A 54,786-nucleotide genomic window follows, 5' to 3' on the forward strand; every position below is an offset into this window, starting at 1 on the left:
GGCCGGGGCCCCCCCCCCCGCACCCCCCAACGCACCTACCCCAGCGCCGACTTGACGACATCCGCCAACCGCTCGGCAACCGACCGAGCCTGCTCGATGTCAGCCGCCTCGACCATCACCCGAACCAACGGCTCGGTCCCGGAAGGCCGAAGCAACACCCGCCCGGTGCCCCCGAGTTGACGCTCAGCCTCACCCACCGCATTGGCCAGCTCGGCCGAAGTGGCCACCCGGGACTTGTCCACGTCCGGAACGTTGATCAGCACCTGCGGCAGCCGCCGCATCACACCGGCCAGCTCCTTGAGGCTGCGCCCGGTCTGCGCGACACGAGCCGCCAGCATCAGCCCGGTCAGCGTGCCGTCCCCGGTCGTCGCGTGGTCGAGGATGATCACGTGCCCGGACTGCTCGCCGCCGAGCGCGTAACCGTTCTCCTTCATCGACTCCAGGACGTACCGGTCGCCGACAGCGGTCTGCACCAGCGCGACGCCCTCGGCCTCCATCGCCAGCTTGAAGCCCAGGTTGGACATCACCGTCGCCACCACGGTCTCCCCGCGCAGCGCCCCCCGCTCCCGCATCGCGAGCGCGAGCACCGCGAGGATCTGGTCGCCGTCCACCTCGTCACCGGTGTGGTCCACGGCCAGGCAGCGGTCCGCGTCACCGTCGTGCGCAATGCCCAGGTCGGCCCCGTGCTCGACGACCGCGGCGCGCAGCAGCTCCAAGTGGGTCGAGCCGCAACCGTCGTTGATGTTCAGGCCGTCCGGCTCCGCGCCGATCGTGACGACCTCGGCCCCGGCCCGCGCGAACGCCTCCGGCGAAACCCGCGCGGCCGCGCCGTGCGCCTCGTCGAGGACGATCTTCAGCCCGTCGAGCCGGTTGGGCAGCACCCCGATGAGGTGCGCCACGTACCGGTCGAAGCCCTCGTCGTACGACTTCACGCGGCCGACGCCCGCACCCGTGGGCCGCTCCCAGGGGGCGCCGGTGCGGTGCTCCTCGTACAGCGACTCGATGCGGTCCTCGAGGTCGTCGGCCAGCTTGTGGCCGCCGCGCGCGAAGAACTTGATGCCGTTGTCCGGCATGGCGTTGTGGCTCGCGGAGAGCATCACGCCGAGGTCCGCGCCGAGCACCCCGGTGAGGTACGCGACGGCCGGCGTCGGAAGGACGCCCACGCGCAGCACGTCCACACCGGCACTGGCCAGGCCCGCCACCACGGCGGCCTCCAGGAACTCCCCGGACGCTCGCGGATCACGCCCGACCACGGCCGTCGGCCGATGCCCCTCGAACGTGCCCGCCTCGGCGAGTACGTGAGCCGCCGCGACGGAGAGTCCGAGCGCCAGCTCAGCCGTCAGATCCGCGTTGGCGACACCGCGCACGCCGTCCGTGCCGAAGAGTCGTCCCACTGGTGTCCTCCGTACGTTCATGAAGCCTTCGGAGCGAGTCTGATGCTCCGAACTTCCGCTGTTGAGCGCCTCTTGTCGTTATACGCCCAACGCGCTGAGTGACACGAACGCCCCGGCAGCACAGAGCGTGCCGCCGGGGCGTTCGAGGTGCAGTGTGCAGGCAGCGATTAGCGCTTGCTGTACTGCGGGGCCTTACGGGCCTTCTTGAGACCGGCCTTCTTGCGCTCGACCGCACGGTCGTCACGCTTCAGGTAACCGGCCTTCTTCAGGGCGCCGCGGTTGTTCTCCACGTCGGCCTCGTTCAGGGCGCGGGCGACACCGAGACGGAGCGCACCGGCCTGACCGGAGACGCCGCCACCCGAGATGCGGGCGATGACGTCGTAACGGCCGTCCAGCTCGAGCACCTTGAAGGGCTCGTTGACTTCCTGCTGGTGGACCTTGTTCGGGAAGTAGTCCTCGAGCGTGCGCCCGTTGACCTTCCACTTGCCGGTGCCCGGGACGATCCGGACGCGGGCGATGGCGTTCTTGCGACGGCCCAGGCCGGCGGCCGGCTGCGGGTCGCCGAAGCGCGCGGCGTTGGACTCCGAGGTGTACTCGCCCTCGACGGGCGCGTCCGACTCGGTGGTGTACTGCTCTACGTCGACGATCTCGGTCTCTTCGACCGGCGTCTCAACGGTGGTCTCGGCCACGATTCTCCTCAGATCTTTCTTTACGTCTTAGGGGCTGTGGCCGGAGTTACTGCGCGACCTGGGTGATCTCGAACGGCACCGGCTGCTGGGCAGCGTGCGGGTGCTGGTCGCCCGAGTAGATCTTCAGCTTCGAGAGCATCTGACGACCCAGGGAGTTCTTGGGGATCATGCCCTTGACGGCCTTCTCGACTGCCTTCTCCGGGTTCTTGTCGAGAAGCTCGTCGTAGCGCACCGAGCGGAGACCGCCCGGGTAGCCGGAGTGGCGGTAGGCCATCTTCTGGGTCTTCTTGTTGCCGGACAGGTGGACCTTGTCAGCGTTGATGATGATGACGAAGTCGCCCATGTCCATGTGCGGGGCGTAGGTCGGCTTGTGCTTGCCTCGCAGGAGGTTCGCCGCCGTGGTCGCCAGACGGCCCAGGACGATGTCCTGCGCGTCGATGATGTGCCACTGGCGAGTGACATCGCCGGGCTTGGGGCTGTACGTACGCACTTCGTAGCCTTCGCTTCTTCAGTGGATGGGGTCCAGACACACGGCACCCAGGAAGCGATCATGCAGCTGGGGCCCACAATGCCGGGGACGCTGACCCGTATGCGAGCCACTGGTAACTGCTCCAGGGAACCTACGTAAGGCCCATTCGCGTGAGAACGAGGAAGCCAATACGTATCAAGAGCCGAGAGTACCCGCGCCGCCCCGTACGGGTCAAAACGCACCCCTGGCGACCGGCGCCGACAGGAGGGCGGGCCGGGCGCTCCCGGCCGGGTCGCACATCCCACATCACCCCTGCGTAACGCCCGCCCCACCCCGCACCCCGCAGCCCTTAGGATGCGGCCCATGAGCTTTGGGCAAGGGGGGCCTCAGTGGGGGCCCGGCGCACCGCAGGAACCCCAGTCGTCTCAGGCCCCCGACTGGGCGGCCCTCGCAGACGCATCTGAGGCGAGCAACAAGCGCAAGAAGTGGCTGATGATCGGCGGCGGCGCACTGGCGACGGCCGTGATCGCCGGCATCGTCGCGACCGCCGTGGTCTCCGCCAACAGCAAGAACGAGGCGAAGAACCCGGAGGAGCTGCCCGCCTCCGAGTCCATCCCGAACAGCACGGACTCGGCGGGCCCGACCTTCGCCGAGACCAAGGCGCCGCCGCTGCCGGACCCGAAGGAGTTCATCTCCGACGCGAAGAAGGACAAGGCGCCGCTGTCCGTCCGGTCGCTGTTCCCCGGCACCAAGTTCACCAAGGGCACCGAGGTCTACAAGAAGGGCGCGACGTCCGCGACCAAGAAGTGCGCGGCCGCCACCCAGGGCACCCTCGGCGGCGTCCTGAACGCCAACGACTGCGAGCGCCTGATGCGCGTCACGTACACGAAGGACGGCGTCGCGGTCACCATCGGCGTCGCGGTCTTCGAGAACGAGGCGCAGGCCCGCAAGGCCAAGGACCAGGCGGACAAGAAGGGCAACGTCACCTCCCTGCCCGGCAAGGGCGTCCCGTCCTTCTGCCGTACGTCGACGTGCTTCACGACCATCAACTCGTACGGCCGCTACGCCTACTTCACGACGGCCGGCTTCACCGACGGCAAGGCCGTCACGGAGAAGGACGAGAACGTCTTCACCGTCGCCAAGGACCTGCAGGGCCTCGCCTTCCAGCAGATCCACAAGCGCGGCGAGATGCAGGCCTCAGCAGCAGCCGGCCTCGGCTAGCCCGCCCGAAGTCCCGGGCAGCGAACGCTTGTTGCGGGCCTCGCGGTTGCGCGCGGCGAGCAGCTCGTCGGCGGGGTAGCCGACTTCCTCCAGGGTCAGGCCGTGCGGTCGTACGACGTGCACGGCCGAGTCCCGTACCCGCGCGGCGAGGACCTTGCCCGGCCAGTCGCTGTCCCGGTGCCCGTCGCCGACGAACAGCAGCGCGCCGATCAGCGAGCGCACCATGTTGTGGCAGAACGCGTCGGCCCGCACAGTCGCGGTGATGATCCCGTCGTCCCCGCGCACCAGGCTGAGCTCCTGCAACGTACGGATGGTCGTGGCGCCCTCGCGCTTCTTGCAGTACGCCGCGAAGTCGTGCTCGCCGAGCAGCTGCCGGGCGGCCGCGTTCATCGCGTCGACGTCCAACTCCCAGTCGTGCCACAGGACATGGCCGCGCAGCAGCGGGTCGACGCCACCGGGGTGGTCGGTGACGCGATAGGCGTACCGCCGCCAGATCGCCGAGAACCGCGCGTTGAACCCGGCCGGCGCCTCCTCGGCCGACCAGATCCGCACATCGTGCGGCAGCCGTCCGGCGAGCCGCCGCAGCAGCTTCTCCCGGTGCTCGGCCCACAGCTCCGCGGGCAGGTCGACGTGCGCCACCTGGCCGCGGGCGTGCACCCCGGAGTCGGTGCGCCCGGCGACGGTCAGCTCGAAGGTCTCCTTCGACCGCGTCACCGTACGCAGCGCGTCCTCGATCTCGGCCTGTACGGTCCGCTGCCCCTCGCGCTGCTTGGCCCAGCCGGAGAAGTCCTTGCCGTCGTACGACAGGTCGAGCCGTACGCGTACGAACCCGTCGGCCACTTCGTCACTCACCCAAAGATCCCTTCCCACAACGGAAAGCGGGCCCACCCCCACTGGGGCGGGCCCGCTTCACACCTGGAGCCTGCTGGCTCAGGCCTCCGTGGACTCCGCAGCCTCGGCGTCCTTGGCGGCGCGCTTGGTCGCGGCCTCGGCCTCACCGGTGGCCTCCTGGGCCACGGTCAGGGCCTCCACCAGCTCGATGACGGCCATGGGCGCGTTGTCGCCACGGCGGTTACCGATCTTGGTGATACGGGTGTAGCCACCCGGGCGGTTCTCGTACCGCGGGCCGATCTCGGTGAAGAGCGTGTGCACGATGCTCTTGTCCGTGATGGTCTGCAGCACCTGGCGACGGTTGTGGATGTCGCCCTTCTTCGCCTTGGTGATCAGGCGCTCCGCGACCGGACGCAGACGACGCGCCTTGGCCTCGGTGGTGGTGATGCGGCCGTGCTCGAAGAGGGCCTTGGCGAGGTTCGCCAGAAGCAGCTTCTCGTGCGCGGCGCTGCCGCCGAAACGGGCTCCCTTGGTGGGACGCGGCATGGTGTTTCTCCTAGGTGTCTGCCCCGGCCGTATCAGGTACCGGAGTCAGTGTCCGAGCAGGCGGTTACCTGTCGGAGATCCGGGGCGAGCCCCGGAAAGGGGCGCGGGGCGGTGTCGATTTGCGACTCCGTCGCGCGAGCGCGACAAGCCACAGCGCACCCGCACCCGAGAACGGACCGGAAGGCCCGAGCTCTTAGTACTGCTCGGTCTCCACGAAGCCCGCATCCGCGTCGTCGTCCGCACCGAAGGCGTCCGCGGCAGCGGTCGGGTCGAAGCCGGGAGGCGAGTCCTTGAGCGCGAGGCCCATACCGGCCAGCTTCGCCTTGACCTCGTCGATCGACTTCGCACCGAAGTTGCGGATGTCGAGCAGGTCGGCCTCGGAACGAGCCACGAGCTCACCCACGGAGTGGATGCCCTCGCGCTTGAGGCAGTTGTACGACCGAACGGTGAGCTCGAGCTCCTCGATCGGCAGCGCCAGGTCGGCGGCAAGGGCGGCGTCCGTCGGGGACGGGCCCATGTCGATGCCCTCGGCGTCGATGTTGAGCTCGCGGGCCAGACCGAACAGCTCGACCAGGGTCTTACCGGCCGACGCCATGGCGTCACGCGGACGCATGGCCTGCTTGGTCTCGACGTCGACGATCAGCTTGTCGAAGTCGGTGCGCTGCTCGACACGCGTGGCCTCGACCTTGTACGTGACCTTCAGCACCGGCGAGTAGATGGAGTCGACCGGGATACGGCCGATCTCCTGGCCCACCTGCTTGTTCTGCACGGCGGAGACGTAGCCGCGACCGCGCTCGACGGTCAGCTCCATCTCCAGCTTGCCCTTGCCGTTGAGCGTGGCGAGGACGAGGTCGGGGTTGTGCACCTCGACACCGGCCGGGGGCGCGATGTCGGCGGCGGTGACCAGACCCGGGCCCTGCTTGCGCAGGTACATCACGACCGGCTCGTCGTGCTCCGAGGAGACGACCAGCTGCTTGATGTTGAGGATCAGGTCGGTGACGTCCTCCTTGACGCCCGGCACGGTGGTGAACTCGTGCAGGACACCGTCGATGCGGATGGATGTGACCGCCGCACCCGGGATCGAGGAGAGGAGCGTACGGCGCAGGGAGTTGCCGAGGGTGTAACCGAAGCCCGGCTCCAGCGGCTCGATGACGAACCGGGAGCGGAACTCGTCGACGACCTCTTCGGTCAACGAGGGACGCTGAGCGATCAGCATGAAGTGATTCCTTCAGTCGTGGGCACCCACTATTTGATGCCCGACTAGTACTGCAAGGGTACGGGCGGCACGGCCCCTTGCGAGAGCCGTACCGCCCGAAAACCTGAGACCAAGCGGTCTGCGACGACCCGAAGGTCAGACGCGACGACGCTTGGGGGGACGGCAGCCGTTGTGCGGCGTCGGCGTGACGTCCTGGATCGAGCCGACCTCGAGGCCGGTGGCCTGCAGGGAGCGGATGGCGGTCTCGCGACCGGAACCCGGGCCCTTCACGAAGACGTCGACCTTGCGCATGCCGTGCTCCTGCGCGCGACGGGCAGCCGACTCGGCGGCCATCTGCGCGGCGAAGGGGGTCGACTTACGCGAGCCCTTGAAGCCGACGTGGCCGGCGGAGGCCCACGAGATCACGTTGCCGGTCGGGTCCGTGATGGACACGATCGTGTTGTTGAACGTGCTCTTGATGTGCGCGTGGCCGTGAGCGACGTTCTTCTTTTCCTTGCGGCGCACCTTCTTGGCAGCGCCCTGACGACCCTTGGGGGGCATCTATAACTCCTACGGGAGGTGGTCGGTCCTACAGCGAAGACCGCGTGGTCAAGCGTCCGCTGAGGACTACTTCTTGCCCGGCTTCTTCTTACCGGCGATGGCGCGACGCGGGCCCTTGCGGGTGCGAGCGTTGGTGCTGGTGCGCTGACCGTGCACGGGCAGGCCACGACGGTGACGCAGACCCTGGTAGCAGCCGATCTCGACCTTGCGGCGGATGTCGGCCTGAACCTCACGACGGAGGTCACCCTCGGTCTTGATGTTGCTGTCCACGTACTCGCGGATCTTGACCAGGTCCTCTTCGGACAGGTCACGAACGCGGGTGTTGGGGTTCACGCCAGTGGCGGCCAGCGTCTGCTGGGAGAGCGTCCGGCCAATGCCGAACACGTAGGTGAGGGCGACCTCCACGCGCTTTTCGCGCGGGATGTCAACACCGGAAACGCGTGCCATTTAATGGCTCCAGTTGAATTGTCGGAGGTCTTCCACAGGGCCGCTCCCGCCCGCCGTCCACTCCTTGCGGAGCTTCGGTACGAACCGGGTCCCCGGCCTCCGACCGGGGGTGTCGCCCTCCATCACTGAAGAGAGGCGGGTCCTGCGTATGTACGTATCGCTATGCGTCGCGCGAAGATCTGCGGATGCAGACCTGCGTCAGCCCTGGCGCTGCTTGTGGCGCGGGTTGTCGCAGATGATCATGACTCGGCCGTGACGGCGAATCACCCTGCACTTGTCGCAGATCTTCTTGACGCTCGGCTTGACCTTCATTGGGTGAGGTTCTCCGGGTCAGGTGCCACCACCCCGCCAGGAGCGGGATGCAGGCAAGATCTACTTGTACCGGTAGACGATCCGGCCACGCGTCAGGTCGTACGGAGACAGCTCCACCACGACCCGGTCGTCAGGGAGGATGCGGATGTAGTGCATGCGCATCTTGCCGCTGATGTGTGCCAGGACCTGGTGGCCGTTCTGGAGCTCGACCTTGAACATGGCGTTCGGCAGAGACTCGACGACAGTGCCCTCGATCTCGATGGCACCTTGCTTCTTGGCCACGCTTTGCCCTTCGAATCGACTACCTTGATCGACTTCCTCGCTGGCCGCCTGCCTGACATGCGGTTGACATGCAGACATACGGATACACGAGAGCCGACGAGTCAGTCTACGTCAGAGCACCCGGAAACACGAATCCGGAAAGAATGCCCCGAACGAGAGATCCTTAAGCAGCCGACTAGGCCAGCGGATCCGGTGCGGTCGTGATCCCGTACTCCGCGAGCTTCGCCTTGCCCCCGTCGCGCGCCGTGAGGACCAGCGGGCCCTGTTCGGTCAGCGCGATCGAGTGCTCCCAGTGCGAGGACCAGGTGCCGTCGGTGGTGACCACCGTCCAGTCGTCCTCCAGCACGTTCGTCCGCGGTGTGCCGAGGCTCACCATCGGCTCGATGGCCAGGCACATACCGGGGACCAGCTTCGGGCCGCGGCCGCGCCGGCGCTCGACGTAGTTCAGGACGTGCGGGTCCATGTGCATCTGCGAGCCGATGCCGTGGCCGCCGTAGTCCTCGACGATGCCGTACTTGCCGGTGGCGGGGCGGGGCTGGCGGCGGATGTACGACTCGACGGCCTTGGAGATGTCGACCAGTCGGTTGCCCTGCTTCATCGCCGCGAGGCCGGCCCACATCGACTCCTCGGTGACCCGCGACAGCTCGATCAGCTCGGGCGCGTGCCCGGAGCCGACGAACGCGGTGTACGCGGCGTCGCCGTGCCAGCCGTCGATGATCGCGCCGCAGTCGATGGAGATGATGTCGCCGTTCTCCAGCACGACGTCCTCACTCGGGATGCCGTGGACGACGACCTCGTTCTTGGAGGTGCAGATCGTGGCCGGGAAGCCGCCGTAGCCAAGGAAGTTGGACTTCGCGCCGTGCTCCGCGAGCACCTTGCGCGCCACGTCGTCCAAGTCCTTCGTGGTCGCGCCCGGGACGGCCGCCTCGCGGGTGGCCTCGTGGATGGCGGCGACGACAAGCCCCGCCTCACGCATCTTCGCGATCTGCTCGGGAGTCTTGATCTCCACCATGACCTGCTGTGCCTTCCGCCGCTGTTCTCGGTAGTACCGCTGGATCTCAACAGTACGGCCGCGGGGACCATTCGGTCACCGCGGCCGTACTTACTGCATGCTGCTGTGTGGTTGTGCCGCCAGGTCCTAAGCGGACTTCTGCAGCGCCGCCATCGCCCGGTCCGTCACATCGGCGACCTCGCCGAGCGCGGAGATCGTGACCACCAGGCCCTGGGCGCGGTAGTAGTCGATGATCGGCTCGGTCTCGCTGTGGTAGACCTCGAGGCGCTTGCGGACGGTGTCTTCCTTGTCGTCACCGCGCTGGTACAGCTCGCCGCCGCAGACGTCGCAGACGCCCTCGGCCTTCGGCTGCTTGTACTCGACGTGGAAGACGTGCGCCGAGTCGTTGCGGCAGATGCGGCGGCCGGCGATGCGCTTGACCACCTCGTCCTCGGGGACCTCCAGGTCCAGGACCGCGTCCAGCTTCACGCCGTCGACCTTGAGCGCCTCGTCGAGCGCCTCGGCCTGCGACACGTTGCGCGGGAAGCCGTCGAGCAGGAAGCCGTTCTCGGCGTCGGGCTGGGCCATACGGTCCTTGGCCATGCCGATGGTGACCTCGTCCGGAACCAGGTTGCCGGCGTCCATGTAGGACTTGGCCAGCTTCCCCAGCTCCGTCTGCTGGCTGATGTTGGCGCGGAACAGGTCGCCCGTGGAGATGTGCGGGATCGACAGGTTCTTGGCGAGGAACGCGGCCTGCGTTCCCTTGCCCGCACCGGGCGGTCCGACGAGGACGATACGCATCAGCGGAGGAACCCTTCGTAATTACGCTGCTGGAGCTGACTCTCGATCTGCTTCACGGTTTCCAGACCCACACCCACGATGATCAGGATGCTCGTCCCGCCGAACGGGAAGTTCTGGTTTGCTCCGAAGCCCGCCAACGCCATCGTCGGCACAAGAGCGATCAAGCCCAGGTACAGCGACCCCGGCCAGGTGATCCGGTTGAGCACGTAGCTCAGGTACTCAGCAGTGGGTCGGCCAGCCCGGATGCCCGGGATGAAGCCACCATACTTCTTCATGTTGTCGGCGACTTCCTCGGGGTTGAACGAGATAGCCACGTAGAAGAAGGCGAAGAAGACGATAAGGAGGAAATAAAGCGTGATGTGCACCGGAGCGTCCGTTGGCTCCAGGTTGTTCCGGATCCACTGGGCCCAACCGGCCTGAGAATTGCCGGAGAACTGCACGATCAACGCCGGAATGTAGAGCAGCGACGAAGCGAAGATGACAGGAATCACACCGGCCTGGTTCACCTTCAACGGGATGTACGTCGAGGTGCCACCGTAGGAACGGCGACCGATCATGCGCTTCGCGTACTGCACCGGGATACGGCGCTGGGCCTGCTCGACGAAGACGACCAGGGCGACCATGGCCAGGCCGACCAGGATCACGGTGCCGAACTCGATCCAGCCGCCCGCGAGGTCACCCTGCTGCTTGATGGCCCACAGGGCGCCGGGGAAGCCGGCCGCGATCGAGATGAACATCAGGATCGACATGCCGTTGCCGATGCCGCGGTCGGTGACGAGCTCGCCGAGCCACATCACGACGGCCGTACCGGCGGTCATCACGATGACCATGGTGATGGTCACGAAGATCGACTGGTCAGGAACGATCTCACTGGCGACCGGGCATCCCTGGAAAAGAGCGCCGCTGCGGGCGGTGGCCACGAGGCCGGTGCCCTGCAGAACGGCGAGGGCGACCGTCAGATAACGCGTGTACTGCGTGATCTTGGCCTGCCCCGACTGCCCTTCCTTCTTCAGCGCTTCCAGACGCGGAATCACGACGGTCAGCAGCTGCAGGATGATGCTTGCCGTGATGTACGGCATGATGCCCAACGCGAAAATGGTGATCTGCAGAAGCGCACCACCACTGAACATGTTGACCAGCGACAGCAGACCCTGCTGGCTCTGACTCGCCTGGTCCATACAGACCTGGACGTTCGAGTAGCTGACGCCCGGAATCGGGATGTGCGCACCGATCCGGTAGATCACGATCATGCCGAGTGTGAAGAGCAGCTTCTTGCGCAGGTCGGGCGTTTTGAACGCACGGGCGAACGCGGTGAGCACGGTGCCTCCTGCGACCCCCGCGCTACTGCGTCAGAGGTGACGGTCTTGAGGATCGACAAATACGTATCAGGCAAGAACCGGGCGGTGAGCCATAAGCAGACCGCACGGAAAGTAGCAAGTGCACGCCACCTTACCGGCGGACGCGCCCCCCTTGGAACGACCAACCGGGGATGCCCCTTTTGTGAGGCACCCCCGGTGGGATCGTTCAAGTCATCGAGACCTCGTCGGAGTTAACTCAGACGAGCTCGGTGACGGTACCGCCCGCGGCGGTGATCTTCTCCTTGGCGGAGCCGGAGACGGCGTCGACCGTCACCTGCAGCGCCACGGAGACCTCGCCCTGGCCGAGGACCTTGACAAGGCTGTTCTTGCGAACGGCGCCCTTGGCGACGAGACCCTCGACGGTGACCTCGCCACCCTCCGGGTACAGCGCGCTCAGCTTGTCGAGGTTCACGACCTGGTACTCGGTCTTGAACGGGTTCTTGAAGCCCTTCAGCTTCGGAAGACGCATGTGGAGGGGCATCTGGCCACCCTCGAAGCGCTCCGGAACCTGGTAACGGGCCTTCGTACCCTTGGTACCGCGACCTGCCGTCTTACCCTTCGACGCCTCACCACGACCGACACGGGTCTTGGCGGTCTTGGCGCCGGGGGCCGGACGGAGGTTGTGGACCTTCAGCGGGTTCTGCTCCGCCATGTCAGACCTCCTCAACCTTCACGAGGTGGCGGACGGTGTGCACCATGCCGACCACTCCGGAGGTCGCCTCACGGACGACGCTGTCGTTGATCTTCTTGAGACCAAGCGTGCGCAGCGTGTCCCTGTGGTTCTGCTTGCTGCCGATAACAGACTTCGTCTGCGTGATCTTGAGCTGTGCCATTACGCACCAGCCCCGGCACGCGCACGCAGCAGAGCCGCGGGGGCGACGTCCTCGAGCGGCAGACCACGGCGAGCCGCGATCTCCTCGGGACGCTGCAGACCCTTCAGGGCCTCCACGGTCGCGTGCACGATGTTGATCGCGTTGTCGGAGCCGAGCGACTTCGACAGGATGTCGTGAACGCCGGCGCACTCGAGCACGGCGCGCACCGGACCACCGGCGATAACACCGGTACCCGGGGACGCGGGCTTGAGCAGCACGACGCCGGCAGCCTTTTCACCCTGGATCGGGTGCGGGATGGTGCCCTGGATACGGGGGACCTTGAAGAAGTGCTTCTTGGCCTCCTCAACACCCTTGGCGATGGCGGCCGGCACCTCCTTGGCCTTGCCGTAACCGACACCCACGGTGCCGTCACCGTCGCCCACCACGACCAGCGCGGTGAAGCTGAAGCGACGACCACCCTTCACAACCTTGGCGACGCGGTTGATCGCGACAACGCGCTCAACGTACGCGGTCTTCTCGGCGGCAGCAGCGCCACCGTCGCGACCCTTCCGGTCCCGCCGCTCGCCGCCACCGGCACCGCCACCGCGGCGCTGGGGTCCAGCCATTGGAATTACCTCTCTCTTTTTCCGCTAGCTACGGAACCAGAACTCAGAACTTGAGTCCGGCTTCGCGGGCGGCGTCCGCCAGGGCGGCGATGCGCCCGGCGTACTGGTTACCACCACGGTCGAACACGACAGCCTCGACACCGGCGGCCTTGGCACGCTCGGCGACCAGGGCGCCGACCGACTTGGCCTGCGCGGACTTGTCGCCCTCGCCGCCGCGGATCGAAGCGTCCAGGGTCGAGGCCGACGCGAGGGTGTGACCCTTCACGTCGTCGATGACCTGGGCGACGATGTTGCGGTTCGAGCGGGTGACGACCAGGCGCGGACGCTCCGCCGTACCGGAGATGTTCTTCCGGATACGGATGTGGCGGCGCTTGATGGCAGCACGCTTGTAAGCGTCGCCCTTCAGGATCTTCTGCCCGTATGCCATGGCTTACTTACCCGCCTTTCCGACCTTGCGGCGGATGACTTCGCCCTCGTACTTGACACCCTTGGCCTTGTACGGGTCGGGCTTGCGCAGCTTGCGGATGTTGGCCGCAACCTCGCCGACCTTCTGCTTGTCGATGCCCTCGACCGAGAACTTGGTCGGCGACTCGACCTTGAAGGAGATGCCCTCGGGCGCCTCGATCAGGATCGGGTGGCTGTAGCCGAGCGAGAACTCCAGGTTGGAGCCCTTCGCCAGGACGCGGTAACCGACACCGCTGATCTCGAGCTTCTTCACGTAACCCTGGGTCACGCCGGTGATCATGTTCGCCACCAGCGTGCGGGACAGGCCGTGCAGGGCCTTGTTCTGACGCTCGTCGTTGGGGCGGGTGACGTTCAGGACGCCGTCCTCACCCTTGGCGATCTCGATCGGCGACACAACGGTGTGGGTCAGCGAGCCCTTGGGGCCCTTGACCTGGACCGTCTGGCCGTCGATGGTGACGTCCACGCCGGCGGGAACCGTGATGGGGAGCTTGCCAATACGCGACATAGCTGTTTCCTCCGTTCCCTTCCGTTACCAGACGTAGGCGAGAACTTCTCCGCCTACGCCCTTCTTGCCGGCCTGCTTGTCGGTCAGGAGACCGTGCGACGTGGAGATGATCGCCACGCCGAGGCCACCGAGGACCTTGGGCAGGTTGGTGGACTTCGCGTAAACCCGGAGACCGGGCTTGGAGATCCGCTTGATGCCCGCGATGGAGCGCTCACGGTTCGGGCCGAACTTCAGCTCGAGAACGAGGTTCTTGCCGACCTCGGCGTCCTCGACCTTCCAGCCCGTGATGAAGCCCTCCTGCTGGAGGATCTCCGCGATGTGCGACTTGATCTTGGAGTGCGGCATCGACACCTGGTCGTGGTATGCCGAGTTCGCGTTCCGCAGACGCGTAAGCATGTCTGCGATCGGATCAGTCATGGTCATGAATTGGCCTTCGGCCTCTCTCGCCGGGGTTTCCTGTATGCGCCATCCCTCTCCCCACTCAGAGGCAGGACGGGTGCGGCGCGGGGACCTACGGCGTAGTAAGTCGGTCAGGGCGGCAGACGCCCAACCCACACAGCCTAAGCCATGCGGGGAGGGCCATCTGCCGACCCTTTGCTTACCGAGAGATCCGGCTAATCCCCAAGTAGGGGATTACCAGGAGCTCTTGGTCACGCCCGGCAGCTCGCCACGGTGAGCCATCTCACGGAGGCACACGCGGCACAGGCCGAACTTGCGGTACACGGAGTGCGGGCGGCCGCAGCGCTGGCAGCGGGTGTAGCCACGCACACCGAACTTGGGCTTACGAGCAGCCTTGGCAATCAGAGCCTTCTTCGCCATCTCGCTCACGCCTCCTTGAACGGGAAGCCGAGGTGACGCAGAAGGGCACGGCCCTCGTCGTCGTTGGTCGCCGTGGTGACCACGGTGATGTCCATACCCCGGACGCGGTCGATCTTGTCCTGGTCGATCTCGTGGAACATGACCTGCTCCGTGAGACCGAAGGTGTAGTTGCCACGGCCGTCGAACTGCTTGGGGGACAGACCACGGAAGTCGCGGATGCGCGGCAGCGCGAGCGACAGGGTGCGGTCCAGGAACTCCCACATGCGGTCGCCACGGAGCGTGACGTGGGCACCGATCGGCTGGCCCTCACGCAGCTTGAACTGCGCGATGGACTTGCGGGCCTTGGTGACGGCCGGCTTCTGACCGGTGATCGTGGTGAGGTCGCGGATGGCGCCCTCGATCAGCTTGGAGTCGCGGGCGGCGTCGCCCACACCCATGTTGACCACGATCTTGACGAGGCCGGGAACCTGCATGACGTTCTCGTACTTGAACTCGTCACGCAGCTTGCCCGCGATCTCCTCGCGGTACTTCTGCTTCAGACGCGGGCTGGTGGTGGTCGTCATCAGATGTCCTCACCCGTCCGCTTGGCAACGCGGATCTTGTTGCCTTCGTCGTCGAAGCGGTAACCGACACGCGTGACGACCTTGTTGCCGTCCTTCTCCACGACCAGCTGGACGTTGGAGACGTGGATCGGGGCCTCGGTCGTGACGATGCCGCCGGCCTGCGAGCCGGAGGCCGTGGGGCCGGCCTTGGTGTGCTTCTTGACCCGGTTGACACCCTCGACCAGGACGCGCTCGTCGCGCGGGTAAGCGGCAATGACCTTGCCCTGCTTGCCCTTGTCCTTACCGGTGATGACCTGGACCAGGTCGCCCTTCTTGATCTTCATGCTTACAGCACCTCCGGCGCGAGCGAGATGATCTTCATGAACTTCTTCTCGCGCAGCTCACGGCCGACCGGGCCGAAGATACGGGTGCCACGAGGGTCGCCGTCGTTCTTCAGAACAACAGCGGCGTTCTCGTCGAAGCGGATGTACGAGCCGTCCGGACGGCGGCGCTCCTTGACGGTGCGAACGATGACCGCCTTGACGACGTCACCCTTCTTCACGTTGCCACCGGGGATCGCGTCCTTGACGGTGGCGACGATGACGTCACCGATGCCCGCGTAGCGGCGACCCGAGCCACCGAGAACACGGATGCAAAGGATTTCCTTCGCACCAGTGTTGTCGGCGACCTTGAGTCGCGACTCCTGCTGGATCACGTCTATCTCCTGTTTGTCTGCCGGTTCCCCCGGGGCAGTTCAGCGAACTGCCCCGGGAGCCTGGCGGAACGAACTCCGAGGGGGATGCCCCTCGGAGAATTACTTGGCCTTCTCGAGGATCTCGACGACGCGCCAGCGCTTCGTCGCAGACAGCGGACGCGTCTCCATCAGGAGGACGCGGTCGCCGACGCCCGCGGCGTTCTGCTCGTCGTGTGCCTTGAGCTTGTTCGTACGGCGGATGACCTTGCCGTACAGCGCGTGCTTGACGCGGTCCTCGACAGCGACGACGACGGTCTTGTCCATCTTGTCGCTGACGACCAGACCCTCACGGGTCTTGCGGAAGCCGCGGGCGGCAGTCTCTTCAGTCACGTTCTTCTCGCTCATCAGGCGTTCTCCACCGTCTCGATGCCGAGCTCACGCTCACGCATGAGGGTGTAGATACGGGCGATGTCCTTGCGGACGGCCTTGAGCCGGCCGTGGTTCTCGAGCTGTCCCGTCGCCGCCTGGAAACGGAGGTTGAACAGCTCTTCCTTGGCCTCGCGAAGCTTGGCGACAAGCTCCTCGTTGCCGAGCTCACGGAGCTCGGACGCCTTGGTTCCGGCCGACATCACACTTCACCTGCCTCGCGCTTGACGATCCTGCACTTCATCGGCAGCTTGTGCGCCGCACGAGTCAGCGCCTCGCGCGCGATCTTCTCGTTGGGGTACGACAGCTCGAACATCACGCGTCCGGGCTTGACGTTGGCGATCCACCACTCCGGCGAACCCTTACCGGAACCCATGCGGGTCTCGGCGGGCTTCTTGGTGAGGGGGCGGTCCGGGTAGATGTTGATCCAGACCTTGCCGCCACGCTTGATGTGACGCGTCATGGCGATACGAGCGGCCTCGATCTGACGGTTCGTCACGTACGCCGGGGTGAGCGCCTGGATGCCGTACTCGCCGAACGCAACCTGCGTGCCACCCTTGGACATACCGCTGCGCTTCGGGTGGTGCTGCTTGCGGTGCTTGACCCTACGGGGGATCAGCATTTCGGTCAGGCCTCCGTTCCGGTGCTCTCAGCAGCCGGAGCGGCAGCGGCGGGAGCGTCGGCCTTGGGGGCCTCGGCGGCCGGAGCCTGCTGCTGCTGCGGCTTGCGACCGCGACCGCCACGCTCGCCACCGCGGCCACCACGGGCCGGGCGGTCGGAGCCGCCACCGCGAGCCGGGCGGTTACCCGCACGGGCGGCAGCGTTCTCGGCGCGGACCTCGGCGATGTTCTTGACGTCGCCCTTGTAGATCCAGACCTTCACGCCGATGCGGCCGAAGGTCGTCTTGGCCTCGAAGAAGCCGTAGTCGACGTTCGCGCGGAGCGTGTGCAGGGGCACGCGGCCCTCGCGGTAGAACTCCGAGCGCGACATCTCGGCGCCGCCGAGACGTCCGCCGCACTGGATCTTGATGCCCTTGGCACCCGCCTTCATGGCCGACTGCATGCTCTTACGCATGGCGCGACGGAAGGAGACGCGGGAGGACAGCTGCTCGGCAACGGCCTGGGCAACCAGCTGAGCGTCCGTCTCGGGGTTCTTGACCTCGAGGATGTTCAGCTGGACCTGCTTGCCGGTGAGCTTCTCGAGGTCACCGCGGATGCGGTCGGCCTCGGCGCCACGGCGGCCGATGACGATGCCCGGACGGGCGGTGTGGATGTCCACGCGGACACGGTCACGGGTGCGCTCGATCTCAACCTTCGAGATGCCGGCGCGCTCCATGCCGGACGTCATCATCCGACGGATGGCGACGTCTTCCTTGACGTAGTCCTTGTACAGCTTGTCGGCGTACCAACGCGACTTGAAGTCGGTCGTGACACCGAGCCGGAACCCGTGCGGGTTTACCTTCTGGCCCATTACCGGGTTCCTTCCTTGCTGCTGACGACCACGGTGATGTGGCTGGTCCGCTTGCGGATCCGGTAGGCACGGCCCTGGGCGCGCGGACGGAACCGCTTCAGGGTCGGGCCCTCGTCGACGTACGCCTCGCTGATGAACAGCGAGGAGGCGTCCGTGTGGTCGTAGTTGTGCGCGGCGTTGGCAATGGCGCTGTCAAGCACCTTGCCGACCGGCACAGACGCGGCCTGCGGGGCGAAACGCAGGACGGCCTGGGCCTCCGTGGCATCCATGCCACGGATGAGGTCCACCACACGGCGGGCCTTCATGGGCGTGACGCGGATGTACCGCGCCTGGGCCCTGGCTTCCATGGTTGTCCCTTCGGTGTTCTTCATCAGTCTTTGCACCCGCCTCGTCAGCGACGCTTCGACTTGCGGTCGTCCTTGACGTGGCCGCGGAAGGTGCGGGTCGGCGCAAACTCGCCGAGCTTGTGGCCGACCATCGACTCGGTGACGAACACCGGGATGTGGGTCTTGCCGTTGTGCACCGCGATGGTGTGGCCCAGCATCGCCGGGATGATCATCGAGCGACGGGACCAGGTCTTGATGACGTTCTTGGTGCCGGCTTCGTTCTGTACGTCCACCTTCTTGATCAGGTGGTCGTCGACGAAGGGCCCCTTCTTCAGGCTACGAGGCATCTCAACCCGTCCTTAGCGCTTCTTGTTCGTCTTGCGGCGGCGGACGATGTACTTGTTCGACGCCTTCTTGGGCGAACGAGTACGGCCTTCCTTCTTGCCCCAGGGCGAGACCGGGTGGCGACCACCGGAGGTCTTGCCCTCACCACCACCGTGCGGGTGGTCAACCGGGTTCATCACGACACCACGAACGGTGGGTCGGACGCCCAGCCAGCGCTTGCGGCCGGCCTTACCCCAGTTGATGTTCGACTGCTCGGCGTTGCCGACCTCGCCGATGGTGGCGCGGCAGCGGACGTCGACCAGACGGATCTCTCCGGACGGCATGCGGAGGTGGGCCATCGAGCCCTCCTTCGCAAGCAGCTGCACGGAGGCACCCGCGGAGCGGGCGAACTTCGCGCCACCACCGGGACGGAGCTCGATCGCGTGGATCGTGGTACCGACCGGGATGTTGCGGAGCGCCAGGTTGTTGCCGGGCTTGATGTCGGCGCCGGGGCCGTTCTCGATCCGGTCGCCCTGGTTCAGGCCACGCGGAGCGATGATGTAGCGCTTCTCGCCGTCTGCGTAGTGCAGCAGCGCGATGCGCGCGGTGCGGTTGGGGTCGTACTCGATGTGCGCGACCTTCGCCGGCACGCCGTCCTTGTCGTGACGACGGAAGTCGATCACTCGGTAGGCGCGCTTGTGGCCACCGCCCTGGTGGCGGACGGTCACACGACCGGAATTGTTACGGCCGCCCTTGCTGTGCAGGGGGCGGACCAGCGACTTCTCCGGCGTGGACCGCGTGATCTCGACGAAGTCGGCTACGGAGGAGCCACGACGGCCCGGCGTAGTCGGCTTGTACTTGCGGATTCCCATTTCTCAGTCCTCGTCCGATATCGGACCAGGGCGCTCCGTTAGGAGGCCTGGCCGAAGATGTCGATACGGTCGCCCTCGGCGAGGGTCACGATGGCGCGCTTGGTGTTGGCGCGCTTGCCGAAACCGGTGCGGGTGCGCTTGCGCTTGCCCTGGCGGTTGATCGTGTTGACCCCGGTGACCTTGACCGAGAAGACCGCCTCGACGGCCTGCTTGATCTGGGTCTTGTTGGCGCCGGGCGCGACGATGAACGTGTACTTGTTCTCGTCGAGCAGGGCGTAGCTCTTCTCCGAAACAACCGGCTTGACGAGAACGTCGCGCGGGTCGGTGAAGGTCTTGCTGGTGACGGTGGCCTCAGACATCAGGCCTCGCTCCCTTCGGTCTCAGCGGCCTTGGGGCCAGCGACGAAGGAGTCGAAGGCGGCCTTGGTGAAGACCACGTCGTCCGAGACGAGCACGTCGTACGTGTTCAGCTGGCCCGGCTCCAGGATGTGCACCTGGGGCAGGTTGCGGGCGGACAGCAGGGCCTTCTCGTCCTCGCGGGTGACGACCAGGAGCACGTTCTTGCGCTCGCTGACCTTGCCCAGGAGGGTCTTGGCGGCCTTGGTGGAGACGTCGCCCGCGACCACGTCGGACACGACGTGGATGCGGTTGTGACGGGCCCGGTCGGTGAGGGCACCGCGCAGGGCGGCGGCCTTCATCTTCTTCGGGGTCCGCTGCGAGTAGTCACGCGGCACGGGGCCGTGGACAACGCCACCGCCGGCGAACTGCGGCGCACGGGTCGAACCCTGGCGCGCGCGGCCGGTGCCCTTCTGGCGGTACGGCTTGCGGCCACCGCCGCGGACCTCGCCGCGAGTCTTGGTCTTGTGCGTGCCCTGGCGGGCAGCGGCCAGCTGCGCGACAACAACCTGGTGGATCAGCGGAACGCTGACCTTGGCGTCGAAGATCTCCGCGGGGAGCTCGACGGACCCGGCCTTGTCGCCAACCGGCGAAAGGATGTCAATGGTGCTCATCGGTTACCTCAGGCCCCCTTGGCCGCGGTACGGACCAGGACGAGGCCGCCGTTCGGACCAGGAACCGCGCCCTTGATGAGCAGCAGGCCCTTCTCCGCGTCAACGGCGTGGACGGTCAGGTTCTGGGTGGTGACCCGCTCGTTGCCCATGCGACCGGCCATCCGCATGCCCTTGAAGACACGACCGGGGGTGGCGCAGCCACCGATGGAACCGGGCATACGGTGCACACGGTGGGCACCGTGGGAAGACTTGCCGCCCTTGAAGTTGTGACGCTTCATGACACCGGCGAAGCCCTTGCCCTTGGTCTTGCCCGTGACGTCAACCTTGACGCCGGACTCGAAGACCTCGGCAGTGATCTCCTGGCCGAGCGTGTACTCGCTGGCGTCGGAGGTACGGAGCTCCACCAGGTGGCGGCGCGGGGTCACGTCGGCCTTGGCGAAGTGGCCCTTGAGGGGCTTGTTCACCTTGCGAGGGTCGATCTCGCCGAAGGCGATCTGGACCGACTCGTAGCCGTCGGTGTCGTTCGTACGGACCTGGGTCACGACGTTCGGGCCGGCCTTGACGACGGTGACGGGGACAACGCGGTTGTTGTCGTCCCACACCTGAGTCATGCCGAGCTTCTCGCCCAGGATGCCCTTGATCTGCTTAGCCATCTCTCAGATCACCGGCCCTCAGAGCTTGATCTCGATGTCGACACCGGCCGGGAGGTCGAGTCGCATCAGGGAGTCAACGGTCTTCGGCGTCGGGTCGAGGATGTCGATCAGGCGCTTGTGCGTGCGCATCTCGAAGTGCTCGCGCGAGTCCTTGTACTTGTGCGGCGACTTGATGACGCAGTACACGTTCTTCTCGGTAGGCAGCGGCACCGGGCCCGCGACCGACGCACCAGTACGCGTCACCGTCTCGACGATCTTCTTCGCCGAGGAGTCGATGACCTCGTGGTCGTAGGCCTTGAGCCGGATGCGGATCTTCTGTCCCGCCATGGCTACTTAGTAGTCCTTTGTCTCGAAACGCTCTGGCTCCTGGGGGCCCTGTTTCACACTTCCTCCGACCCACGCGGTCGGGCGTGTCGCGGTCCCGCTGACAGAGATATCCGTACGGATTTCCCTGCTACAGGAACCGCGGCCCAAGGCCGCAAGAGCTGGGGGAAGAAACCCACCAGGTGCCTGGCTGGGGTCCCGCGCTGAGCTTCCCGGAAGATTCCCGTACGTCCGTCCCAGCGCTGCCTCGAGGGCAGTTGGGGCGACGAGTACTGTGGGACTCGCTTCCGGTCCTCCCGGCGGGAGGCGCACAGCATCGGCACTCAACCGAGCAACCTGGACAGTGTGCCATATGGGTCGCACCGGACGCCAATCGGGGCCCGGAAGCGTACCCCTCGAAGAGGTCTTGTCAAACCCGGCTCCCCACCGAACAGTTGAGAAAACGGCCGAAGCCCCCGTACGCAACTCGCGTACGGGGGCTTCGACTTGAGCTGTAGCTCGAAGGAGCTACCAGGTCAGAGCGTCAAATTACTTGACGATCTTGGTGACCTGGCCGGCGCCGACGGTCCGGCCACCCTCACGGATGGCGAACTTGAGGCCCTCCTCCATGGCGACGGGCTGGATGAGCTCCACCTTCATCTCGGTGTTGTCACCCGGCATGACCATCTCGGTGCCCTCGGGGAGGGTCACGACGCCGGTCACGTCCGTCGTACGGAAGTAGAACTGCGGGCGGTAGTTGTTGAAGAAGGGGGTGTGACGGCCACCCTCGTCCTTCGACAGGATGTACGCCTGGGCCTCGAACTCGGTGTGCGGGGTGACCGAGCCCGGCTTGATGATGACCTGGCCGCGCTCGACGTCCTCGCGCTTGATGCCGCGGAGGAGCAGACCGACGTTCTCACCGGCCTGGCCCTCGTCGAGGAGCTTCCGGAACATCTCGATGCCGGTGACCGTGGTGGTGGTCTTCTCGGTCTTGATGCCGATGATGTCGACGGTCTCGTTGACCTTGAGGACACCACGCTCGATACGACCGGTGACGACGGTGCCACGACCGGTGATCGTGAAGACGTCCTCGATCGGCATGAGGAACGGCTTGTCGACGTCGCGCTCCGGCTCCGGGATGGCGGTGTCGACGGCGTTCATGAGCTCGAGGACGGAGTTGCCCCACTCCTTGTCGCCCTCGAGGGCCTTCAGAGCCGAGACCTTGACGACCGGAACGTCGTCGCCCGGGAACTCGTACTCGGAGAGGAGCTCACGGACCTCGAGCTCGACGAGCTCCAGGATCTCCTCGTCGTCCACCATGTCGGCCTTGTTCAGGGCGACGACGATGTACGGAACGCCGACCTGGCGGGCCAGGAGCACGTGCTCCTTGGTCTGCGGCATCGGGCCGTCGGTGGCGGCGACCACGAGGATGGCGCCGTCCATCTGCGCGGCACCCGTGATCATGTTCTTGATGTAGTCCGCGTGACCCGGGCAGTCGACGTGGGCGTAGTGACGCGCCTCGGTCTGGTACTCGACGTGCGCGATGGAGATGGTGATACCGCGCTGGCGCTCCTCAGGAGCCTTGTCGATCTGGTCGAAGGCCGAGGCCTCGTTCAGGTCCGGGTACGCGTCGTGCAGCACCTTGGTAATGGCGGCCGTGAGGGTCGTCTTACCGTGGTCAATGTGACCGATGGTGCCGATGTTGACGTGCGGCTTAGTCCGCTCGAACTTCGCCTTCGCCACTGGGTCCTCCTGTGGAGTGGTTCTGGTACGCCTTACTCATCGGCGCCAGGTGATCTTTGCTGGGATGCCGGGGCCCGGGGCACTCCGTCACGGAATCGGACGGAATGCCCCAGCAGGCTCCGGTGACAAGCCTAAAGCGTGAACTCGGGTGAGTTACTCGCCCTTGGCCTTCGCGATGATCTCCTCGGCGACGTTCCGGGGAACCTCGGCGTAGGAGTCGAACTGCATCGAGTAGCTTGCGCGACCCGAGGTCTTGCTGCGGAGGTCGCCGACGTAGCCGAACATCTCCGAGAGCGGCACGAGGCCCTTCACGACGCGGGCGCCGGCGCGCTCCTCCATGGCCTGGATGTTGCCACGGCGGGAGTTGATGTCGCCGATGACCTCGCCCATGTAGTCCTCGGGCGTGGTGACCTCGACGGCCATCATCGGCTCGAGCAGCACGGGGCTGGCCTTGCGCGCGGCCTCCTTGAACGCCTGCGAACCGGCGATCTTGAAGGCGAGCTCGGAGGAGTCGACCTCGTGGTAGGCGCCGTCGATGAGCGTGACGCGAACGCCCGTCATCTCGTAGCCCGCCAGGATGCCGAACTGCATGGCCTCCTGCGCACCCGCGTCCACCGAGGGGATGTACTCCTTGGGGATGCGGCCACCGGTGACCTTGTTGACGAACTCGTACGACGAGTCGCCGCCCTCGATGGGCTCGATCGCGATCTGGACCTTCGCGAACTGACCGGTACCACCGGTCTGCTTCTTGTGCGTGAAGTCCACGCGCTCGACGGCCTTGCGGATCGTCTCGCGGTACGCGACCTGCGGCTTGCCGACGTTGGCCTCGACCTTGAACTCCCGCTTCATGCGGTCGACAAGGACGTCGAGGTGGAGCTCGCCCATACCACCGATGATGGTCTGGCCGGTCTCCTCGTCCGAGTGCACCTGGAAGGAGGGGTCCTCCTCCGCGAGACGCTGGATGGCGACACCCAGCTTCTCCTGGTCACCCTTGGACTTGGGCTCGATGGCGACCTGAATGACCGGCGCCGGGAAGTCCATGGACTCCAGGATGACCGGGTTCTTGTCGTCGGACAGCGTCTCACCGGTGGTGGTCTGCTTCAGGCCCATGACGGCGACGATGTCGCCGGCGCCCACCGAGTCGATCTCCTCACGCTTGTTCGCGTGCATGCGGTAGATCTTGCCGATGCGCTCCTTCTTGCCCTTGACGGAGTTCAGCACCGCGGTGCCGGCCTCCAGGCGACCCGAGTAGACCCGGATGAAGGTGAGCTTGCCGAGGTGCGGGTCGCTCGCGATCTTGAACGCGAGGGCCGACAGCGGCTCGGACTCGGCCGGCTTGCGCTCGATGACCTTCTCCGCGTCCTTGGGGTCGTGGCCCTCGATGGCCTCGACGTCCAGGGGGGAGGGCAGGTAGCGCACGACGGCGTCGAGCAGGGGCTGAACGCCCTTGTTCTTGAACGCGGTACCGCAGAACACCGGGGTGACGGTGGTGCCGGAGCCCTTGCCGGAGGCGATGGTGATGCGACGGATCGCCGCGTACAGCTGCTCCTCGGTGGGCTCGGTGCCCTCGAGGTACAGCTCCATCATCTCTTCGTCGTTCTCGGCGACGGTCTCGAGGAGCTTGCCGCGCCACTCGTCGGCGGCCTCGGTGTGCGTGGCCGGGATGTCGACGGTGTCGTAGGCCTCGCCCTTGGCGGCCTCGGCCGACCAGACGTACGCCTTCATGGTGACGAGGTCGACGACGCCCTGGAAGTCGGCCTCTGCACCGATGGGCAGCTGCATGACGATCGGGGTCGCACCCAGGCGGTCGACGATCATGTCGACGCAGCGGTGGAACTCGGCACCCGTACGGTCGAGCTTGTTGACGAAGCAGATACGCGGAACGCCGTAGCGGTCCGCCTGACGCCAAACGGTCTCGGACTGGGGCTCGACGCCGGCCACACCGTCGAACACGGTCACAGCACCGTCGAGAACACGCAGGGAGCGCTCCACCTCAACGGTGAAGTCGACGTGCCCAGGGGTGTCGATGATGTTGATCGTGTGGTCGACGTTCTCGAGCGGCCAGTGACAGGTGGTGGCAGCGGAGGTGATGGTGATACCACGCTCCTGCTCCTGCTCCATCCAGTCCATCGTGGCAGCGCCGTCGTGGACCTCACCGATCTTGTACGAGACGCCGGTGTAGAACAGGATCCGCTCGGTGGTGGTCGTCTTGCCCGCGTCGATGTGGGCCATGATGCCGATGTTGCGCACCTTGGCCAGGTCAAGCGAAGTGGTAGCCATAAGGCTTCAGTCTTCTCTCGGTCTCGATGTGGGTTGCGACTACCAGCGGTAGTGCGCGAAGGCCTTGTTGGACTCGGCCATCTTGTGCGTGTCCTCGCGCTTCTTCACGGCTGCGCCGAGGCCGTTGGAGGCGTCGAGCAGCTCGTTCATCAGACGCTCGGTCATCGTCTTCTCGCGGCGAGCGCGCGAGTAGCCGACGAGCCAGCGGAGCGCGAGGGTGTTGGCGCGGCCGGGCTTGACCTCGATCGGCACCTGGTAGGTCGCGCCACCGACACGGCGGGACTTGACCTCGAGGGTGGGCTTGATGTTCTCAAGCGCACGCTTCAGGGTGATGATCGGGTCGTTGCCGGTCTTGTCGCGCAGACCCTCCATGGCGCCGTACACGATGCGCTCGGCGGTGGAGCGCTTGCCGTTCAGCAGCACCTTGTTGATGAGCGACGTCACCAGAGGAGAACCGTAGACCGGGTCGATGATGACCGGGCGCTTCGGGGCGGGGCCCTTACGAGGCATTCTTACTTCTCCTTCTTGGCGCCGTAGCGGCTGCGGGCCTGCTTGCGGTTCTTGACCGCCTGGGTGTCGAGCGCACCACGGATGATCTTGTAGCGAACACCCGGCAGGTCCTTCACACGACCGCCACGCACGAGCACGATGGAGTGCTCCTGCAGGTTGTGCCCCTCACCCGGGATGTAGGCCGTGACCTCGATGCCCGAGGTCAGACGCACACGCGCGACCTTCCGCAGCGCCGAGTTCGGCTTCTTGGGGGTGGTGGTGAACACACGCGTGCAGACGCCACGACGCTGAGGCGAAGCCTCAAGGGCCGGGGTCTTCGTCTTTTCGACCTTGTCCTGCCGGCCCTTACGGACCAGCTGCTGGATCGTAGGCACTACTTCTCCGGTTTCTGTGTGCCGTATGAGTAAAGCTAACCTGGAACTTTGCCGACCCACGCGGTCGGGTGTGTCGAATCCCGCAGACTCCTGCCGTAAGGCGAGAGGGGCACGGATTGCGGTGGCCGTTCACGACGTCCCTTGCGGTTGAGGACACGCACGGGAGCCAGGGCACACCCCAGGCACAAGGTCTGAGCGTACCTACCTCATGGATCTGGGTCAAAACAAATGCGATGGGCCGGGACACGCCGGAAACCCTTCCGGTCCTGCGGAGTCGCGGTCCGGACACGTCGGCCGATTCTCGCCCGTTTCCCGCATGCCCCCGTCAAGTACGTTGAGTGATCGCCGAGTGACGGATTCGGCACCTAGGACACGGGGGCGGCAATGGCCGAGGCGCGTACCCATGCGTGGGACGACGACGGTTTCGACGACCGGGTGCCGTTCCTCGCGCGCCTGGAGAAGGACGACCGCGTCGCCCTGCTCGCGATCGGCCGCCCCCCTGAAGTACCGGGCCCGCGACGTCCTCATGCACCAGGACGAGCCCTCCACCCACGTACTGCTGCTCCTGCACGGCTGGACCAAGGTCACGGCCCTTGCCGCCAACGGGTACGAGGCGCTGCTCGCGCTGCGCGGTCCCGGCGACATCATCGGCGAGGGCGCCGCGCTCAGCGGCCGGCACCGCTCGGCCACCGTGACGGCGCTCGAACCCGTCGAGGCCGTCGCCATCGACCAGCACCGGTTCACCGCGTTCCTGTCCGGCAACGCCCCGGTCGCGCTGCAGCTCCTCGGGCTCGCCACGGACCGGCAGCGCTCGACCGACCGGCGCCGCCTGGAATGGGCGGCCCTGAGCGTGCGGGAGCGGCTGGCCGTGCTGCTCCTCGAACTGGTCCGTACGCACGGCAACCGCACCGCGGAGGGCATCGAGCTCGGCATCGGCCTGAGCCAGCAGGAGTTCGCCGGCTCGGTCGGGTCGTCCCGGGAGGCGGTGGCGCGGCTGCTCAAGGAGTTGCGGGCCCGCAAGGTCGTCGCGACCCGGCGGCGGCGCATCGTCGTCCTCCGTACTGATGTGCTGCGGCGCATCATCGGCGAGGGCTCCGCCTGACGGCACATCAGCGTTCCGCTGTCTGTGCACACGGTCACAGACCGTCCGTGTCATCGGCCCTCTGCCGCTCGTCCGCGTCCGGCCATCGTGCTGAGCAACGACGGAGCGAGCGAGAGGCACCCCATGACCGACCCCGTGTACCGCACGATCCTGCTCTTCGACATCGAGCAGTACGGCTCCCGCGACGACGTGGAACAGGCGTACTTGCGACGCATCCTGTACGACGTGGTCGACGGCACCCTGGCCGCGGCCGCCGTGGACGAGACCGCCCGGATGCGGGCGGACCGCGGTGACTCCGTGATGGAGCTGATCGACACCCGGGTCTCCGTGTCGACGCTGGTGAAGTCCCTCCTGACGGAGGCGCCCGCGCAGCTCCACAGCAAGAACCGGCTGCTCGCGACCGGCGCGCAGATGCGGCTCCGGATCGTGCTCTCGTCCGGCTACGTCGCCGTCGACGACCTCGGCGGCTGGGTCGGCTCGGACCTCAACCACGCCGTACGGCTGCTGAACTCCGACCCCCTGCGCGAGGCGCTCAAGCAGCGCGGCGAGGACAGCGTGCTGTGCGTGTCCGAGGCGGTCTACCAGGGCGTCGTCCGCCACGGCCCCCTCGGCGTACGAGCGGAGGACTTCCGCCCGGTGCCGGTGGAAACGAAGGAGGGGCCGACGGTGGCTTGGGTGCACGGGTTGCCCGACCCGGACCTGCAGAAGCCCGCCGAGCCTGCTGACCCCTCCGCCCTCACCGAGGCCTCCGAGCCCTCCGACTCCTCCGGGCCTGCCGTGCCGGGTGCTCAGGCCGCGCCGGGTGCCCCCGCCGGGCAGGGCGGGCCCTTGATCAACGGCGGTCAGTACGGCATCGCCGGGGGCGACAACCGCGGTGACCTGACCTTCAACTTCGGCGAGCGCGGCAACGGCGGGCGGGCGTGAACCCGGCGGAGGGGGCCGGCGGCAAGGCGGAGGGCGAGGGCGCGCAGGACGGCGAGCAGCGGAAGAAGGAGGGCGAGGCCGAGGGCCAGGAACCCCACCGGCAGCCGGCGTGGGCCGCGCGCCGGGACCTCCTCGCCCACGGCCCCGACATCGTCTCGACGCTGGTCGGCCGCGACCAGTTCGGCCAGAGCGGCGGCACCCACTACGGCAACACGATCATCAACCTCGGCAGCCCCGGAGAGGGGTCGCGCGGGCCGATCCCCGCTTCCGGGCCGATCCCCGCGTCGGAGGTCCGGACCCTGCTCCAGACCTTCCGCGGATGCCCGAGCTTCGACGAGGCGCGGGAGCGGCTGTCGACGGCCAGGGTCGTGTTCCTGTCCGGCGGGCGGGACACCGGTCGCCGGACGGCCGCCCTGATGCTGCTGCACCGGCTGGGCGTCGGGCGGATGCGCGCCATCGCCGAGGACACCCCCTTCGCGGCCCTGCCCGACCAGTTCGACGCCCCGGGCGGATATCTGTTGTCCAACCTGCCCGTCAGCCGGAAGAGCCCGCTCCTCCTGCCCCAACTACTCGTACTGCAGGAGAAGTTGGAGCGCGCCGACGCCCACCTGGTCGTCACCGTCGAGCCCTCGGCGCCCTTGGGCGAGATCCCGTTCGTACGGTGGGAGCCGCCCTCCACCGAGGAGATGCTGCAGGCCCATGTGACGCACGAGGTCGGCTCGGCCGCCTGGGCCGAGCTGTGCGGGCTGCCCGCGGCGAAGGAGTTCCTGGACCGGAGCCATCGGCCGGACGAGATAAGGGAGTTCGCCGAGCGGCTCGTCGCGTACCACCGCGGTGAGATCGGCGAAGGGACGCTCGCCGCCTACGGGCAGACCGCGGTGGCCGCGCAGGTCACGCGCTGGCTCACCGACCCGCAGGCCGAACTGCGCGAGAAGGCCTTCCTGATCTCCCTCGCCGTGTTCGACAAGTCGCCCTACGCGGTGACCGCCGAGCTCAGCGACGCTCTCTTCGTACGGCTGCAGAAGACCGACGACCCCGAAGTCCCGCGCCGGGTGCCCGTCTTCGGCAGTTCGCGGGAGGAGCGGCTCCAGCTGGCCCGCGCCCACGGGTACGTCACCGCGGAGGTCACCGAGTGGGGGCCGCTGGACGGCAAGTTCTGCGCGTCCTTCCTGGACGAGCGGACGCCGGGGCTCCTGCTCGACGAGGTGTGGAACCTGCACCCGTCCGCCCGCGTCGATGTCGCGGCATGGCTCCGCGAGCTGGCCGAGGACCGGCGCCCCCTGGTCCGCACCCGGGCCGCGTCGGCGGCCGCGCAGCTGGCCACCGCCGACCTCTCGGCCGCCATGGCCCACCTCATCGAACCGTGGGCGGACGACCGCGACCCCAACTCCTGGCTCACCGCCGCCAACGCGCTCACCATGACCCAGCTCCTCGCGACCCCCGAGGACCGGACCGTGCTGCGGATCCTGCACGAGTGGTGCACCGGTGGGGCGGAGCGCCGCCGCTGGACCGCGATCCGCGCCTTCGGTCTGCTGGGGCCGCTGTTCCACGAGGAGGCGCTCACGGCGCTGCTGGATGCGATTCGCGCGCAGCCGGGGGCCGCCGACGACGAGCCCGAGGAGGAGAGCGACCGACCGCAGGCCCAGGCCCGGAAGAAGACCCGGCAGAAGGCCCGGCAGAAGGTCAGCGAGGCGGACCAGCAGTTCGCCGACGCCCTGGAGCTCCTGCTCCTCTCCGTGGGGCAACCCGTGCTGGGAAAGCTTGCGGCGCTTCTCCCGAGCGCCCGACGCGTACGCGCCCACGCGGTGCCCGCCTTCCTCCAGGCCTGCGGTCAGTCGGACGAGGGCAGCGGCCGGCCCACCGTTCTGGACTGGTACGCGCACGCCGTCGAGAGCGGGGACACCGCCACGGCCGACGACCTGATCGCGTTCTGGCGTTCGGCGCTCGCGGACCGCCGGGCGACCACGGACGCGCTCGCCGTCCTGCGCCGCTGGGTCCTCGCGGCCGGCCGCGACCCGGAATCCGCCTCCGAGCCCGCCCTCGCCGCGCTGTTCGGGGAACTCGCACGCAGCCTCCCCGACCGTCGGCGCATCACGCATCTGCTGCGTACGACGCGTGCCGCGGAGCGGGAGCACGCACCGGTCGCCGCGCGGCTGCTCGCGCAGATCGACGCTCCCTGACCGTTCGCGCCGCACCACCACCCGCCCTCAAGGAGGCCCCGATGGATCTCTTCGGCCCACCGTCCGAACCTCCCGTACGAGCCCGGCCCGGGTCGGCCGGGGCCGCGCCCGAGTCACTGTCCGACGGCCTGCTCGATCTGCTCGACGAGGAGGACGAGCTGCGCCCGCACCACCCGGGCCGGGGCCAGGTCTCTCAACTCCCGCCCGCGGAAGGGCAGTCGGACCCCGACCCCGTACGCGCCGTGTGGCAGCTCCCCCGCTTCGGCCTGGGCGGCCGCCGTTACGTCGGGCGCGTCGACCACGCCCTGGTCTTCGTCACCCGCAACGGCTCGTACGAGACCTACCTGCCGCCGCACCGGCCCACGACGCTGCGCAGGTACGCCGCCCTGTACGAGGTGAACACGGACCCGCACTCCTTCCCCTTGCGGGTGCCGCTGCCGAGCGACGAGGACAGCTTCGAGTTCGAGGTCGGCGTGGACGTGACGTGGCGCGTCGTCGACCCCGAGGCGTTCGTACGGAGCCAGGAGCGCGACGTCCCCGGCCTGCTCACCCGGCGCCTCCTCCCCCTCATGCGGCGGACGAGCCGCGCGTACGCCATCGATGCGAGCGCCGCCGCCGAGGTGGCCGTCCAGCAGACCCTGGATGCCGCCGAGGCGGTGGGCGAGGCCGAAGGGCTCCGCGTCTCCTGCTCCGTACGGCTGCGGCGGGACGCGGCGGAGCGGCACCACCAGAGCCGGCTGCGGACCGCGCGGCACGAGGCGGAGGCGGCGACTCCGGAGCACCAGGCGTGGCAGCGCCGCGATCAGCAGGAGGTCGAGCGCAGGACCGCCCGCCTCGACTTCTACGAGCGCCAGCTGGCCAAGGGCGGCACCGCCGCGCTCGCCCTGCACCTGGCGATCCACCCCCAGGACACCAGTACGGTCCTGGACCGCCTCAAGGCGGATCAGTCGGAGCTGCTCCTGGCCCAACTCGACCTGATCAAGGCGGCGTTGGACAACGAACGGCTGGAGGAGCACCAGCTCGACGAGCCGCACGAACTGATCGCCGCACGCATGACCGCCATCCTGCGGGCGACCAGCAGGACCACGGACTCCGACGGCCCCGAGCACCCCGAACTGCCCTCCCCGGACCGCCTCTCCAAGGACCACCTCTCCAAGAACCGCCCCCACCCCCCGGAGTCCGCCACATGACCGCCGCGCCGCCCCGACCGAGCCGGCCCGCGGCACCCGAAGCCGCCCAGTCCCGCGCGGGCGCACGCCTCCTCGCCGACCTCCGCGTCGAGCTGGCCAGGGCCGACACCAAGGCCACCGTCCTCGTCGGCGTGCTCGGCATCACCGCCGCCGCGCTCGGCACCCTGCTGACCAGCCGAGGCTCGACCCTCACCAGGCTCTCCGCCCCGGCCGCCCTGCTGTGGTGGACCGGCGGAGCCGCCCTGATCGCGGCGCTCCTGGCCCTGCTGCTCGCCGTCGTCCCGCGGCACAGCCGGCACGCCTGGGCCCCCGGCCGCCCGCTCACCTACTTCGGCGACATCCACCGCGCCACCCGGTCCGGCTGCCTCAGCACCGCCCTGCACCAGACCGACGGCGAGCCGCACCAGGCGCTGCTCCTCGCCCTCGCCGAGACCAGCCGCATCGCCGCCCGCAAGAACTTCTGGATACGCGCCGGACTCACCGCGTTCGGCAGCGCCTCGGTCCTGCTCCCTGCGGCCCTGCTCATCGACTGACGGCTCATCGCCTGACCGCCTGTCGTCTGACCGCTTGTCGCCTGACCGCTCCCCGCCGCGCGAACGACCGGCCCCGCTCCCCCACGTACGCACCCCGGAGGAACCCCATGTCCGTGCCGCACGCCCCCGAAGAACCGGAGAAACCGAGCCCGCAGAAGGGAGAGGCCCAGCAGAGGAAGGCCTCCCCGAAGAAGGGCGCCCCGCCCGGGAAGCGAGCACCGTCGAGGGAGGCGGCGTCGAAAGAGGCGGTGTCGGCCCCGACCTTCAAGGGGCTGTCGAGCATCCCGCCGCCCCGCGTCCCGTCCGACGGGAAGACCCCGCCGCCCTCCCTCGACGAGAAGTCGGCGGAGGACCCGCTCGGGCCCGAACTGGCCCGTGCCGTACGCGAGGCCCAGTCCCTGCAGGACCTCCTCGACGCCTGGCCGACCGGCACCCCGACCGCCGACCGCCCCCGGAGAACCCGCCGCGACACCCCCACGCCCCACCCGCCGACCACCCCGCCCGAACCGGAACCCGCCCACGCCCGGAACGACCCGCACAACCCGCAACACCCACACGACCCACGCAACTCCCGCGACCCGCACACCCCGCAAGACGGCACCGACCACACCCACCACCCCGGCCGAGTCCACCTGGCCGCACCCCGCAGAGGCCTCGACGCGACCGCCCTCGGCCGCCTCGCCCTGCACGTACCGCAGCTCCTGGTCAGCCTCGCCCTCGTCGGCGTGGCCGCCCGGTTCGTGGACGGGTTCGGCGGCCCGCCCTGGTGGCTGCCGCTCGGCGTCTGGGCCCTCAGCGGCGCCCTCGTCCGCCACCGCGCCTGCGAAAACGCCCTGGCCAGGCGGCTGTTCGGGCTGCGTCTGCCCACCCCCGGCGAGACCCGGGCGCTGCAGCACGCCTGGCGCGAGGTCGCCGCCCGCGCGGGCGTGAACCCGCGCGCGTACCAGCTCTGGGTCGAGGAAAGCGGCGACGTCAACGCGTCCGTGGCGGTCGGCCGCACCGTCACCGTCACGAGCCGAGCCCTCGAACTGCCGGCCGCCCGACTCTCCGCGGTCCTCGCGCACGAACTCGGACACCACGTCCGCGGCCACACCCGGGCCGCCCTCCTGATCCGCTGGTACGCCCTGCCGGCCCGGCTGCTCCGGCACCCGATGCGACAGCTCGCCGAGCGCCTCAAGGGCCCCACTTGGAGTGCGCGGCTGCTGATCGGCGCCCTGGCGGCCATCGTCCTGACCCTGCTCGCGACCGCGACGTACGGCCTGGTGCTCCTCCCCTTCGTCACCCCGTACCTGACCGCCGCCGTCTCCCGTCGCGCCGAGCTGCGCGCCGACGAGCACGCGGCGAGCCTCGGCTTCGCCGAGCAACTCAGCGCCGTACTGCACGAAGAGACGCGCCCTCACCCACACCAGCAGCTACGGAAATCCGACAGTGCCTACGAGAAGAGAGCCGGCGGGAAGAAAGCCGAACGGAAGAAGGCAGTCCGCGCGCGACTGCTCGACCCGCACCCCGACCCCCACACCCGCCTGCACCACCTCCACCACCGCCAGGCCGGAACCCCCAGTCACGCCCCCTGAGGAACGCCGAAGGGCGGCCACCCCCAGGGGGTGACCGCCCTTCAACTCAAGCAACTAGCTCACTGGTTGTACGGACCGTAGTCGTAGTCCTCCAGCGGAACCGCCTGGCCGGAGCCCGTGCCGAACGGCGAGTAGTCGATGTCGTCGTAGCCGACGGCCGAGTACATCGCGGCCTTGGCCTCCTCGGTCGGCTCGACCCGGATGTTGCGGTAGCGGGACAGACCCGTACCGGCCGGGATGAGCTTACCGATGATGACGTTCTCCTTGAGGCCGATGAGGCTGTCGGACTTGGCGTTGATCGCCGCATCCGTCAGGACTCGGGTCGTCTCCTGGAAGGAGGCGGCCGACAGCCAGGATTCCGTCGCCAGCGAGGCCTTGGTGATACCCATCAGCTGCGGACGACCGGAGGCCGGGTGACCGCCCTCCTGGACCACACGACGGTTCTCGTGCTCGAACTTCGAGCGCTCGACCAGCTCGCCGGGCAGCAGCTCGGCGTCGCCGGACTCGATGATCGTCACGCGGCGCAGCATCTGCCGGATGATGATCTCGATGTGCTTGTCGTGGATCGACACACCCTGCGAGTTGTAGACCTTCTGGACCTCGCCGACCAGGTGGACCTGGACCGCGCGCTGACCGAGGATCCGCAGCACGTCGTGCGGGTTGGTGGCACCCACGGTGAGCTTCTGGCCCACCTCGACGTGGTCGCCCTCGGCCACCTGGAGCCGGGCGCGCTTCGAGATCGGGAACGCCGTCTCGTCGCTGCCGTCGTCCGGGGTGACGATGATCTTCTTGGTCTTCTCGGTCTCCTCGATGCGGACCCGGCCCGCGGCCTCGGAGATCGGGGCGACACCCTTCGGCGTACGAGCCTCGAAGAGCTCGACGACACGGGGCAGACCCTGGGTGATGTCGTCACCGGCCACACCACCGGTGTGGAAGGTACGCATCGTCAGCTGCGTGCCGGGCTCACCGATGGACTGGGCGGCGATGATGCCGACCGCCTCACCGATGTCGACCAGCTTGCCGGTGGCGAGCGAACGGCCGTAGCAGTACGCACACGTGCCGACCGCGGACTCACAGGTCAGGACCGAGCGGGTCTTGACCTCCTCCACACCGTGCGCGACCAGGGCGTCGATGAGCACGTCACCGAGGTCGACGTTGGCCGGCGCGATGACCTTGCCGTCGATGACGACGTCCTCGGCCAGCATGCGGGCGTACACCGAGGTCTCGACGTCGTCCGTCTTGCGGAGCACGCCGTCCTCGCCCTTGACGGCGATCCGCAGCTTCAGACCGCGGTCGGTGCCACAGTCCTCCTCGCGGATGATGACGTCCTGCGAGACGTCCACCAGACGACGGGTCAGGTAACCGGAGTCGGCGGTACGAAGGGCGGTGTCCGCCAGACCCTTACGGGCACCGTGCGTGGAGATGAAGTACTCCAGTACGGAGAGACCCTCACGGAACGACGCCTTGATCGGACGCGGGATGGTCTCGTTCTTGGCGTTGGACACCAGACCACGCATACCGGCGATCTGACGCATCTGCATCATGTTTCCGCGAGCACCCGAGTTCACCATCATGTAGATGGGGTTGGTCTTCGGGAAGTTCGCGTTCATCGCCTCGGCGACCTCGTTGGTCGCGCGGGTCCAGATGGTGATGAGCTCGTTGGTGCGCTCGTCCTTGGTGATCAGACCGCGCTCGTACTGCTTCTGGACCTTCTCGTCCTGCGCCTCGTAGCCCGCGACGATCTCCTTCTTCGCCGCCGGGACGACGACGTCGGAGATGGCCACGGTGACACCGGAACGGGTCGCCCAGTAGAAGCCGGCCGCCTTCAGGTTGTCGAGCGTCGCCGCCACGATGACCTTGGGGTAGCGCTCCGCCAGGTCGTTGACGATCTCGGAGAGCTGCTTCTTGCCCACCGAGTAGTCGACGAAGGGGTAGTCCTCGGGCAGCAGCTCGTTGAAGAGCGCGCGGCCCAGGGTCGTACGCAGCCGGAAGCTGTCGCCCGTCTGGTACTCGGGCTCGCCCTCCTCGACGGCCGGCGGGGTCCAGCCGCGCGGCGGAATGGTGCCCACCGGGAAGCGGATGTCGACCTTCGCCTGCAGCGACAGCTCACGGGCGTCGAACGCCATGATCGCCTCGGCCGTGGAGCCGAAGGACCGGCCCTCACCGATGACCTTGCGCTCTTCCTCGTCGGTCGTGAGGAAGAACAGACCGAGCACCATGTCCTGGGTCGGCATGGTGACCGGACGGCCGTCGGCCGGCTTGAGGATGTTGTTCGAGGACAGCATCAGGATGCGGGCCTCGGCCTGCGCCTCCGCGGAGAGCGGCAGGTGGACGGCCATCTGGTCACCGTCGAAGTCCGCGTTGAACGCGGTGCAGACGAGCGGGTGGATCTGAATGGCCTTGCCCTCGACCAGCTGCGGCTCGAAGGCCTGGATGCCGAGGCGGTGCAGGGTGGGAGCACGGTTCAGGAGAACCGGGTGCTCGGCGATGACCTCTTCGAGGACGTCGTACACGACCGTGCGGCCGCGCTCCACCATGCGCTTGGCGCTCTTGATGTTCTGCGCGTGGTTCAGGTCGACCAGGCGCTTCATCACGAACGGCTTGAAGAGCTCCAGGGCCATGGCCTTCGGCAGACCGCACTGGTGCAGCTTCAGCTGCGGGCCGACGACGATGACGGAACGCGCGGAGTAGTCCACACGCTTACCGAGCAGGTTCTGACGGAAACGACCCTGCTTACCCTTCAGCATGTCGCTGAGGGACTTCAGCGGGCGGTTACCCGGACCGGTCACCGGGCGACCACGACGACCGTTGTCGAAGAGGGCGTCAACAGCCTCCTGAAGCATGCGCTTCTCGTTGTTCACGATGATCTCGGGCGCACCGAGGTCGAGCAGGCGCTTCAGACGGTTGTTGCGGTTGATCACACGGCGGTACAGGTCGTTCAGGTCGGAGGTCGCGAAGCGGCCACCGTCCAGCTGCACCATCGGACGCAGGTCCGGCGGGATGACCGGCACGCAGTCGAGCACCATGCCCTTGGGGCTGTTGCTGGTCTGCAGGAACGCGGAGACGACCTTGAGGCGCTTGAGCGCACGGGTCTTCTTCTGGCCCTTGCCGGTACGGATGATCTCGCGGAGGCGCTCGGCCTCCTCGTCCAGGTCGAAGGACTCCAGGCGCTTCTGCAGGGCAGCGGCGCCCATCGAGCCGTCGAAGTACGTGCCGAAGCGGTCACGCAGCTCGCGGTAGAGCAGCTCGTCGCCCTCGAGGTCCTGGACCTTGAGGTTCTTGAAGCGGTTCCACACCTCGTCGAGACGGTCGATCTCGCGCTGGGCGCGGTCGCGCAGCTGCTTCATCTCGCGCTCGGCGCCCTCGCGCACCTTGCGGCGCACATCGGCCTTGGCACCCTCGGCCTCAAGCTCGGCCAGGTCGGTCTCAAGCTTCTTGGCGCGGGCCTCCAGGTCGGAGTCGCGACGGTTCTCGATCTGCTGACGCTCGACGGAGACATGCGCCTCCAGGGACGGCAGGTCGCGGGTACGACGCTCCTCGTCCACGAACGTGATCATGTACGCGGCGAAGTAGATGACCTTCTCAAGGTCCTTCGGCGCCAGGTCGAGCAGGTAACCGAGGCGCGACGGAACGCCCTTGAAGTACCAGATGTGGGTGACGGGAGCGGCCAGCTCGATGTGGCCCATCCGCTCACGACGCACCTTGGCGCGAGTGACCTCGACACCACAGCGCTCACAGATGATGCCCTTGAACCGGACGCGCTTGTACTTGCCGCAGTAGCACTCCCAGTCCCGGGTCGGACCGAAGATCTTCTCGCAGAAGAGTCCGTCCTTTTCGGGCTTCAGGGTGCGGTAGTTGATGGTCTCCGGCTTCTTGACCTCGCCGTGCGACCACTGTCGGATGTCGTCCGCGGTGGCAAGGCCGATCCGCAGCTCGTCGAAGAAGTTGACGTCGAGCACTTTGTCGTCAATCCCTCTTTCGGGGTTGTGCCCCTCGCGTTAGCGAGAAATAAGGCGCTTCATCATGGTCTGTACGGGTCCGGGGCAGGGCCGGGGCCTCAGGTCGAGGCCCCGACCAGACCCGTCAGACCTCTTCGACGCTGCTCGGCTCGCGCCGGGACAGGTCGATACCGAGCTCCTCCGCGGCGCGGAAGACGTCCTCATCCGTGTCGCGCATCTCGATGGACATACCGTCAGAGGACAGCACCTCCACGTTCAGGCAGAGCGACTGCATCTCCTTGATGAGCACCTTGAAGGACTCGGGGATGCCGGGCTCGGGGATGTTCTCGCCCTTGACGATGGCCTCGTAGACCTTCACGCGGCCGGTGACGTCGTCGGACTTGATCGTCAGCAGCTCCTGGAGGGCGTAAGCGGCGCCGTAAGCCTCGAGCGCCCACACCTCCATCTCACCGAAGCGCTGACCACCGAACTGAGCCTTACCACCCAGCGGCTGCTGGGTGATCATGCTGTACGGACCGGTCGAGCGCGCGTGCAGCTTGTCGTCGACCAGGTGGTGCAGCTTCAGGATGTACATGTAGCCGACGGAGATCGGGTCCGGGAACGGCTCGCCGGAGCGACCGTCGAACAGCCGGGCCTTGCCGGACGGGAGGACCATGCGGTCGCCGTCGCGGTTCGGGATGGTGTTCTCGATCAGACCCGCCAGCTCGTCCTCACGCGCACCGTCGAACACCGGGGTGGCGACGTTCGTACGCGGGGCGACCTGGTCGGCGCCGATGGCCTGCAGGCGCTGCGCCCACTCGTCCCCGAGGCCGGAGACGTCCCAGCCCTGACTGGCGAGCCAGCCGAGGTGGATCTCCAGGACCTGTCCCGGGTTCATTCGGGACGGGACACCGAGCGGGTTGAGGATGATGTCGACCGGGGTGCCGTCCTCCAGGAACGGCATGTCCTCGATCGGCAGGATCTTCGAGATGACGCCCTTGTTGCCGTGACGGCCGGCGAGCTTGTCACCGTCGGTGATCTTGCGCTTCTGCGCCACGTACACGCGAACCAGCTGGTTCACGCCCGGGGGCAGCTCGTCGCCCTCTTCGCGGTCGAAGACGCGGACGCCGATGACCTTGCCGGTCTCGCCGTGCGGCACCTTGAGCGAGGTGTCGCGGACCTCACGGGCCTTCTCACCGAAGATCGCGCGGAGCAGGCGCTCCTCCGGCGTCAGCTCGGTCTCACCCTTGGGCGTGACCTTGCCGACGAGGATGTCGCCGGCGACGACCTCGGCACCGATCCGGATGATGCCGCGCTCGTCGAGGTCGGCGAGGACCTCCTCGGAGACGTTCGGGATGTCCCGGGTGATCTCCTCCGGACCGAGCTTGGTGTCACGGGCGTCGACCTCGTGCTCCTCGATGTGGATCGAGGAGAGGACGTCGTCCTGCACGAGGCGCTGCGACAGGATGATCGCGTCCTCGTAGTTGTGACCCTCCCACGGCATGAACGCCACGAGCAGGTTCTTGCCGAGGGCCATCTCGCCCTCTTCGGTCGCCGGACCGTCGGCCAGGACCTGGCCCTCGATCACACGGGCGCCCTCGTCGACGACGACCTTCTGGTTGACCGACGTGCCCTGGTTCGACCGCGAGAACTTCGCGATGCGGTACGTGGTGTACGTGCCGTCGTCGTTCGTGACGGTGACGTAGTCCGCGGAGACCTCCTGGACCACACCCGGCTTCTCGGCCTTGATCACGTCACCGGCGTCGACCGCGCAGCGGTACTCCATGCCGGTGCCGACGAGGGGGGCCTCGGCGGTGATCAGCGGCACGGCCTGACGCATCATGTTCGCGCCCATGAGGGCACGGTTGGCGTCGTCGTGCTCGAGGAAGGGGATCATGGCGGTCGCGACGGACACCATCTGGCGCGGCGAGACGTCCATGTAGTCGACGTCCGTGCCCGGCACATAGTCGACCTCGCCGCCACGACGGCGGACCAGGACGCGGGCCTCGGCGAAGTTGAGCTCCTCCGTCAGCGGCGCGTTGGCCTGCGCGATGACGAAGCGGTCCTCCTCGTCGGCGGTCAGGTAGTCGACGTCGTCGGTGACCTGGCCCTCGATGACCTTGCGGTACGGCGTCTCGACGAAGCCGAACGCGTTGACGCGGCCGTACGAGGCGAGCGAACCGATCAGACCGATGTTCGGGCCTTCAGGGGTCTCGATCGGGCACATGCGGCCGTAGTGAGACGGGTGCACGTCTCGGACCTCGAAGCCGGCCCGCTCACGGGACAGACCACCCGGACCGAGCGCCGAAAGACGGCGCTTGTGGGTGAGACCCGAAAGCGGGTTGTTCTGGTCCATGAACTGCGACAGCTGGCTGGTGCCGAAGAACTCCTTGATGGAGGCGACGACCGGCCGGATGTTGATCAGCGTCTGCGGCGTGATCGCCTCGACGTCCTGAGTCGTCATACGCTCACGGACGACGCGCTCCATACGAGCCAGACCCGTGCGGACCTGGTTCTGGATGAGCTCGCCGACGTTGCGCAGACGACGGTTGCCGAAGTGGTCGATGTCGTCGGTCTCGACGACGATCGAGGCGCCGCTGTCGCCGACCGTCTCGGTCTCGCCGGCGTGCAGCTTCACCAGGTACTTGATCGTCGAGATGATGTCCTCGACGGTCAGGATGCCCGCGTCGAGCGGAGCGTCCGCACCCAGCTTCTTGTTGACCTTGTAGCGGCCGACCTTCGCGAGGTCGTAGCGCTTCGGGTTGAAGTAGAGGTTCTCGAGCAGCGTCTGCGCGGCCTCACGGGTCGGCGGCTCGCCCGGACGCAGCTTGCGGTAGATGTCGAGCAGCGCGTCGTCCTGGCCCTGGGTGTGGTCCTTCTCCAGGGTGGCGCGCATGGACTCGTACTCGCCGAACTCCTCGAGGATCTGCTCGGTGGTCCAGCCGAGAGCCTTCAGAAGGACGGTGACGGACTGCTTGCGCTTGCGGTCGACGCGGACGCCGACCATGTCGCGCTTGTCGATCTCCATCTCCAGCCAGGCACCCCGGGACGGGATGATCTTGGCCGAGAAGATGTCCTTGTCGGACGTCTTGTCGATGGAGGAGTCGAAGTACACACCCGGCGAACGAACGAGCTGCGACACGACGACACGCTCGGTGCCGTTGATGCAGAAGGTGCCCTTGTTCGTCATGAGCGGGAAGTCGCCCATGAAGACCGTCTGGGACTTGATCTCGCCGGTCTCGTTGTTGGTGAACTCAGCGGTGACGAAGAGCGGCGCCGCGTACGTGAAGTCGCGCTCCTTGCACTCGTCGATGGAGTTCTTCGGGGGCTCGAAACGGTGGTCGCGGAAGGTCAGCGACATCGACCCGGAGAAGTCCTCGATCGGGGAGATCTCCTCGAAGATCTCCTCCAGACCGGACTTGGTGGGGACGTCCTGACCGGACTCCAGAGCCGCCTCGACCCGACTCTGCCAGGCGGTGTTGCCGAGCAGCCAGTCGAAGCTCTCGGTCTGCAGCGCGAGCAGGTTCGGAACCTCGAGGGGCTCCTTGATCTTTGCAAAGGAGATGCGCAGCGGGGCGGTGCTGGCGCCGTTGTTCGTATTGGCAGTCGAGGCGTTGCGCGAGGCGGCCAAGAGGGGGTCCTTCCGAGGGCTCGGACTCACTACGCGCGTACCGGTCCCATACCGAGCTCCGAATGAGAAATCCCAGGTCAGGGAGGTTCAATCGACTCTGCTCAGGTGCGGGCATGCCCCTGGTGACGGGCAGGAGGCAGCTAACAGGCAGCGCAAAGGGTCAGTGTAGCCACTCGGCCCACTGATGTCCAGAGCGGGTTTTTATTGAGACCCACGAACACCTCAGAGTCCTACTGTTGTCGGCTCCAGCGACAGACCCCTCGTCGCTGGGCGCATATCCACACTGCCCTGTTCGCCATCGATCCATGCCTCGGATTCGGATCGATGTGACGACGCGTCCTGAGAATTGCGCGCTGCGTGCGGTTCGTCAAGGCCCCCCTGCCCAAACCGGGCTGCCGCGAACGTCACCACGGGGGCACCGGAGGCACAACGAAGATCACCATACTCGGCCATGTCCTCAGTGCAAGGCAGCCGTCACGGGAACGCCGAAGGGCGACCACCCACATGGGTGATCGCCCTTCAGTGTGTGCGCGTTACAGCGCACGAGCCTTGCGGCTCGAAAGAGTCAGCAGACTCGCGAGGTCACTTGACCTCGACGGAGGCGCCGGCGCCCTCGAGGGCCTCCTTGGCCTTGTCCGCGGCGTCCTTGGCGACCTTCTCGAGGACCGGCTTCGGGGTGCCGTCGACGAGGTCCTTGGCCTCCTTCAGACCCAGCGAGGTCAGCTCACGCACGACCTTGATGACCTGGATCTTCTTGTCGCCGGCACCGGTGAGGATGACGTCGAACTCGTCCTTCTCCTCCTCGGCGGCGGCAGCGGCGCCACCAGCGGCACCACCGGCGACGACGACCGGCGCGGCAGCGGCGGCGGTGACGTCGAACTTCTCCTCGAAGGCCTTCACGAACTCGGAGAGCTCGATGAGGGTCATCTCCTCGAACTGCGCGAGCAGGTCTTCCTGGCTGAGCTTCGCCATGATGGCGGTCCTTCCACTAATTCGGCTGGTGCCGGATGTACATGTGAGGCGGGCGTACGTTCGGGCCCGCTGCGGCCACCACGCCTAGGCGTGCCTAGACGAGAGCGACCATGACGCGAGCCGAATTACTCGGCACCGCCCTGCTCGGCCTGCTTGGCACGAAGCGCCTCCGCGGTGCGGACGAACTTCGAGGGCAGCGCCTGGAAGACAGAGGCAGCCTGGGACTGCTTGCCCTTCATGGCACCGGCCAGCTTGCTGAGCAGAACCTCGCGGGACTCGAGGTCCGCAAGCTTCTTGATCTCGTCGGCGGACAGCGCCTTGCCGTCAAGGACACCGCCCTTGATGACGAGGTTGGGGTTGTCCTTGGCGAAGTCACGAAGACCCTTCGCCGCCTCGACCGGGTCACCGGTGACGAAGGCGACAGCCGTCGAGCCCTGAAGGTGCTCGTCCAGCTGAATCCCGGCCTCATTGGCCGCGATCTTGGTCAGCGTGTTCTTCACCACTCGGTACTGAGCGTTCTCGCCGAGAGAACGGCGCAGCTGCTTGAGCTGAGCCACGGTCAGTCCGGTGTAAGAGGTGACAACAGCTGCGTGGGAGTCACGCAGCTTCTGCGTGATCTCTTCGACGGCTGCGACCTTGTCGGACGTCGCCATGTGCCTCGGCCTCCTTCCGGGGTGATGATCCTCGACTGACCTTTCGATCAGCCGCGTACGCCGGACCGCCTGAATCAGGCACGTAGAAGGGGGCGTCTGCACAAAACGAAACGCCCCGGCATAGGTGCACGGGGCGTGAGCTCGACCAGACGGAAATCCGTCCAGGAGCGCTTCCACAGTCACCTACGCGGGTCGTCCGCAGTCAGCGGATCCTTCGGCCACTGCACCCTCAGTGAGAGCACAGCAACGACCAGCGGTCTTTGGCTTCTGTAGGAGAGTACGCGAGCAGGACCTCGGCGAGCAAATCGGCTCCTGAGGCCCTGCCGCGACTGTCATTCCAAGGCCGCGTTACTGCTGCGGCTGCTGCTTCATCAGGTCCTTGACGTTGACGGTCTCGTCCGCCGGGGGCTCCTCGGTGGCCACGTCCACGCCGTAGTCGCTGTAGTAGACGGTCTGGGAGAACTCGCCGTTCTTCATCTTGGCCTCTTCGACCTTCTTCACCAGGAGGTCCTCGTCGTCGACCCAGATGTCGATCTTCTCGGTCGTCATGCCGGCGTCCTGGAGCTGCTTACGCAGGTCCGCGGCCTCTTTCTCGTCCATGCCGGCGTTCTTGGCCGTGAGGTCGGCGACGTCGACCGTGCCGGAGTAGTGCGTGGCGTCGACGCCGCGGACCTTCTCGTCGCCCACACGCTTCACGTCACCGGAGGCGAGCAGCATCTTCACCGTCTGGTTCGGCGTGGAGCTCTGCATCTGGTTCTTGAGGGCCTGGCCGGAGGCACCGCCCATCTCGGCCAGCGTGTCGTAGTCGTACTCGATCCAGCGCTTGCCACCCGAGGCTGCTGCGAACTTCTCCCCCATGTTCGCGTAGTAGCCGTTCTTCAGGTAGCGGTAGTCGATCGAGGTGTCGCCGGCCTGCTGCATCTGGTCGGCCATCGGGCCGTCGGTGAACGTGATGCGCAGGGCGCCCGTGACGCCGTCCGACCAGTCGAGGCCGCCCTTCATCTCCATGCTGCCCTGGGCGCCCATGGTGGTCGTGCCGTCCACCTTGGCGGAGTCGGCGTCCTGCGTCTTGCTGTCGACCGTGCGCAGGGCGGCGAGCGGGTTGAGCGAGCCTCCGCCCTCGCCTGCGCCCTTACTCTCGCCCTTGCCCGCGGAGCCCCCACCACAAGCTGCGACACCGGTCAGAGCGGCGGCTGCCGCGATCGAGACACAAGCGCGCCGCACGGTCCTGCTGTTCATCTGTCCCACCCCTAGAGAGATCTTGCGTACGGCTTGCACGTTAGCGCGCACCACTGACAAACGCGGACGGGCCCCGCACCTCGGAAGGTGCGGGGCCCGTCTGCGATACGCGTGCGCGACGCGGCTACCGGGGAGCCTTGAGGGCTCAGACGGCGGCCGGGTCCTCCTCGACGAGGAGGTTGCGGGTGCGGTTCGGGTCGAGCGGAATGCCGGGGCCCATCGTGGTGGTGAGCGCGGCCTTCTTGATGTACCGGCCCTTGGCGGCGGAAGGCTTCAGACGAAGCACCTCCTCGAGGGCGGCGGCGTAGTTCTCCACCAGCTTGGTGTCGTCGAAGGACGCCTTGCCGATGATGAAGTGCAGGTTCGCGTGCTTGTCGACACGGAACTCGATCTTGCCGCCCTTGATGTCGTTGACAGCCTTGGCGACGTCGGGGGTGACCGTGCCGGTCTTCGGGTTCGGCATCAGACCACGCGGACCGAGCACGCGGCCGAGGCGGCCGACCTTGCCCATGAGGTCCGGGGTGGCGACGACGGCGTCGAAGTCCAGGCGGCCCTTCGAGACCTCGTCGATCAGTTCGTCCGAGCCGACGATGTCGGCGCCGGCGGCTTCCGCGGCCGCAGCACGGTCACCGGTCGCGAAGACCAGGACCCGGGCGGTCTTACCGGTGCCGTGCGGGAGGTTCACGGTGCCACGGACCATCTGGTCGGCCTTGCGCGGGTCAACACCCAGGCGGAAGGCGACCTCGACGGTGCCGTCGAACTTGGTCGCGGAGGTCTCCTTGGCGAGACGGACGGCCTCGAGCGGGGCGTAGAGCTTGTCCCGGTCGATCTTGGCGTCCGCAGCGCGGAGAGTCTTGCTGCGCTTCACTTCTACTCCTGAGGTTCAGGTATGGAGTTCGTGGTCCGGGCCGCGCATGGCCCTGCCACTTCAGGTCAAACGGGGTTTGAGGTCAGCCCTCGACCGTGACGCCCATGGAACGGGCGGTGCCGGCGATGATCTTCGACGCGGCGTCCAGGTCGTTCGCGTTGAGGTCGGGCATCTTGGTGGTGGCGATCTCGCGGACCTGCGCCTCAGTGATCTTGGCGACCTTGGTCTTGTGCGGCTCGCCGGAGCCCTTCTCGACACCCGCGGCCTTGAGGATCATCTTGGCGGCCGGCGGGGTCTTGGTGATGAAGGTGAAGGAACGGTCTTCGTAGACCGTGATCTCCACCGGGATGACCCAACCGCGCTGCGACTCGGTCGCGGCGTTGTAGGCCTTGCAGAACTCCATGATGTTGACGCCGTGCTGACCCAGCGCGGGGCCGACCGGCGGAGCCGGGTTGGCGGCACCGGCCTGGATCTGGAGCTTGATGAGCCCCGTGACCTTCTTCTTCTTGGGAGGCATTGCTCTCTCCGGGTCCTAGTGAGAGTGATCCGCCTTCACCCGATCATCCGGATGGAGGCATACCGCACAACGATAACGGGTACCACTGTGCGGCTAAAAACCGAGCAGGTCAGACCGGCTTTGGCAGCCCGTCTGACCTGGTCGGAAGCGTAGGGTCCAAAAGGCCCGATCCCCGGAGGGGTCAGTTCTTCTGGATCTGGTCGAAGCTCAGCTCGACCGGGGTCTCGCGGCCGAAGATCTCGACGAGGCCCTTGACCTTCTTCGAGTCGGCGTTGATCTCGTTGATGGTCGCCTGCAGCGTCGCGAACGGGCCGTCGGTGACGGTGACCGAGTCGCCCACCTCGAAGTCCAGGACCTGGACCTCGACCTTGCGGGCCGGAGCCGGCTTACCCTCGGCCTCGGCGGCCTCGCGGGCGGCCTTCTCCTCGGCCTCCGGGGCGAGCATCTTCACGATCTCGTCCAGGGTCAGCGGGTACGGGTCGTAGGCGTTGCCCACGAAGCCGGTGACGCCGGGGGTGTTGCGGACGACGCCCCAGGACTCGTTCGTCAGGTCCATGCGCACAAGGACGTAGCCGGGGAGCTTGTTCTGACGGATCGTCTTGCGCTCGCCGTTCTTGATCTGCGCGACCTCTTCCTGCGGCACCTCGGCCTGGAAGATGAAGTCCTCGACGTTCAGCGAGACGGCGCGCTGCTCGAGGTTGGTCTTCACGCGGTTCTCGTAACCGGCGTAGGTGTGGATGACGTACCACTCGCCGGGGAGCGTGCGCAGCTCCTCGCGCAGGGCGGCGATCGGGTCGACCGGCTCTGCGTCCTCGACCTCTTCGGCTTCCTCGACGGCAACCTCGTCCTCAGCGGTCTCCGCCTCGGCCTCGGCCTCGTCCTCGATCTGCACCGCGGCCTCCTCGGCGGGCTCGCCCGCCGCGAGGTCGGCAGCCTCGGCCTGGTCCGGCTCCTCGGCGTCCGCCGCCTCGACGATGTCGAGCTGGTCCTCCACGGACTCCGCCGACTCGATGGCGTCGTTCAGGTTCGGGTCAGACACGGTGGCTGCTTCTTCCTGGATACAGATGGGTGGAACGCGCGAAAGGGGCGCCGGGAGCGGCGCCCTTCGCTCGGCTGCTTAGCCGAAGATGGCCTTGACGGCTTGCGAGAAGCCATAGTCAAGCACGGTCACCAAAGCAATCATGATGACAACGAAAACAATCACCACTGTGGTGTAGGTGGTGAGCTGACTGCGAGTGGGCCAGACGACCTTGCGGAGTTCCGCGACGATCTGACGGTAGAAGAGCGCGAGCCGGCCCAGAGGACCCTTCTTGCCGCGCTTTCCGCCCTTGCGGGACTTCCTGTCGGCCGCCTCGTCCGGTGCATCAGGCGTGTCGATGGAGCCCACGGCGTCCGTCACTCTTTCTCACCTGATTCCGGGTCGTGGCCGTGCCGCGCCCGGTGGAGCCGCACGGCGGTGCTTTGCAGTACGTACATGCGCACACATCCTGGCGAAAGGTGTGTGTAGCAGGGCCGGAGGGACTTGAACCCCCAACCGCTGGTTTTGGAGACCAGTGCTCTACCAATTGAGCTACGACCCTTTGGTTTCCCCCAACGTACAGCATCCGTCCCGGTGCACGGAGTGCACTGTTGGGGCGCCGACTGTTGAAGGCCAACGAGCGATGAGTGTACGTGGTCCCGCGCCCGGCGTCGAACAGAAAGCACTTCACCTCTCCGGCAAACCTGCGTACCGGGGGCGTTTCCGGTCTGGAACGATGGAGCGCATGAGCGCTGCAACCTCACCCACCGAACGCCGCATCTCCGCCCGCATCGGCGCGATCTCCGAGTCCGCCACCCTCGCCGTCGACGCCAAGGCCAAGGCCCTCAAGGCCGCCGGACGTCCGGTGATCGGCTTCGGCGCGGGCGAGCCCGACTTCCCCACGCCCGACTACATCGTCGAGGCGGCCGTCGAGGCCTGCAAGAACCCGAAGTACCACCGCTACACCCCGGCCGGCGGCCTCCCCGAGCTGAAGGCTGCGATCGCCGCGAAGACGCTGCGCGACTCCGGGTACGAGGTCGAGGCCGCGAACGTCCTGGTGACCAACGGCGGCAAGCAGGCCATCTACGAGGCCTTCGCAACGATCCTCGACCCGGGCGACGAGGTCATCGTCCCGACCCCGTACTGGACGACGTACCCCGAGTCGATCCAGCTCGCGGGCGGAGTGCCGGTCTTCGTGACCGCTGACGAGACCACCGGGTACCGCGTCTCGGTGGAACAGCTCGAAGCGGCCGTCACCGAGAACACCAAGGTGCTGCTGTTCGTCTCCCCGTCGAACCCGACCGGCGCCGTCTACACGCGCGCGCAGGTCGAGGAGATCGGCCGCTGGGCCGCCGAGAAGGGCCTGTGGGTCCTCACGGACGAGATCTACGAGCACCTGGTGTACGGCGAGGCCGAGTTCAGCTCGCTGCCGGTGGTCGTGCCCGAGCTGCGCGACAAGTGCATCATCGTGAACGGCGTCGCCAAGACGTATGCCATGACCGGCTGGCGCGTGGGCTGGGTCATCGGCCCGAAGGACGTCGTCAAGGCCGCGACGAACCTGCAGTCGCACGCCACGTCCAACGTGAGCAACGTGGCGCAGGCCGCCGCGATCGCCGCCGTCTCCGGCGACCTCACCGCCGTGGCCGAGATGCGCAAGGCCTTCGACCGGCGTCGGCAGACCATCGTGAAGATGCTGAACGACATCGACGGCGTGCTGTGCCCGGAGCCTGAGGGCGCCTTCTACGCGTACCCGTCCGTGAAGGGCCTGCTCGGCAAGGAGATCCGCGGCAAGCGTCCGCAGACCTCCGTCGAGCTGGCCGCGCTGATCCTCGACGAGGTCGAGGTCGCGGTGGTGCCGGGCGAGGCCTTCGGTACGCCCGGCTACCTGCGGCTTTCCTACGCCCTGGGTGACGAGGACCTGGTCGAGGGCGTGTCGCGGATCCAGAAGCTGCTGGCCGAGGCGCGCTGACAGTGACGGTTTTCGTCTCTTGGGGGTGACGGTTTCCGTCACCTAATAGAGGCCGTTTTCGATACGGGCCTCCGGCTTCGGCCGGGGGCCCGTTCGTTCGTTCGGGCAAGTACTCCTTGGTGGCTCCTTGACGTAAAGCGGCTATCGGGACGGCACGTCCGTACGGCAGGATCTTGGGATGGAGCGTGTGCGTGACGTCAGCCTGTTGCCGAAAGCCCATCTGCACCTGCACTTCACCGGGTCGATGCGGCCCACGACGCTGCTGGAGCTAGCGGACAAGTACGGGGTCCATCTCCCCGAGGCGCTGACCACCGGTCAGCCGCCGAAGCTGCGTGCGACGGACGAGCGCGGCTGGTTCCGCTTCCAGCGGCTCTACGACGCGGCTCGGTCCTGCCTGCGCGAGCCGGAGGACATCCAGCGGCTGGTCCGGGAGGCCGCGCAGGAGGACCTCGCGGACGGTTCCGGTTGGCTGGAGATCCAGGTCGATCCGACCTCGTACGCGCCGCGGCTCGGGGGGCTCATCCCGGCGCTCGAGATCATTCTGGACGCGGTCGACACCGCCTCCCGGGAGACCGGGCTCGGGATGCGGGTTTTGGTCGCGGCGAACCGTATGAAGCACCCCCTGGACGCCCGCACGCTGGCCCGCCTCGCGGTGCGGTACGCCGACCGCGGCATCGTCGGCTTCGGGCTCTCCAACGACGAACGACGCGGTATGGCAAGGGACTTCGACCGGGCCTTCGCGATCGCGCGCGAGGGCGGGCTGCTCGCGGCGCCGCACGGCGGGGAGCTGACCGGCCCGGCGTCGGTGCGTGACTGCCTCGACGACCTGGACGCCTCCCGGATCGGGCACGGGGTGCGCGCGGCCGAGGACCCGCGGCTACTGAAACGACTCGCCGAGCGCGGCGTCACCTGCGAGGTCTGCCCCGCGTCCAACGTGGCGCTCGGGGTGTACGAGAAGCCCGAGGACGTGCCTCTGCGGACGCTGTACGACGCCGGGGTGCCGATGGCGCTCGGCGCCGACGACCCGCTGCTCTTCGGCTCGCGGCTGGCCGCGCAGTACGAGATCGCGCGGGAGCACCACGGCTTCGACGACGTGCAGCTGGCCGAGCTGGCGCGGCAGTCGGTACGGGGCTCGGCCGCGCCTGCCGAGATGCGCGAGAAGCTCCTTACGGGGATCGACGACTGGCTGGGGTGAGCGCTCACTCACCCCGCCGTTCCTGAGTCAGCGACCGTCCGGCTTCGGCTCGATGCCCTGAGGCTCGACGCCATGAAGTTCGATGCCCTGGAGTTCGATGCCCTGAAGAAGGGTCCGAACGAGGGCGGTCGCGAACCCCTGTACGGGGGGCGGCGGTTGGGGGCCGTCCTCGTCGTACGCGAAAGCGCGCTGCGCGCAGGCGCCGAGGAGCAGTGAGGCCGCGGCGAAGGTGTCGGCCTCGGGGGCGATGCGGCCCGCCTGCTGTTCGGCCTTGAGGTACTCGTAGAGGCCCATGATCGGCATGTGCGGGCCGGTGCCCATCTCGCGCAGGGCCGCCACGTGGCGATTGCGCAGCTGGGTCTCCGCGTAGAGCGAGGCCGCGATTGGGAAGCTCTGCTCGTAGAAGAGCGCGGCAGCGTGCGTGATCTCGACGAGGTTCTCCTCGACGCTGCGCTCGCCCGGTTCGGCGACCAGGCGGTGGATCAGCGGGGCCAGCTGCGGGAGGCGCTCCTTGAGGACGCCGACGAACAGCTCCTCCTTGCTCGCGAAGTGCTTGTACAGCGCCGCTTCCGAGCAGCCGGCCGCCTTGGCGATCTCCTTGGTGGTGGTGCGGGCGAGGCCGATCGTGCGCATCAGTTCGTGCGCCGCGTCGAGGATCCGCTCTCGGGCCGGTTTCTGCATGTGCTCTCCGTCCAGGCTTGACTGGTGAGTGAGTACTTACCCACCCTAGGGATAAGTAAATACTCACCCACCCGGGAGGATGCGCTATGAAGCTCACCGTTTTCGGTGCCACCGGAGGGATCGGTCAGGAGATCGTCAAGCAGGCTCTCGCCGCCGGGCATCAGGTCACGGCCGTGGTACGCGACCCCGCCAGGCTGACGGTGACCGGCGACGCCCTCGACGTGTTCCGGTCGGAGCTGCGGGACGCCGAGTCCCTGAGCGATGCCGTCGCAGGGCGGGACGCGGTGCTGTCCGGCCTGGGCGCCCGCTCCAACAACGACGCCCGCACGGGCATCGCGGCAGCCCTGACACGACCGGTCCTGCAGGCGCTCGATGCGACGGGCACGCGGCGCTTCCTCGCGGTGAGCGCGGGCCCGCTCGCCCCCGAACCGCCCGACCAGAAGTTCCTGCACGGCCGCGTCATGGTGCTGATCAACGCGATCCTGAAGCCGGTGTACGACGACCTCAAGGTGATGGAGGCGGAGATCCGGCGCAGCGGCGCCGACTGGACGCTCGTTCGCCCGCCGAAGCTGCTCGACAGGCCGGTCACCGGGACGTACCGGACCGCCCTGAACGTGAATCTGCGGGGCGGCAGCACCATCGGCCGCGCGGACGTGGCGCACGCCATGCTGGCGTCGGTCGACGACCCGGCGACGGTGAAGCAGGGCGTGAGCGTCGCCTACTGAGCCGACTGTTGAAGGGCTGCGCGGGCCGGCTACAGGCTGACGCCCACCGTCACCGGCTCGTTGACCAGCGTGATGCCGAAGGCGTCCCGGACGCCGGCGACGACCTCGCGGGCCAGCATCAGGAGGTCCTCCGTGGTGGCCTCGCCGCGGTTGGTCAGGGCGAGCGTGTGCTTTGTGGAGATACGGGCCGGCCCCTCGCCGTACCCCTTCGTGAAGCCTGCCTTGTCGATGAGCCAGGCCGCGGAGGTCTTCACGTGCCCGTCCCCGTCGGGGAAAGCGGGCGGGCGGACTTCATCGCCGAGGCGGTCCACCACGCGCGCGTGGAACGCGGTGAACTCCTCTTCCGTGAGGATCGGGTTGGTGAAGAACGAACCGGCCGACCAGGTGTCGTGGTCCTCCGGGTCGAGCACCATGCCCTTGCCCGCCCGCAGCTTCAGGACCGTCTCGCGCGCGGTCGCCAGCGGCACGCGGTCCCCGGCCTCCACACCCAGGACGCGCGCGGTCTCGGCGTACTTCAGGGGGGCGCTCAGGCCGTCCGCGTCCTCCAGGTCGAAGCGGACGCGCAGCACCACATAGCGCTCCGGGTCGGCCTTGAACCTGCTGTGGCGGTACGAGAACGCGCAGTCGGCGTTCTGCAGGGTGACGGTTTCGCCGGCCTCGCGGTCGTACGCCACGACCTCGGTGATCGTCGAGGAGACCTCCTGGCCGTACGCCCCGACGTTCTGGATCGGCGTCGCGCCTGCGGAGCCGGGGATTCCGGCGAGGCACTCGACGCCCGCGAGTCCGGCCTCGACCGTGCGCTCCACTGCGTCGGTCCAGATCTCGCCGGCGGCCAACTCCAGTCTCGTGCCGTCCAGTTCGAAGCCCTGGGTGGCGATGCGCAGGGCTGTGCCGGAGAAGCCCTTGTCGCTGATCACGAGGTTGCTGCCGCCGCCGATGACGAGCAGGGGGGTGCCCGAGGCGTCGGCCTCGCGCACGGCGGAGATCACCTCGGCGTCGGTCGTCGCGGTGATCAGGCGGGTGGCGGGCCCACCGAGCCGGAAGGTGGTCAGCGGGGCGAGCGGGGCGTCGTGGAGTTGGTGCACGCGCTCAAGGGTACGGTCCGGGACCGACAGTGCCGGTCCCGGACCGCGAGAGGTCCTGCGATGCGCTTCAGGCAAGGCGCACGACGGCCCGGGACATGCCCAGGACCTTCTGGCCCGCGCTCATGGCGGTGAGGTCGACGCGGACGGTGCGCGCGTCGTCGTCGAGCTTGGCCGCGACCTTGGCGCTGACCTCGATGACCGCGCCCTCGTCGTCGTTCGGGACGACGACCGGCTTGGTGAAGCGGACGCCGTACTCCGCGACCGCGGCCGGGTCGCCGACCCAGTCGGTGACGACGCGGATCGCCTCGGCCATGGTGAACATGCCGTGGGCGATGACGTCGGGCAGGCCGACCTCCTTGGCGAACTTCTCGTTCCAGTGGATCGGGTTGAAGTCGCCGGACGCGCCCGCGTAGCGCACCAGTGTGGCGCGGGTCACGGGGAAGGTCTGCGCGGGGAGTTCGGCGCCGACCTCGACGTCCTCGTACCGGATCTTCGCCGTGGTGCTGGGTGCGGTCATCGTCACGCCTCCTCTGCCGCGCGTGCGACGAGCTTGGTCCACGCGGTCACGACGTGCTCGCCGGCCTCGTCGTGCACTTCACCGCGGATGTCCAGGATGTCGTTGCCCGCCATGGACTTGATCGCCTCGATGGTCGAGGTGACGCTGAGCCGGTCGCCGGCGCGCACCGGGCGGGTGTACGCGAATTTCTGGTCGCCGTGCACGACGCGGCTGTAGTCGAGGCCGAGTTGGGGGTCCTCGATGACCTGTCCGGCCGCCTTGAAAGTGATCGCGAAGACGAAAGTCGGCGGGGCGATCACATCGGGGTGGCCGTATGCCTTGGCCGCCTCGGTGTCGGTGTACGCCGGATTCGCGTCACCGACCGCCTCCGCGAATTCACGGATCTTCTCGCGGCCGACCTCATAGGGGTCGGTGGGCGGGTAGGTCCGCCCCACGAAGGACTGGTCGAGCGCCATGGACTCGGCACCTCCTGTGATTTACGCGGTATTCCGCAGTGTTCCTGCCTCACCCGCGTCGGCGATCACGGGCGGTAACGACACGAGGCCGCCCCCTGAAAAGGGGACGGCCTCGCATGTGAGCCTGATTCAGCGCGTTTCGCGGTGCGCCGTGTGCGAGTTGCAGCGCGGGCAGTGCTTCTTCATCTCAAGACGGTCCGGGTTGTTGCGCCGGTTCTTCTTGGTGATGTAGTTCCGCTCCTTGCACTCCACGCAGGCCAGCGTGATCTTCGGGCGGACGTCGGTGGCAGCCACGTGAGTGCTCCTTGACGGACGGATGGGCGAATGAAACGGTTGAACGCAGAAAAGAGTAGCCGACCGGAGGACCGACCCCACAATCGGCTACTGCTAGTAGCGGTGACCGGACTTGAACCGGTGACACAGCGATTATGAGCCGCTTGCTCTACCGACTGAGCTACACCGCTTTGATGCGAGGCCCTCACCCGAAGGTGAGGGAGCCGTACACCAGAGCCCCAATGCGGAATCGAACCGCAGACCTTCTCCTTACCATGGAGACGCTCTACCGACTGAGCTATTGGGGCGAGCGATGAAGACATTACACGGTCGGCTGCCGTTCGCCCAAATCCGTTTCGGAGGCCCCTGCGCGACGGTCACCACGCGCGCCTCCGAGGCCTCTTCCCTGCTCGTGAACCACACCGGTACGACTAATGCGCTCCTCCTCGAAGCGGCGTGATCGGCGTCCTAGGCTCGGGACACGCTGCGTGATCTTGATCGAACGCCGCGTGGTCCTGACCGCTCGAGCCACGCCGGGAGCGCGATGCCCGACAGCCAGCCGCAGCCGCCGCACCACGACGGCGCCGCCGAGGACACGGCCTCGCTCCTGCTCTGCGGAGCCACTCTCGTCGACGGCAGGACCGTGGACGTACGGCTCGGCAGGGGGCGTATCGAGGCGGTCGGCACCGCGGGCAGCCTGACCGCGCACACCGCGCGTGTGGACCTGAGCGGCTACCTCCTGCTGCCCGCCCCCGCGGAACCGCACGCGCACAGCGACACGGCGCTCACCGCGGACGTCGACGGCCCGGTCGGGTACGAGGTCCAGGACGTCCAGCGGCGCACCACCGAAGCCGCACTCCTGCAACTCGGCCACGGGGCAACCGCCTTGCGCAGCCATGTGCGGATCGGGGACGTGCAGGGGCTCGGCGCGATGGAGGCGGCGCTGCAGGCCCGCAGGTCGCTGCGGGGACTCACAGACCTGACGACGGTCGCCGTTCCCCGGCTGCTCACCGGGATCGCCGGCGCCGACGGCCTGGCGATGCTTCGGGACGCCGTGAAAATGGGCGCCTCCATGGTGGGCGGCTGCCCTGACCTGGATCCGGACCCCACGGGGTACGTCGAGGCGGTGCTGGAAGTGGCCGCCGAGCACGGCTGTCCGGTCGACCTGCACACCGATGGCGCGGATCCCGCCCGGCTCGCGCGCCTTGCGGCGATGGCGGGCGGGCTGCGTTCCGTGGTGACCGTCGGCCCGTGCGGCGGGCTCGGCCGGATGCCTGCCGCGGTGGCCGCGCGTGCCGCCGAGGGGCTCGCCGCTGCCGGGGTCTCCGTGGTGTGCCTGCCGCAGGGCGATTGCGGGGGCCTTGAGCGGCGGGGCTCCGGTACGGCTCCGGTACGGCTGCTGAGGGCGGCCGGGGTGCGCGTCGCGGCGGGCAGCGGGGCGCTGCGGGACCTCGCCAACCCGGTGGGGCGCGGGGACCCGCTGGAGGCCGCGTACCTGCTGGCCGCGCAGCATGGGCTGGACGCCGATGGGGCGTACGCGGCGGTGAGTTCGGTGGCCCGGGAGTCGATGGGGCTGCCGGAGGTGCGCGTGGAGGCGGGGTTCCCCGCCGAGCTGCTCGCGGTGCGGGGTACGCGGCTTTCGGGCGTGCTGTCGCTCGCGTACAGCCGGATCGTGGTGCATCGGGGCCGGGTGGTGG

At 67.5% G+C, this 54,786-nt stretch carries 62 protein-coding genes, 3 tRNA genes and 1 pseudogene (1 of these 66 only partly in view); 11 read left to right on the forward strand and 55 right to left on the reverse strand.

The genetic code is table 11. From position 1 onward, the window contains the following. Positions 1-35: 35 nt before the first annotated feature. The 3 genes from glmM to rplM all read right to left on the reverse strand — a co-directional run bounded on the left by glmM (position 36) and on the right by rplM (position 2,573). Complete coding sequence (gene glmM, locus QIS96_RS32275; RefSeq protein WP_282546391.1) at positions 36-1,394, reverse strand: phosphoglucosamine mutase; 1,359 nt, start codon at positions 1,392-1,394, stop codon at positions 36-38. A 167-nt stretch (positions 1,395-1,561) separates the two neighbouring features. Continuing rightward, positions 1,562-2,083 (reverse strand): 30S ribosomal protein S9, encoded by a 522-nt coding sequence (rpsI, locus tag QIS96_RS32280; RefSeq protein ID WP_282535580.1) that lies wholly within the window; start codon positions 2,081-2,083, stop codon positions 1,562-1,564. 46 nt (positions 2,084-2,129) lie between these two features. Beyond that, positions 2,130-2,573 (reverse strand): 50S ribosomal protein L13, encoded by a 444-nt coding sequence (rplM, locus tag QIS96_RS32285; protein WP_282546392.1) that lies wholly within the window; start codon positions 2,571-2,573, stop codon positions 2,130-2,132. A gap of 342 nt (positions 2,574-2,915) precedes the next feature. Between rplM and QIS96_RS32290 the strand changes: the two genes are divergently transcribed. Next, positions 2,916-3,773, forward strand: coding sequence for a hypothetical protein (locus tag QIS96_RS32290; protein ID WP_282546393.1), 858 nt, complete (start codon positions 2,916-2,918; stop codon positions 3,771-3,773). Here the strand turns inward: QIS96_RS32290 and truA are convergent. The 35 genes from truA to rpsL form a co-directional block, all read right to left on the reverse strand. Then, positions 3,750-4,625 (reverse strand): tRNA pseudouridine(38-40) synthase TruA, encoded by an 876-nt coding sequence (truA, locus tag QIS96_RS32295; protein ID WP_282546394.1) that lies wholly within the window; start codon positions 4,623-4,625, stop codon positions 3,750-3,752. The genes QIS96_RS32290 and truA overlap by 24 nt on opposite strands. Positions 4,626-4,703: 78 nt before the next feature. Continuing rightward, positions 4,704-5,150, reverse strand: a complete 447-nt coding sequence (rplQ, locus tag QIS96_RS32300) for a 50S ribosomal protein L17 (RefSeq protein WP_282546395.1) — start codon at positions 5,148-5,150, stop codon at positions 4,704-4,706. Positions 5,151-5,343: 193 nt separating this feature from the next. Beyond that, positions 5,344-6,366: a DNA-directed RNA polymerase subunit alpha gene (locus QIS96_RS32305; protein WP_003966937.1), complete on the reverse strand. Its 1,023-nt coding sequence runs from the start codon at positions 6,364-6,366 to the stop codon at positions 5,344-5,346. A 135-nt stretch (positions 6,367-6,501) separates the two neighbouring features. Beyond that, a complete protein-coding gene (gene rpsK / locus QIS96_RS32310; protein ID WP_003948617.1) occupies positions 6,502-6,906 on the reverse strand; it encodes a 30S ribosomal protein S11 in 405 nt (134 codons plus the stop codon). A 66-nt stretch (positions 6,907-6,972) separates the two neighbouring features. Further along, a complete protein-coding gene (rpsM, locus tag QIS96_RS32315; protein WP_282546396.1) occupies positions 6,973-7,353 on the reverse strand; it encodes a 30S ribosomal protein S13 in 381 nt (126 codons plus the stop codon). A 198-nt stretch (positions 7,354-7,551) separates the two neighbouring features. Next, on the reverse strand, positions 7,552-7,665 hold the full coding sequence (gene rpmJ, locus QIS96_RS32320; RefSeq protein ID WP_003948619.1) for a 50S ribosomal protein L36: 114 nt from the start codon (positions 7,663-7,665) through the stop codon (positions 7,552-7,554). Positions 7,666-7,725: 60 nt separating this feature from the next. After that, on the reverse strand, positions 7,726-7,947 hold the full coding sequence (gene infA, locus QIS96_RS32325; RefSeq protein ID WP_003948620.1) for a translation initiation factor IF-1: 222 nt from the start codon (positions 7,945-7,947) through the stop codon (positions 7,726-7,728). A gap of 175 nt (positions 7,948-8,122) precedes the next feature. Further along, entirely contained in the window at positions 8,123-8,959 is an 837-nt protein-coding gene (gene map / locus QIS96_RS32330; protein ID WP_282546397.1) for a type I methionyl aminopeptidase, read from the reverse strand. A gap of 126 nt (positions 8,960-9,085) precedes the next feature. Further along, the gene (locus QIS96_RS32335) at positions 9,086-9,739 is read right to left on the reverse strand and encodes an adenylate kinase (protein WP_282546398.1); all 654 of its coding nucleotides are present in this window, start codon (positions 9,737-9,739) and stop codon (positions 9,086-9,088) included. Continuing rightward, the gene (secY, locus tag QIS96_RS32340; RefSeq protein WP_282546399.1) at positions 9,739-11,058 is read right to left on the reverse strand and encodes a preprotein translocase subunit SecY; all 1,320 of its coding nucleotides are present in this window, start codon (positions 11,056-11,058) and stop codon (positions 9,739-9,741) included. Before secY ends, QIS96_RS32335 begins: the two co-directional genes overlap by 1 nt. 235 nt (positions 11,059-11,293) lie before the next feature. Continuing rightward, on the reverse strand, positions 11,294-11,749 hold the full coding sequence (rplO, locus tag QIS96_RS32345) for a 50S ribosomal protein L15 (protein WP_055698230.1): 456 nt from the start codon (positions 11,747-11,749) through the stop codon (positions 11,294-11,296). 1 nt (position 11,750) lies between these two features. Then, on the reverse strand, positions 11,751-11,930 hold the full coding sequence (gene rpmD, locus QIS96_RS32350; RefSeq protein WP_282546400.1) for a 50S ribosomal protein L30: 180 nt from the start codon (positions 11,928-11,930) through the stop codon (positions 11,751-11,753). Then, complete coding sequence (rpsE, locus tag QIS96_RS32355) at positions 11,930-12,535, reverse strand: 30S ribosomal protein S5 (protein WP_030788249.1); 606 nt, start codon at positions 12,533-12,535, stop codon at positions 11,930-11,932. The genes rpmD and rpsE overlap by 1 nt, the downstream gene beginning before the upstream one ends. Before the next feature lie 43 nt (positions 12,536-12,578). Continuing rightward, a complete protein-coding gene (gene rplR, locus QIS96_RS32360; RefSeq protein WP_266598919.1) occupies positions 12,579-12,962 on the reverse strand; it encodes a 50S ribosomal protein L18 in 384 nt (127 codons plus the stop codon). A 3-nt stretch (positions 12,963-12,965) separates the two neighbouring features. After that, positions 12,966-13,505: a 50S ribosomal protein L6 gene (gene rplF, locus QIS96_RS32365; RefSeq protein ID WP_282546401.1), complete on the reverse strand. Its 540-nt coding sequence runs from the start codon at positions 13,503-13,505 to the stop codon at positions 12,966-12,968. A 24-nt stretch (positions 13,506-13,529) separates the two neighbouring features. Beyond that, positions 13,530-13,928, reverse strand: a complete 399-nt coding sequence (rpsH, locus tag QIS96_RS32370; RefSeq protein ID WP_282511156.1) for a 30S ribosomal protein S8 — start codon at positions 13,926-13,928, stop codon at positions 13,530-13,532. A gap of 210 nt (positions 13,929-14,138) precedes the next feature. After that, entirely contained in the window at positions 14,139-14,324 is a 186-nt protein-coding gene (locus QIS96_RS32375) for a type Z 30S ribosomal protein S14 (RefSeq protein ID WP_003948630.1), read from the reverse strand. Between the two features lie 5 nt (positions 14,325-14,329). Further along, on the reverse strand, positions 14,330-14,887 hold the full coding sequence (gene rplE, locus QIS96_RS32380; protein WP_282546402.1) for a 50S ribosomal protein L5: 558 nt from the start codon (positions 14,885-14,887) through the stop codon (positions 14,330-14,332). Continuing rightward, positions 14,887-15,210, reverse strand: coding sequence for a 50S ribosomal protein L24 (gene rplX, locus QIS96_RS32385; RefSeq protein ID WP_018543913.1), 324 nt, complete (start codon positions 15,208-15,210; stop codon positions 14,887-14,889). The genes rplE and rplX overlap by 1 nt, the downstream gene beginning before the upstream one ends. Before the next feature lie 2 nt (positions 15,211-15,212). Further along, complete coding sequence (gene rplN / locus QIS96_RS32390; RefSeq protein ID WP_282546403.1) at positions 15,213-15,581, reverse strand: 50S ribosomal protein L14; 369 nt, start codon at positions 15,579-15,581, stop codon at positions 15,213-15,215. A gap of 99 nt (positions 15,582-15,680) precedes the next feature. Then, positions 15,681-15,965, reverse strand: a complete 285-nt coding sequence (gene rpsQ, locus QIS96_RS32395; protein ID WP_282546404.1) for a 30S ribosomal protein S17 — start codon at positions 15,963-15,965, stop codon at positions 15,681-15,683. Then, positions 15,965-16,189: a 50S ribosomal protein L29 gene (rpmC, locus tag QIS96_RS32400; protein WP_030759371.1), complete on the reverse strand. Its 225-nt coding sequence runs from the start codon at positions 16,187-16,189 to the stop codon at positions 15,965-15,967. The genes rpsQ and rpmC overlap by 1 nt, the downstream gene beginning before the upstream one ends. After that, the gene (gene rplP, locus QIS96_RS32405; RefSeq protein ID WP_282546405.1) at positions 16,189-16,608 is read right to left on the reverse strand and encodes a 50S ribosomal protein L16; all 420 of its coding nucleotides are present in this window, start codon (positions 16,606-16,608) and stop codon (positions 16,189-16,191) included. The genes rpmC and rplP overlap by 1 nt, the downstream gene beginning before the upstream one ends. Before the next feature lie 5 nt (positions 16,609-16,613). Next, positions 16,614-17,456 carry a 30S ribosomal protein S3 gene (gene rpsC, locus QIS96_RS32410; protein ID WP_282535569.1) on the reverse strand — a complete coding sequence of 281 codons (843 nt, stop codon included), beginning with the start codon at positions 17,454-17,456 and terminating at the stop codon, positions 16,614-16,616. Further along, positions 17,456-17,803, reverse strand: a complete 348-nt coding sequence (gene rplV / locus QIS96_RS32415) for a 50S ribosomal protein L22 (protein ID WP_009327087.1) — start codon at positions 17,801-17,803, stop codon at positions 17,456-17,458. The genes rpsC and rplV overlap by 1 nt, the downstream gene beginning before the upstream one ends. Before the next feature lie 44 nt (positions 17,804-17,847). Beyond that, on the reverse strand, positions 17,848-18,129 hold the full coding sequence (gene rpsS / locus QIS96_RS32420) for a 30S ribosomal protein S19 (protein ID WP_282546406.1): 282 nt from the start codon (positions 18,127-18,129) through the stop codon (positions 17,848-17,850). Between the two features lie 12 nt (positions 18,130-18,141). Continuing rightward, a complete protein-coding gene (gene rplB, locus QIS96_RS32425) occupies positions 18,142-18,978 on the reverse strand; it encodes a 50S ribosomal protein L2 (RefSeq protein WP_282546407.1) in 837 nt (278 codons plus the stop codon). A gap of 38 nt (positions 18,979-19,016) precedes the next feature. After that, on the reverse strand, positions 19,017-19,337 hold the full coding sequence (rplW, locus tag QIS96_RS32430; RefSeq protein ID WP_282546408.1) for a 50S ribosomal protein L23: 321 nt from the start codon (positions 19,335-19,337) through the stop codon (positions 19,017-19,019). Beyond that, positions 19,337-19,987: a 50S ribosomal protein L4 gene (rplD, locus tag QIS96_RS32435; RefSeq protein WP_282546409.1), complete on the reverse strand. Its 651-nt coding sequence runs from the start codon at positions 19,985-19,987 to the stop codon at positions 19,337-19,339. The genes rplW and rplD overlap by 1 nt, the downstream gene beginning before the upstream one ends. An 8-nt stretch (positions 19,988-19,995) precedes the next feature. Further along, positions 19,996-20,640, reverse strand: coding sequence for a 50S ribosomal protein L3 (rplC, locus tag QIS96_RS32440; RefSeq protein WP_282535565.1), 645 nt, complete (start codon positions 20,638-20,640; stop codon positions 19,996-19,998). Positions 20,641-20,658: 18 nt separating this feature from the next. Beyond that, a complete protein-coding gene (gene rpsJ / locus QIS96_RS32445) occupies positions 20,659-20,967 on the reverse strand; it encodes a 30S ribosomal protein S10 (protein ID WP_003948644.1) in 309 nt (102 codons plus the stop codon). A gap of 525 nt (positions 20,968-21,492) precedes the next feature. Next, positions 21,493-22,686, reverse strand: a complete 1,194-nt coding sequence (gene tuf / locus QIS96_RS32450; protein ID WP_282546410.1) for an elongation factor Tu — start codon at positions 22,684-22,686, stop codon at positions 21,493-21,495. A 153-nt stretch (positions 22,687-22,839) separates the two neighbouring features. Further along, entirely contained in the window at positions 22,840-24,966 is a 2,127-nt protein-coding gene (gene fusA, locus QIS96_RS32455) for an elongation factor G (RefSeq protein WP_282546411.1), read from the reverse strand. 39 nt (positions 24,967-25,005) lie between these two features. Next, entirely contained in the window at positions 25,006-25,476 is a 471-nt protein-coding gene (rpsG, locus tag QIS96_RS32460; RefSeq protein ID WP_282511190.1) for a 30S ribosomal protein S7, read from the reverse strand. Between the two features lie 2 nt (positions 25,477-25,478). Then, the gene (rpsL, locus tag QIS96_RS32465; RefSeq protein WP_007265893.1) at positions 25,479-25,850 is read right to left on the reverse strand and encodes a 30S ribosomal protein S12; all 372 of its coding nucleotides are present in this window, start codon (positions 25,848-25,850) and stop codon (positions 25,479-25,481) included. Between the two features lie 384 nt (positions 25,851-26,234). Here rpsL and QIS96_RS32470 point away from each other — a divergent pair. The 6 genes and pseudogenes from QIS96_RS32470 to QIS96_RS32495 all read left to right on the forward strand — a co-directional run bounded on the left by QIS96_RS32470 (position 26,235) and on the right by QIS96_RS32495 (position 33,353). Continuing rightward, positions 26,235-26,952 (forward strand): annotated as a pseudogene (locus tag QIS96_RS32470) (Crp/Fnr family transcriptional regulator). A 123-nt stretch (positions 26,953-27,075) separates the two neighbouring features. After that, positions 27,076-27,876: a hypothetical protein gene (locus QIS96_RS32475; RefSeq protein WP_282546412.1), complete on the forward strand. Its 801-nt coding sequence runs from the start codon at positions 27,076-27,078 to the stop codon at positions 27,874-27,876. Next, positions 27,873-30,056, forward strand: a complete 2,184-nt coding sequence (locus QIS96_RS32480; RefSeq protein ID WP_282546413.1) for a hypothetical protein — start codon at positions 27,873-27,875, stop codon at positions 30,054-30,056. The genes QIS96_RS32475 and QIS96_RS32480 overlap by 4 nt, the downstream gene beginning before the upstream one ends. Before the next feature lie 41 nt (positions 30,057-30,097). Further along, a complete protein-coding gene (locus QIS96_RS32485; RefSeq protein ID WP_282546414.1) occupies positions 30,098-31,246 on the forward strand; it encodes a hypothetical protein in 1,149 nt (382 codons plus the stop codon). After that, on the forward strand, positions 31,243-31,779 hold the full coding sequence (locus tag QIS96_RS32490; protein ID WP_282546415.1) for a Pycsar system effector family protein: 537 nt from the start codon (positions 31,243-31,245) through the stop codon (positions 31,777-31,779). Before QIS96_RS32485 ends, QIS96_RS32490 begins: the two co-directional genes overlap by 4 nt. Positions 31,780-31,886: 107 nt before the next feature. Beyond that, positions 31,887-33,353 (forward strand): M48 family metalloprotease, encoded by a 1,467-nt coding sequence (locus QIS96_RS32495; RefSeq protein WP_282546416.1) that lies wholly within the window; start codon positions 31,887-31,889, stop codon positions 33,351-33,353. A gap of 59 nt (positions 33,354-33,412) precedes the next feature. Here the strand turns inward: QIS96_RS32495 and QIS96_RS32500 are convergent, their stop codons facing one another. The 10 genes from QIS96_RS32500 to QIS96_RS32545 all read right to left on the reverse strand — a co-directional run bounded on the left by QIS96_RS32500 (position 33,413) and on the right by QIS96_RS32545 (position 46,751). Continuing rightward, positions 33,413-37,312, reverse strand: coding sequence for a DNA-directed RNA polymerase subunit beta' (locus QIS96_RS32500; RefSeq protein ID WP_282546417.1), 3,900 nt, complete (start codon positions 37,310-37,312; stop codon positions 33,413-33,415). 124 nt (positions 37,313-37,436) lie between these two features. Further along, positions 37,437-40,922: a DNA-directed RNA polymerase subunit beta gene (rpoB, locus tag QIS96_RS32505; protein ID WP_282546418.1), complete on the reverse strand. Its 3,486-nt coding sequence runs from the start codon at positions 40,920-40,922 to the stop codon at positions 37,437-37,439. A 582-nt stretch (positions 40,923-41,504) separates the two neighbouring features. Next, positions 41,505-41,894, reverse strand: coding sequence for a 50S ribosomal protein L7/L12 (rplL, locus tag QIS96_RS32510; RefSeq protein ID WP_282546419.1), 390 nt, complete (start codon positions 41,892-41,894; stop codon positions 41,505-41,507). Positions 41,895-42,019: 125 nt separating this feature from the next. Then, positions 42,020-42,547 carry a 50S ribosomal protein L10 gene (rplJ, locus tag QIS96_RS32515; protein WP_282546420.1) on the reverse strand — a complete coding sequence of 176 codons (528 nt, stop codon included), beginning with the start codon at positions 42,545-42,547 and terminating at the stop codon, positions 42,020-42,022. Between the two features lie 348 nt (positions 42,548-42,895). Continuing rightward, a complete protein-coding gene (locus tag QIS96_RS32520; protein WP_282546421.1) occupies positions 42,896-43,786 on the reverse strand; it encodes a hypothetical protein in 891 nt (296 codons plus the stop codon). Between the two features lie 145 nt (positions 43,787-43,931). Continuing rightward, positions 43,932-44,654 carry a 50S ribosomal protein L1 gene (rplA, locus tag QIS96_RS32525; RefSeq protein WP_282546422.1) on the reverse strand — a complete coding sequence of 241 codons (723 nt, stop codon included), beginning with the start codon at positions 44,652-44,654 and terminating at the stop codon, positions 43,932-43,934. An 82-nt stretch (positions 44,655-44,736) separates the two neighbouring features. Next, the gene (gene rplK, locus QIS96_RS32530; protein WP_040252631.1) at positions 44,737-45,171 is read right to left on the reverse strand and encodes a 50S ribosomal protein L11; all 435 of its coding nucleotides are present in this window, start codon (positions 45,169-45,171) and stop codon (positions 44,737-44,739) included. Between the two features lie 181 nt (positions 45,172-45,352). After that, entirely contained in the window at positions 45,353-46,210 is an 858-nt protein-coding gene (gene nusG / locus QIS96_RS32535) for a transcription termination/antitermination protein NusG (RefSeq protein ID WP_282546423.1), read from the reverse strand. A gap of 78 nt (positions 46,211-46,288) precedes the next feature. Further along, entirely contained in the window at positions 46,289-46,570 is a 282-nt protein-coding gene (gene secE, locus QIS96_RS32540; protein WP_282546424.1) for a preprotein translocase subunit SecE, read from the reverse strand. A 108-nt stretch (positions 46,571-46,678) separates the two neighbouring features. Then, a tRNA-Trp gene (locus tag QIS96_RS32545) sits at positions 46,679-46,751 on the reverse strand. 183 nt (positions 46,752-46,934) lie between these two features. Between QIS96_RS32545 and QIS96_RS32550 the strand changes: the two genes are divergently transcribed. Both QIS96_RS32550 and QIS96_RS32555 read left to right on the forward strand, forming a co-directional pair. Continuing rightward, positions 46,935-48,158, forward strand: a complete 1,224-nt coding sequence (locus QIS96_RS32550; RefSeq protein ID WP_282546425.1) for a pyridoxal phosphate-dependent aminotransferase — start codon at positions 46,935-46,937, stop codon at positions 48,156-48,158. Positions 48,159-48,336: 178 nt separating this feature from the next. Further along, positions 48,337-49,353: an adenosine deaminase gene (locus QIS96_RS32555; RefSeq protein WP_282546426.1), complete on the forward strand. Its 1,017-nt coding sequence runs from the start codon at positions 48,337-48,339 to the stop codon at positions 49,351-49,353. A gap of 27 nt (positions 49,354-49,380) precedes the next feature. Here QIS96_RS32555 and QIS96_RS32560 read toward each other — a convergent pair whose 3' ends face one another. Next, complete coding sequence (locus QIS96_RS32560) at positions 49,381-50,034, reverse strand: TetR/AcrR family transcriptional regulator (RefSeq protein ID WP_282546427.1); 654 nt, start codon at positions 50,032-50,034, stop codon at positions 49,381-49,383. Between the two features lie 86 nt (positions 50,035-50,120). Between QIS96_RS32560 and QIS96_RS32565 the strand changes: the two genes are divergently transcribed. After that, complete coding sequence (locus QIS96_RS32565) at positions 50,121-50,759, forward strand: NAD(P)-dependent oxidoreductase (protein ID WP_282546428.1); 639 nt, start codon at positions 50,121-50,123, stop codon at positions 50,757-50,759. A gap of 29 nt (positions 50,760-50,788) precedes the next feature. Here QIS96_RS32565 and QIS96_RS32570 read toward each other — a convergent pair whose 3' ends face one another. The 6 genes from QIS96_RS32570 to QIS96_RS32595 all read right to left on the reverse strand — a co-directional run bounded on the left by QIS96_RS32570 (position 50,789) and on the right by QIS96_RS32595 (position 53,397). Further along, positions 50,789-51,844 carry a UDP-N-acetylmuramate dehydrogenase gene (locus tag QIS96_RS32570; protein ID WP_282546429.1) on the reverse strand — a complete coding sequence of 352 codons (1,056 nt, stop codon included), beginning with the start codon at positions 51,842-51,844 and terminating at the stop codon, positions 50,789-50,791. Positions 51,845-51,911: 67 nt separating this feature from the next. Then, positions 51,912-52,361 carry a MaoC family dehydratase gene (locus QIS96_RS32575; RefSeq protein WP_282546430.1) on the reverse strand — a complete coding sequence of 150 codons (450 nt, stop codon included), beginning with the start codon at positions 52,359-52,361 and terminating at the stop codon, positions 51,912-51,914. 2 nt (positions 52,362-52,363) lie between these two features. Next, on the reverse strand, positions 52,364-52,816 hold the full coding sequence (locus tag QIS96_RS32580) for a MaoC family dehydratase N-terminal domain-containing protein (RefSeq protein WP_282535683.1): 453 nt from the start codon (positions 52,814-52,816) through the stop codon (positions 52,364-52,366). 129 nt (positions 52,817-52,945) lie between these two features. Continuing rightward, on the reverse strand, positions 52,946-53,110 hold the full coding sequence (rpmG, locus tag QIS96_RS32585; RefSeq protein ID WP_003956487.1) for a 50S ribosomal protein L33: 165 nt from the start codon (positions 53,108-53,110) through the stop codon (positions 52,946-52,948). Between the two features lie 97 nt (positions 53,111-53,207). Continuing rightward, positions 53,208-53,280: transfer RNA gene (locus tag QIS96_RS32590), tRNA-Met, on the reverse strand. Between the two features lie 44 nt (positions 53,281-53,324). Then, positions 53,325-53,397, reverse strand: a tRNA-Thr gene (locus QIS96_RS32595). A 236-nt stretch (positions 53,398-53,633) separates the two neighbouring features. Between QIS96_RS32595 and QIS96_RS32600 the strand changes: the two genes are divergently transcribed. Then, positions 53,634-54,786, forward strand: partial view of an amidohydrolase family protein gene (locus QIS96_RS32600; RefSeq protein WP_282546431.1) — the 5' portion only. It continues 101 nt past the right edge of the window; only the first 1,153 of its 1,254 coding nucleotides appear in the window; the start codon lies at positions 53,634-53,636; its stop codon lies off the right edge, out of view.

It is taken from the genome of Streptomyces cavernicola, assembly GCF_029968035.1.
GTDB lineage: Bacteria > Actinomycetota > Actinomycetes > Streptomycetales > Streptomycetaceae > Streptomyces > Streptomyces cavernicola.

Bases quoted from the DNA above. Each gene is read 5' to 3' on its own strand.
- QIS96_RS32290 (WP_282546393.1), top strand. From the start codon at position 2,916: ATGAGCTTTGGGCAAGGGGGGCCTCAGTGGGGGCCCGGCGCACCGCAG.
- rplQ (WP_282546395.1), bottom strand. From the start codon at position 5,150: ATGCCGCGTCCCACCAAGGGAGCCCGTTTCGGCGGCAGCGCCGCGCAC.
- QIS96_RS32305 (WP_003966937.1), bottom strand. From the start codon at position 6,366: ATGCTGATCGCTCAGCGTCCCTCGTTGACCGAAGAGGTCGTCGACGAG.
- rpsK (WP_003948617.1), bottom strand. From the start codon at position 6,906: ATGCCCCCCAAGGGTCGTCAGGGCGCTGCCAAGAAGGTGCGCCGCAAG.
- rpsM (WP_282546396.1), bottom strand. From the start codon at position 7,353: ATGGCACGCGTTTCCGGTGTTGACATCCCGCGCGAAAAGCGCGTGGAG.
- rpmJ (WP_003948619.1), bottom strand. From the start codon at position 7,665: ATGAAGGTCAAGCCGAGCGTCAAGAAGATCTGCGACAAGTGCAGGGTG.
- map (WP_282546397.1), bottom strand. From the start codon at position 8,959: ATGGTGGAGATCAAGACTCCCGAGCAGATCGCGAAGATGCGTGAGGCG.
- QIS96_RS32335 (WP_282546398.1), bottom strand. From the start codon at position 9,739: ATGCGTATCGTCCTCGTCGGACCGCCCGGTGCGGGCAAGGGAACGCAG.
- rplO (WP_055698230.1), bottom strand. From the start codon at position 11,749: ATGGCGGAGCAGAACCCGCTGAAGGTCCACAACCTCCGTCCGGCCCCC.
- rpmD (WP_282546400.1), bottom strand. From the start codon at position 11,930: ATGGCACAGCTCAAGATCACGCAGACGAAGTCTGTTATCGGCAGCAAG.
- rpsE (WP_030788249.1), bottom strand. From the start codon at position 12,535: ATGGCTGGACCCCAGCGCCGCGGTGGCGGTGCCGGTGGCGGCGAGCGG.
- rplR (WP_266598919.1), bottom strand. From the start codon at position 12,962: ATGGCATACGGGCAGAAGATCCTGAAGGGCGACGCTTACAAGCGTGCT.
- rplF (WP_282546401.1), bottom strand. From the start codon at position 13,505: ATGTCGCGTATTGGCAAGCTCCCCATCACGGTTCCCGCCGGCGTGGAC.
- rpsH (WP_282511156.1), bottom strand. From the start codon at position 13,928: ATGACCATGACTGATCCGATCGCAGACATGCTTACGCGTCTGCGGAAC.
- QIS96_RS32375 (WP_003948630.1), bottom strand. From the start codon at position 14,324: ATGGCGAAGAAGGCTCTGATTGCCAAGGCTGCTCGTAAGCCCAAGTTC.
- rplE (WP_282546402.1), bottom strand. From the start codon at position 14,887: ATGACGACCACCACCAGCCCGCGTCTGAAGCAGAAGTACCGCGAGGAG.
- rplX (WP_018543913.1), bottom strand. From the start codon at position 15,210: ATGAAGATCAAGAAGGGCGACCTGGTCCAGGTCATCACCGGTAAGGAC.
- rpsQ (WP_282546404.1), bottom strand. From the start codon at position 15,965: ATGAGCGAGAAGAACGTGACTGAAGAGACTGCCGCCCGCGGCTTCCGC.
- rpmC (WP_030759371.1), bottom strand. From the start codon at position 16,189: ATGTCGGCCGGAACCAAGGCGTCCGAGCTCCGTGAGCTCGGCAACGAG.
- rplP (WP_282546405.1), bottom strand. From the start codon at position 16,608: ATGCTGATCCCCCGTAGGGTCAAGCACCGCAAGCAGCACCACCCGAAG.
- rpsC (WP_282535569.1), bottom strand. From the start codon at position 17,456: ATGGGCCAGAAGGTAAACCCGCACGGGTTCCGGCTCGGTGTCACGACC.
- rplV (WP_009327087.1), bottom strand. From the start codon at position 17,803: ATGGAAGCCAGGGCCCAGGCGCGGTACATCCGCGTCACGCCCATGAAG.
- rpsS (WP_282546406.1), bottom strand. From the start codon at position 18,129: ATGCCTCGTAGCCTGAAGAAGGGGCCCTTCGTCGACGACCACCTGATC.
- rplB (WP_282546407.1), bottom strand. From the start codon at position 18,978: ATGGGAATCCGCAAGTACAAGCCGACTACGCCGGGCCGTCGTGGCTCC.
- rplW (WP_282546408.1), bottom strand. From the start codon at position 19,337: ATGTCTGAGGCCACCGTCACCAGCAAGACCTTCACCGACCCGCGCGAC.
- rplD (WP_282546409.1), bottom strand. From the start codon at position 19,987: ATGAGCACCATTGACATCCTTTCGCCGGTTGGCGACAAGGCCGGGTCC.
- rplC (WP_282535565.1), bottom strand. From the start codon at position 20,640: ATGGCTAAGCAGATCAAGGGCATCCTGGGCGAGAAGCTCGGCATGACT.
- rpsJ (WP_003948644.1), bottom strand. From the start codon at position 20,967: ATGGCGGGACAGAAGATCCGCATCCGGCTCAAGGCCTACGACCACGAG.
- fusA (WP_282546411.1), bottom strand. From the start codon at position 24,966: ATGGCTACCACTTCGCTTGACCTGGCCAAGGTGCGCAACATCGGCATC.
- rpsG (WP_282511190.1), bottom strand. From the start codon at position 25,476: ATGCCTCGTAAGGGCCCCGCCCCGAAGCGCCCGGTCATCATCGACCCG.
- QIS96_RS32475 (WP_282546412.1), top strand. From the start codon at position 27,076: ATGACCGACCCCGTGTACCGCACGATCCTGCTCTTCGACATCGAGCAG.
- QIS96_RS32485 (WP_282546414.1), top strand. From the start codon at position 30,098: ATGGATCTCTTCGGCCCACCGTCCGAACCTCCCGTACGAGCCCGGCCC.
- QIS96_RS32490 (WP_282546415.1), top strand. From the start codon at position 31,243: ATGACCGCCGCGCCGCCCCGACCGAGCCGGCCCGCGGCACCCGAAGCC.
- QIS96_RS32495 (WP_282546416.1), top strand. From the start codon at position 31,887: ATGTCCGTGCCGCACGCCCCCGAAGAACCGGAGAAACCGAGCCCGCAG.
- rplL (WP_282546419.1), bottom strand. From the start codon at position 41,894: ATGGCGAAGCTCAGCCAGGAAGACCTGCTCGCGCAGTTCGAGGAGATG.
- rplJ (WP_282546420.1), bottom strand. From the start codon at position 42,547: ATGGCGACGTCCGACAAGGTCGCAGCCGTCGAAGAGATCACGCAGAAG.
- QIS96_RS32520 (WP_282546421.1), bottom strand. From the start codon at position 43,786: ATGAACAGCAGGACCGTGCGGCGCGCTTGTGTCTCGATCGCGGCAGCC.
- rplK (WP_040252631.1), bottom strand. From the start codon at position 45,171: ATGCCTCCCAAGAAGAAGAAGGTCACGGGGCTCATCAAGCTCCAGATC.
- QIS96_RS32550 (WP_282546425.1), top strand. From the start codon at position 46,935: ATGAGCGCTGCAACCTCACCCACCGAACGCCGCATCTCCGCCCGCATC.
- QIS96_RS32555 (WP_282546426.1), top strand. From the start codon at position 48,337: ATGGAGCGTGTGCGTGACGTCAGCCTGTTGCCGAAAGCCCATCTGCAC.
- QIS96_RS32560 (WP_282546427.1), bottom strand. From the start codon at position 50,034: ATGCAGAAACCGGCCCGAGAGCGGATCCTCGACGCGGCGCACGAACTG.
- QIS96_RS32565 (WP_282546428.1), top strand. From the start codon at position 50,121: ATGAAGCTCACCGTTTTCGGTGCCACCGGAGGGATCGGTCAGGAGATC.
- QIS96_RS32575 (WP_282546430.1), bottom strand. From the start codon at position 52,361: ATGACCGCACCCAGCACCACGGCGAAGATCCGGTACGAGGACGTCGAG.
- QIS96_RS32580 (WP_282535683.1), bottom strand. From the start codon at position 52,816: ATGGCGCTCGACCAGTCCTTCGTGGGGCGGACCTACCCGCCCACCGAC.